The following is a 57671-nucleotide window of genomic DNA, read 5'->3' as shown; positions in this document are numbered from 1 at the left end:
GAATCAAGTGCTAAAATAGTGATTTTTTTAGGGTATTCGCTAGCTAGTTTTTCCAAGAGCGGTAAGTCTTTTAAACAAGATGCACAACCTTGCTCTACAAAGGTTAAAACAATGAGATTATCAAAATCAGCTAGTTTGATTTTCTCGCCTTCTAAATTTTTAGCTGCGATTTCTGGTGCTTTTAAGCCTACTTTGCCGCCATTTTTATTGTTGTTTTCAAAACATGCACTTAAAAAAACTAAACATAAACAAGCTAAAATTATACTTTTAATTTTCACTTTTCATCACTCCATGGCTTAAAATGATAGTTCTATCAGCAAAAGTAGCTAAGTCTGGATTGTGAGTGATTAAAACTATGGTTTTACCATCTTGTTTTAATTTACAAAAAAGCTCTAGAATATTTTTTTCATTTGCCTCATCTAAATTTCCAGTTGGCTCATCTGCTAATAAAATTTCAGGATCATTCACTAAAGCTCTTGCTATACATAGCCTTTGTTGCTCCCCGCCACTTAATTGGCTAGGTAAATGCGTAAGTCTGTGTGAAAGCCCTACTTTTTCTAGTGCCATTATAGCGTCTTTTTGTTCTATACTTGAGTGATAAAACTGAGCTAGCATGACATTTTCTAAAGCATTTAAATAAGGTATTAAATGAAATTGTTGAAAAATCAAACCTATTTTTTCTCTTCTAATTACGCTTTTTTCTTCTTCACTTAAATTTCCAACTTCTTTATCATCTAAAAAATACTCCCCACTACTTTGAGTATCCATTAAAGAAAGTATATTTAAAAGTGTTGATTTACCTGAACCTGATGGGCCCATAATGGCTAGCCATTCGCCTTGCTTTACTTCTAGGTTGATATTTTGCAAAGCTTTAACTTCATTAAAATTACGATTTAAATTTGAAATTTTTATAATATTTTTCATCACTCACCCTTTAAATTTTCACAAACATTGATTTTTAAAGCTTTTTTTAGCGGTAAGATACTTGCAAAAAATGCAAATACTAAAGAAACAAGCACCGCAAAAAACACTGAAAGCAATCTAAAATCTATACTTGCATTAAAAATCAAATATCCAAAAATATTTGCTAAAAAATATCCGCAAAAAGCGCCGAGCAAACTCGCACTCAAGCTTAAAATAAACACTTCAGCTCCAAAAAGTTTAATAACTTCTTTATGCTTAGCTCCTAGTGCAAGGTGCAAGGCTATTTCTTTTTTTCTTGAAAAAATCACTGCACTAAGAGTGGTATTTACGCTCAAAGAACTGATGAGCAAAATAGTTAAACTAATCAAAGCCATCAAAGCCTTGATCTTTTCTAAAATCACACCTTCACTAATGGATACTGAAGCTATGACTTTGGCTTCTACATTAGCCTTGCTAAGTTCTTTTGCTTTTTGATCTAAGCTTTCATAATCACCTAGTAAAATAGCTTGAGCATAATTTATCACTTCTTTAGCTGCTAACTCTTGAGCTTTTTTTAAAGAGATGATTAAAACCCCATCTTGCTCATCATTGCTTCTTAAAATAGCTTTGATTTTTACTTTGACTATTTTAGATATATTTGGGTTATAAATTTGCAATTCTTGTCCTATTTTAAGCTCTAATTGTTTAGCTAAATCAGCCCCCACAAAGGCACTATCTTCACTAAAATCACTCAAAGAAAAGCTTCCTTTTAAAACCTCCATAAAAGGCTTGGTAAGCTTTAAATTTGCAAAATCAACCCCAACAACTACCGCACTTGAACTTTCAAGATTATAAAAACCATATAAAAATGGGGTTAAAGCCTTTGCTTTCAAGTTTTCTTTGGCTTGATTAAATTCATCCATGCTTAAAAACTCATCATCTTTTGGCGTGATGATAAAATTAGCTCCATAAGCTTTTAATTCTTTGGACAATTTTGTGTCAATATCAAAATAAATATTAAAAAATGAGGCGCTGACCATAGCACCCATAAACACAGCTATAAAAATAATACAAACTCTTTTATAAGAAAAAATAAGAGATTTAAAAACCTCTTGCATAAAAAAATTATTTCCCATATAAAACCTCTGAAGTAGAAAGTTTAGAAATTCCTTTGATAGAAAACAAACATCCTAAAAATACTATAAGCACTGCAAAAAATAAACAAATTGGTAGGATAATCCAAGAAATTTCAATGGTATGTTCAAATATACTCAAGGCGATAATCTCTGACATACCTATACCAAAAGCAAAGCCCAAAACAGCCCCAACTAAAGCTACCACAACCCCTTCTAACGCAAAAATCATATAAATTTGCAAAGTGCTAGCACCTAAAGCTTTTAAAAGCCCTATTTCACTTTTTCTTCTAAAAATATCCGCACTCATTAAAGATGATATGGCTATGGAAGCTACGATTAAGCATATAATGCTAACTACTGCCATTAAAGATTGAATTTTAGATACTATCAAACTTTCTGCATCTGAAATCGCACTCACTACTTTTGTGCTTGCACCTTTAAAATCTTCTGCAATTTGATAGGCAATAGAACTTACATAAGCAGTGCAATACCACTGATCATACTCAAGCTGATCAAGACTATCTACATCGCGTCTTGCTTTTTGCGCTAAATCATTTTCAGGTATAGTCAAAGCTGAAACTTCTGCTTTTGAGAATAAACCTTCTTTTTTAGAAAGCTTTTGTGCTAAAAGCAAAGAAGTGATGATTTTATTTGAAAAAGCTTGAGTTAAATCCATAATACCAACAATTTTTACTTTAAAAATTTGATCATTTTGCACAAGGGTGATTTCATCATCTATTTTTAAATCGTACTTTTGTGCTAAATCTATTCCTAGCATTATTTCATCTAAACTATCATCTTTTGGGTAATTTCCTTTGATTTGACTATATTTGTATAATTCTTTAATACCTGCATAAAAATCATCATCATCTTGAATCTTTATAGCCTTATCAAAATAAGTTCCCACTAAAGAGATATTTTCATAATTTGCATTTGGAGTTTGAATTTTTACCTGAGTATCTAAAAATGGCGCAAAGGCATTGATATTATTTCTCCAAAAAATTTCTTTTATAGTATGGAGCTTGTTTTCTTCTAAAAAATTTTGATTTTTCAAAGGCTCATAAATTTTATTACCCACTTCTACACTCAAACTTGCACCTTTAGGTAAAACTAAAATGTTTGATCCATAACTTCTTAATTCTTTTGTAATTTCATTACCTATACCCAAAGTAAGATTTAACATAGTAGCCATAAGTAAAGTAGCTAAAAAAATCGTTAGTAAGGCTAGAGATTTTTGGATTTTATTTTGAAAAATAGAGTTTTTTACAATCTTAACTTGCATAGTCATTTCCTAATAAATTATGAATTCTATATTTTGAAGATTTATTCATATCAATGTATTTTAAAGGATCGTTTTTAAACTCTTCATAATTTTTTTCATTAGCAAAAAAATATGTTCTTCCTTTATAAACATAAGATCTTGGTGCTTTTAAGTTAATAAGCTCGGTATGATCAATAGGATCATAAACTTTCTTTTCTACTACTTGAGTGAAAAAATTTACCCCATCTAAAATTTCTGAAAAAGGTATGATAACTTTACCATTTTCAAATTTATATTTCATAGGGATAGGATTACACCCACCTGCCTTACCTACACTTGGTAAGAAAATTCTAACATTACATGAAATACAAATTAACTCTCCACCTTTTTTAACATACCCCATATCTCCACATATACTACAAGCATCAAAAACTGCTACTGGAGAGTCTTTATCTTCTCTTTTGTTAATCAAGAAAAATCTTACCACTTTACCCTCATCGCTAATATAAGCAAAGCGATGTAAGTTATTATCTCTTAATATTGCCACATCAAAAACAAATTCATTATTTTCATTTGGCTCTACATAGGTTGGCTCGTCTATGGTGATTGGTCTTGAAGCATGCAAGTCATAAAAGAGAAAAATACAAAGACTTAAAATCATAGCACTAAAAATACTTGCACTAAAATTAGTTATAGTTGAATTTTTTACTTGATTTTTTCTAAATTCTATATCAAAATCTTTTTTCTTGCTGTTTTCACTCACTCTTTGCTTTAAAGCTAAAACTATACAAATTCCTAGCAATAAAAACCATATATATGTATAGAATTTAGCATAATATACACTTTTTGCCACATAGCTTAAATATAAACTTTCTGTTTCTATCACACCTTCTCTCATAAGGTGCAATAAAATTTGTGCTAAAGCTTCATTTAGATAAAAAATCACGATAATGAGTAAAAATAAATTTAAAAATTTAAATTTAAATTCCCTTAGCCATCTTGTAAAAAGATAAACCCCAAAACACATCACAAAAGCAAGCAAAATAAGCCCAAAAGAACTAATCGCTAAAGAATCTAAAAAATTAGTGCTTAATATAGGAAAGTCGATAGAAATATGTAAGTATTTTATACCAAAAGCAAAAGATAATAAAAAAAGCAATATTGCTTGAATTTTTTCTTTTAAAAAATTATTTTTTATAAAAGAAAAAATGATAACACTTAAAAACAATAAAACAAATAAAACATCATTAGAAAAATACAACAAATCATAACTTAGTGTTTTAGCGCTAATAAAAAAAGCAAAATAAGAAAAAACAAAACCCACAAAAGCAAGTTTAAACACTAAAGAATTTTTTAGATTATAAAAAAATAAAGCACTTAAAAGTGCGTAAGAAAAAAATACTCCAAAAAAATGTACAAAATAAATCGACATGGGCTCTTCTTTGATAGAATTTATTTATAAAATCAATAATTTTATAAATAAACCCTAGCAAAAAGCTAGGGAAAAAATCACTTAGGTTTTCCTGTGTATTTAAAGTTGTATTTAACTGAAAATGGCTCAAACCATTTACCAACACCTGTTTCTTTATCAACATGGCGTCCAAAACCTTGTTTTTCTGGGCTTTCTATTAAAAATACTAACTCATAGTTTCCTATGCCTGTATCCATTTTTAAATTTGCACCATAGTGAGGGCCATCATCTGCTACCATAGGCATAAGAGTTCCTGTTTTTACTTTACCATTGTCAAGATTAGTTAGCTTATAAGCTATAGTTAAATAAGGAATCCAAAAACCTTCTGGAAAGCCGTTTTTATTACCCTTTAATGCATGAATATCTGCTTCAAGGTGAATATCTGCTAAACTTGCTGCAAGATCAATCCCTCTTGGCTCCATTTCGATTGGCTGTAAATAAACTGCTGCTATTTCCATACCATTTAATTCATAAGGATCGCCAATTGGCACCTCTGCTGCAAAAACTGAACTAGCTAAAATACTAGCTGCTGCACCTAAACTTAATAAAGTTTTTTTCATATTTTTTCCCTTTTATTTGAAATTTGCTTTGTTATAAAAATACCCATAATGAGTAAGATTAAAACCATAAACTGAGGTATGATGCTCTCATAGTAAGGATAAATTCCAAGCCATAAAATTCCTTCAAAATCAAAAGGAAGTAAGCTTGGTGTAATAACCTTGGCTTCTATGAGCTCACCAATGCCTTTGCCTGTAAAGACAAAGACCATATAAAAAATAATGTATGAAGTTATATAGAAAAATTGTTTTACTGGTATTTTTAAAGCACCAGCTTTTAATAAATAATAAAGTATTATAAGTATAATTAATCCACTAGCTAATCCTATAAATATAAAACTATAATCTGTGCTTGTTTTTGCATCAAATAATAAAGCTTGATAAAAAAGAATAGTTTCAGCACCTTCTCTGTATACAGCTAAAAACACACTAAACCATAAAGTTTTTGCTGAATTATTTGAGATAGCTTCAACTGCTTGAGTTTTTACATAATTTGCCCATTTTTTATTTTGCGCATTTGATAAAAGCCAAAAACCGACATAAAATAGTAATGCAACAGCCACAAGCATAGTAATGCCCTCTAAAAATTCTCTACTTTGCCCTGCTTGTTCTTTAAAAATCCATGAAATAAAAAATGCAGTTACAAAACTTAAAAATACTCCACTCCAAAGTGCTGAATATACTATACTTAAACGCTTTTTATTGCCACTTTGAACTAAATATGAAACTATGGCTACAACAATGATTAAAGCCTCTAAACCTTCTCTTAAGATAATACCCAAAGCCCATATAAATAAAGACATAGGTGAAGATTCTTGAATTTTATCCAAAGAATTTTCAATTAATGCACCAAGCTCATCAAAATTCTGTTTTAATTCTTCTTTAGAAGCACTTGCTTTAATAAGTGCAACACCTTTTGAAAAATAACTTTCTATTTTTAATTTTAAAGCACTATCAATAGCACCAATTTTACTTTCCATACCACTTGCTTCAAAAATATCCAAATAAACATTTTGTAAAGCATCTATGCTATTTAAATTAAAACCATCATAATTTTGTAAAATATTATTAAGTGCAATTTTTATATCATCATATACTTTAGTATAGTTTTTAGTACTCATAACACTTTCATCAAAGCCTTTAACCTGAAGTAAAGCTAATTCTTCTTTAGGTAAAGCTAGGAATGCTTCATATAATAAATCTGATATGTCTGAAATTTCATCTCTTATAGCTTTTTCATCCAAAGTGTTATTGTTGATTTTTCTTATTATAGTTCTAAGTTTTGTTTGAATTTTTTTATCCATACCCGCTTTTGTGTATCTTGCTACTAAAACTTCTACCTTTGAATTTCTATAATCTTCGAATAATGCTGATTGGATTAAATCTTTAGCTTTTTGGTAATCTTTATTTACAAAAGCCAATGCTGCTTGATCAAGTTTTGAAATCATTGAATCCATTAAAAATTGCAATCTTGCATCCATAGCTGAAGCTTCTTGTAAGGCTAATAATGTTTCATCTTTTTGGATATTTTGCTCTTGAGTAGTTGAATTTTGAGTCAAATTTGATGATGCTTGTCCTTTAATATCCTCTCCAAGTAAAGATGCAAACATAGCTTCAGCTTGCGCTTGACGCTCTTTTTCTGCTTTTAAAGATGAGCTTTCAGCTGCTTTTTTATCATAATTTATATCACTAGCTTCGGCTTTTAATTGAAATCCTTTTTCTAATATAGGAACGACCTCATCTAAATCAAAATACAAGCTACTAATTAAAGCTTCTATCTTAGAAATATCTTCTTTATCTTTATACATTTTTCTTAAATTAATAAATTTACGCTCCATCACAATGACTTTTCTACCGACATTGCGACCAATAGAGCCTTCCATGGTTTCAAAATGCTGAAAATATGCATCTTCAGCTTTTTTCTTAGCTTCTAAATTTTTATTATCTTTATATAACACCATGCTTTCATTCAAAATTTGCTTAATATTTTGACTTTCTTTTTGATAATCAATATCCCTAGCAAGTGTTAAAGAACAAAATAAAAAAATCATTAATAAACTTATTTTTTTAAACACTATTTTACTCCGAAATGATATTCATTTTTAAAATCATAGTCACAAGTATAGTACTAGCTTTCTTAAATTTAGATAAACATTATCATTATTTATTTCATAATAAATCATACAAAAATACTACAAAATGCTACTTTTATCTACAAAATAAGATAAAAAATTATTATTTTTAGCTTTTATATTTATTTTTTATTTATTTTAACAATAAAAATAAGTTTTTATTTGCTAATATGTATCGTTTTTTAAAATTACAAGGAGTTTTTTATGCTAGTTATTACTCATGAAAAACCAAGCAAACTCAAAAAAATGTTAAAAAATTTAGGTTTTTGGGTGATTATAGGAATTATAGCTGGCATTTGCCTTGGCTTATTAGATAAGGAATTTGCATTAGCTAGTAAAATCGGTGTAGATTATTTTATACAAGCTTTAAAAATTCTCATAGGTCCTATTATATTTTTAACTATTGTTTTAGGTGTTATTAGTCTTGAAAGCTTAAAACAAGTTGGAAGCATAGGAGCTAAAGCTTTGCTTTATTTTGAAATAGTAAGCACTTTTGCTTTAGCTATTGGCATTTTTATGGCAAACATTATGGGACCTGGTAAAGGAATGAACCTTGATCCAAGCACTCTAGATCAAGAAAGTGTGGCTCAATTTGTTAATAAAAATATAGAAATAAGTGTGCAAAATGAAATTTTGCATATTTTAAAAGACGCTATACCTACTGATATCATAGCTGCTTTTAGCGAGGGAAAAACTTTGCAAATCTTAGTTATAGCCCTAGCTTGTGCTTTTATTATTTCACTTATGAGAATTGATGAGAGAAAAGCTATACAAAAAACCTTAGAAATTATGCAAAGTTTTGTTTTTAAAATCTTAGAAATCATTATGTATTTTTCTCCCATCGCCGCTTTTTCTGCGATGGCTTTTTTAGTGGCAAAATATGGACTTGATTCTTTATTAAATTTGGGTTATTTGCTTATTGTTATGTTGCTTGCTTCTTTGCTTTTTATCTTTGGAGTTTTAGGGCTTATTTGTTTTATTGCTAAAGTCAATATTTTTAAATTTATGCATTTTATCTCAAGAGAAGTTTTAATAGTTTTTGCCACGAGTTCTAGCGAATCAGCATTAGCTCCGCTTATGAGAAAACTTGAAAAAGCAGGAATTTCAAAAGCCACTGTGGGCTTGGTATTACCAACTGGATATAGTTTTAATCTTGATTGTACTAATATTTATTTGGCTATGAGTTTAATTTTCCTTGCTCAAGCTTTTAATGTAGAACTTTCTTTAACTCATGAAATTAGCATTTTAATAGTGCTTATGATAGCCTCAAAAGGTGCTGTTGGTGTGACTGGATCAGGTTTTATTATACTAGGAAGTACACTTGCGGCTTTATCTAATATGCACATTGCAGAAGCTAACAATGGCTTAGGAGCAAGTTTGGGCGAGGTTTTACCTGTGGCTGCCATTTCTATACTTTTGGGCGTGGATAAATTTATGTCTGAAATTCGTGCTGTGGGAAATTTATGTGGTAATAGCGTAGCAGCTTTAATCGTAGCTATTTGGGATAAACAAATAGACTGGGAAAAATTCCGCTACGCTCTTGATAATCCTAAAGAATTTACAAACGCAGGTTTTGATTAAAAAACCTCTTTTTGAATTTTTTCTACATATTTTTCTCTTAGTTTTTGGGTATAAAAGCCCACCTTACCATCATTAATTACCTTACTATCTGCTTTTATAATACCTAAAATCAAAAAAGTAGCCGCAGAAATAAATACCTCATCAGCCTCATACACTTCTTTCATACTAAAAGCTCTTTGATCTACTTTAAGATCAAGTTCTTTTGCAAATTTTAAGATATTTTTACGGCGAATTCCTGGTAAGATTTCATTAGAAAATGGCTTAGTGATTAAAGTTTTATCTTTTATAATAAAAGCTGAACTACTAGAAGCTTCCGTTACTAAAGCATTTTCTACCATAAAAGCTTCAAAAACCTTAGCTTTAACAGCTTCTTCTTTTGCAAGACATTGAGCTAATAAAGAAATTGATTTTATATCCCTTCTTTTCCACCTTAAATCAGCTGTTGAAATAACACTCACCCCATTTTTAGCAAACTCATGCCCAATCACCTTGCATTCAAAAGCAAAGGCCATAATAGTAGGTTTTAACCCCTTTAAAAGAGCAAAATTTCTACTAGCAACCCCTCTAGTAATTTGCATATAAAGCCCGCCTTCTTTGAGAGAATTTTTAATGATTAATTGCTTTAAAATATTTTCAAATTCTTCTTTTGTATAAGGAATTTGTAGATCAATTTGGGCTAAACTACGCTCAAAACGCTCCCAAAATTCTTCCTTATCAGCTATTTTTGCATTTACCACAGAAACTACTTCATAAATTCCATCTCCAAAGATAAAACCTCTATCAAAAATACTCACTTTAGCTTCGCTAGCTTTTATAAATTCATCATTTAAAAATACTATTTCCATCTCTTGCATAAACTCTCCTTTTAATCAAATAAATTAATAATATCTTTTGGTAAATCAAGCTGATTAGAATAATAAAAATACTTAGCTAAAACTAAAATTCCTATATAAAATTCTATCTTTTCATCTAAAAATTGCTCTATATAAGCATGAGCATTTTGTATGATTTCTTTTGCTCTATGTGGATTAGCTAAATAATAATCAAGCAAAGCTTCTACATTTTCATAATCATCATCAATCAAAGCAAAATGCTCATTTGGAACTAACTTTCCTTCCATAAACCAAGTTTCATAACGCATTTTTGGGGCTAAAACTAAAGAATTTGTTTTCATCGCCCACTTCAAGTTGCTTGCTACATCATTACCTTCTAATGAAAGTAAAAATTTAAACTGGGTTTGATAGGCTCTGCTAATTTTAAAATTTAAATTTTTAATCCATTTTTCGGCTTGAATTTTTCTACCGCCAACATGAGCAATATCGCAACGAGGATTATCAAAATATTTTTCAAAAAATTTAATACGATGAGGTTGATAAATTGCACCTCTAAAAAAGAGTAAGTCTTTTTTATCTTCAAATTGGTTTTTATCTTGTATAAAATCAAAATGTCTATTTTTGTCTAATTTTAAAATGATATTATTAAAGCCATTTTCAACTGGTCTTGATTTAGCTATGCTTGGATATTTAAGATTATAACTAATATCTCCAAAACCTTTAATCCATAAAAAATCATCATTAAAATACTTACTAATCGCATAAGCATCATAAGCATAGGAAGTTTTTTTAAAGGGAAATTTTCCTATTTTTTCATAATTTTGAAAATTTTTTATATCAAAAAAATCATTTTGCAAATTGTAATAATTTAAGCGAGTAATAATATTATCTATATTTTTTGATTTTAAAAGCTCTTTGAAAATATTTTGTAATTGATTTTGATAAATTTTTCTAGGTATAAAACTTTTAGCTATGCCTTTTACATTCATCATAAATCTAGAATCTGCCATCTTTTTCTTTCTTTATATGCAAAAATAATGTAAATTTTAACACAAGATTTCATTTACAAGACTTAAAATTTATCTTATTTAAAAACAAAAATGCTAAAATCACAAAAATCACATACTTACTAGGTAAAACAATGAAAATACAAGAATTTATTTTAAACTTTATTTTTAAAGTTTCAAATCAACCTGTTAATTTAAAAGATTTATTAGAAGCAAATGCCTTATTAAATGAAGGTATGATGATAGATCCTGCGAAATTAAATTTTAAATTTAAGGTATTTAATTCTTATCTTATATATACCCTTTTTTGTATAGCCATTTTAGTTCCTATGCTTATCATCAGCCATTATTTTTTAACAATTATTGATTTTCATATTAGTATCTTAAGTGCTATTTTTGTTACCGCTTGTGTTTTTGTTGGCTATGATATTTTTAAAATTTATACTAGAAAAGTAATAAGCAAAAGATTATTGAAAAAAGCCTGGACTTTACATTTTCCATATTTTGCTTATGAAAAATATTCAAAAATAGCAGAAAATATTTATAACCAAGCCATTAAAGAAGAAATTCCAAAAAATCAACTTGAACAATATGTTTTGGAGAAAATCATTCAAACACAAGATTAATCTAAAAAGTCTAAAACTTGATTTTGAAAATACAATGCTTCAAGCTGTCTTTGAAGCTCTTTGTTTTCTTCATCTAAAACTAATTCTTGCGATCTTAAATCCGCTATTTCTCTACTTACATAATAAATTTGATTTCTAATATAAATTTGTGGGAAAAATATCAATAAAGCAAATGCTATCATCAAACCTGCATATAATAAATTTTTAGGGGTTAAATTTTTATTTTCCTCACTTACTATGCTATCTAAAAGTTCGTATTTATCTTCTTGATTATATTCTTGGTTTTCTTCAAGCCTTACCTTTTCTTCTAAAATTTTTTGCTCTTGCTTAGCTAATTTTTCTTTTTCTTTTAATTCTTCTTGAGCTTTTTTTATTTTTTCTTGTTCGATTTTTTTTTGCTCTTTTAATTCTTGTTTGAGTTTGACTTTTTCTTTTCTTTTTTCTTTTAAATCTTGAAATTTTGAAGCAACAAAGACATTACTTTGAGTAAGAATTTTAGATATTTGAATAGAATCTTTTTTTTCTTGTTGTATTTTTTCTACTTTTTTTACTTCCTGCAAAGTTTTAACATTTTTAGATGGCTTAAGATTTTTATCATTTTTTTTATCAAATTTTTCTTTTTGCTTTTTGAAAAAATTGAGTTGTAATTTAAAAGGCTTTTTTTCTTCTAATTTAACATTTATCAAATCTTCTTTTAAATAAATAGCGGATTGTTTTTTAGGTTTTTCTTTATATTCTTCATCAAAGTCTGTAAATTTAGGTCTTTTTTTACGCTGTATTCTATTTTTTAATATGCGATCGCTTTCATTGAAATTGTGCTCATACTCTTCATAAGGCCTACCTTCTTTAATAGCCCTAGAATACTTCAACATTTTTTCGCGTATATTTTGTTTTTCTTTTAAAAAATCATCTTCAATCATTATTTACCTAAAATAAAAAATTCTCATTTTTGCACAACTTGATCTACTATTATAGCTTATTTCTTCTTTGGAGGCACTTATAGCTTTTTTACTTAAAATTTTACCAAGACTATGTCCTTTACCGCATTCGCATTTTATAGCTCTTTCATCACAAATGCAGTCTTTTTCCCATCTTTTAAAAGTATTTTTTACTATTCTATCCTCTAAAGAATGAAAGCTAATAATAGCTAATTTACAATCTTTTAATTTTGCTTTTTCTATATTTTCAAGTAAGGATTTTAACTCACCAAGTTCATTATTTACTTCTATACGCAAAGCTTGAAATACGAGCAAGGCTAAAGATACATTGCGTCCTTTTAACTTAGCATTTCCTATAATTTGACTTAATTCTTTTGCACTTGTAATTTCTTTTTGACTTCTTGCATTGATAATTTTTTGAGCAAGCATTGAAGCAACTGGCGCCAGATCTCCATAGTCTTTAAAAATTCGTTCTAAAGCTTCCTTGTTGTAAGAATTTACCACTTCTTTAGCACTTAAAGGATTATTTTGATCCATTCTCATATCTAAAAAATCAGAATTTAGTGAAAAACCCCTATCATTTTTATCAAGCTGCAAAGAAGATACACCAATATCGGCTAAAATTCCTCTTATGTTTTGCGTTGAAATTTGAGTTAAAATATCTTTAAAACCTATATGATTAAAACTTATTCTATCTTGAAAATTTTTTAAAAACTCTTTGGAAAAACTTAAAGCCTCTAAATCTTTATCGCAAGCAATTAATCTTAATTTTTCATGAGCTTGCAATAATGCTTTAGAATGCCCTCCATAACCCAAAGTACAATCTAAAAAATCTCCGCTATCAAAATCATCAAAAGTATTTAAAACTTCTTGTAATAAAACAGGAATATGTGGACTTTGCAAAATATACCTTTTAATATTTTTTAGTATAATACCTTAGCTAAGTTTAAAACAAGGTTTTTAATGAATAAAGAAAATATTATTTCCCAAATTCAAATTCTATCCTCATCAATGTTTAAAAAAAATTTTTTTGGAATTTGCCATGGTTCTGTTTCAGCAAAACTCTCCCAAGGCTCATTTATTATCAATAAAAGCAATGCTTTTTTGAATCAATTAGATGAAAAAAATTTAAGTATCTTAAAATTTGCAAAAGATTATAGCTGGGATGAAGCAAGCAGCGATAGTGAAATACATAAAAGCATATATGAAAATATACCTGAAGCTAAATTCGTATGTTTTGCTTATCCAGCTTATACCTTATCCATGAGTTTAAATCATGATTTCATAACACCTCAAGATTATTTTGGAGAAATTTTTTTAGAAGAAATTCGAGTTTACAATCCTAAAAGTTATGAGGATTGGGATGATAGATCGCAAACTGAAATTTATCGTTATATGTTAGAACAAAAACAAAATTTTGTCGTTGTGAAAGGATATGGAATATTTGCTTATGGAAGAACAAGCTATGAACTTGGAAAAATAATAGATTTAATCGAGAATTCTTGTAAAATTATCCATTTAGCAGAGACAAATTTATCATAAAATCATAAAAATTAATTTTTTATTAATCACAAATTACCTATAATTTATGGTTTAATTTAATTAATTATGGATTGGGGTAAAAATGCTCACTTGGATGCAGCATCATAAAAAATATTTAGTTATTACTATTTGGATTAGTGTTATTGCTTTTGTTGGAGCAGGTTTTGTTGGCTGGGGAAGTTATGATTTTAACACCGATAGATCAAATTCTGTTGCAAAAGTAGGCGATGAAAAAATAAGCTATGATGAATTTAATCTAAAATATTCTCAATTATTTAACTACTACTCACAATTAAACAATGGCAATTATACACAAGAACAAGCACAAAAAGATGGCTTAGATACTCAAGCTATCAATGAACTCATACAAGAAAAACTTCTGCTTTCTTATGCTAAAACTTTAGGTTTAAATGTAAGCGAAGAAGAAATTGCTTATGATTTAGCGCATCAAAAAATCTTTCATAATGCTTCAGGTGTTTTTGATAAAGATTTATATTATAATTTACTTGCAAGAAACAACTATACACCAAAAGCTTATGAAAAAATTATCCATGATGAATTATTGCTTAAAAAAATCAATGCTATTTTAAATTTACAAATCAAACAAAATGAGCTTGATATGTTTAGTGCAAGTTTTTTAATGCAAGATAATTTAAAAATTCAAATAATAAAACTTGATAATAAAAATATTCCTATTGATGAAAAAGAACTAAAACAAACTTGGGAAAAAAACAAAAACCTATATAAAACACAAAAAAGCTATGAGCTTGCAACTTATTTTTTAGATCCTAATACAATCACAGTTGTTGATAAAGAAATTCAAGCTTACTATGAAGAAAATAAAAATGACTATAAAGATTTTGCAGGAAAAATTCTAAGCTTAGAACAAAGCAAAGATAAAGTTATAAAAGATTTAAAACTTTCCAAGCTTAAACTTAAAGCTAATGAAAGCTATGTTGCTTTGAGAAAAAACGAGCTTAGTTTTGACAAAAACATCACAATAAGCGATGCTGATATTTATTACCCTTTAGAAAACATACAAAAAGCTAAAGAAAATGATTTTATCAAACCTTTTAAATTTGAAAACGGCTATATGGTTGCAAAACTTATAAAAATAAATCCTATACAGACTATGACTTTTGAGCAAGCCAAAAATGAAGTGAGCAAACTTTACATCAGAGAAAAAACTAAAACTTTATTAGAAGAAAAAGCAAAGCTTGCACTAGATAATTTCCAAGGCATAGATATAGGAACTTATAGTCGCGACTCAAGTAAAGGAGCAAAAGTAGGTGAAATGATAAATGATGCTGAATTTAGTGAGTTTTTAATGCATGTATTTGACTCAAATAAAGCTAAATCTTATGTTTTATTTGATGATAAAGCAATAGTTTATGAAATTACAAAGCAAACTCTAGAAAACAAAGATAAAGAAGAAATTTATAAATTTATCATAGAACAAAGTGCCAAACAAACTAAACAAGCTTTACTTAAGGAAGAATTATTAAAAAAACTTATAGAATTATATCCAATCCAACGCTATTATAAAGGAAATACAAATTGAATATTTTAGGAATTGATTTAGGCTCAATACAAACTTGTGCTATTTTGGCACAAAAAAGTGAAGAAGGACTTAAAATCATTGGTTTTGGAAAATCAAAATCAAATGGTATAAAAAAAGGAGCAATTACCAATATAGAGCTTGCTTCAAAATCTATAGAAGAGGCAGTAGCCGATGCACAAATGATGTCAGGTGTGCATTATGATAAAGTAATTGTATCTATTTCAGGTGCTTATGCAAAAAGTGTAGACAGTATAGGTGTAGTTAATATACCAAATCATGAAATAGGTATTAAAGAAATTCACAGAGCAGTAAGCACAGCAAAACATACCGCAAATATACCTAGTGGATATGAAATCATTCATGTATTACCTTATAATTTTAAAGTAAATGATCTTGAGCATGTAGAAGATCCTTTGGGAATGAGTGGAAATCGTCTTGAAGTTTCTACGCATATTGTAATCTCGCAAGAAGTGCATATTAAAAATCTAAAAAAAGCAGTTGAGCTTGCTGATCTTAGAGTAGATAATATCGTTCTTTCAGGATATGCTTCTTCTATCGCATGCTTTGATGATAGTGAAAAAGAATTAGGTGCTATTTTAATCGATATGGGTGGAGCAGTTTGCGATATGGTCATTCATGCGGGTAATTCTATACGATATAATGAATGCTTACAAATTGGTTCAGTAAATATCACTAATGATTTATCCATAGCTTTGCATACCCCACCAAAAGAAGCAGAAAAACTAAAATTAAATTATGCATCTTTAGCACAAAATGAAAACTCAATTATACAAATTCCATATATGGGTGATGAAAAAAGAAAAAATGAAGTTTCAGTAGAAGTTATATCTAATGTTATTTATGCAAGAATTGAAGAAACTATTATTATTTTAGCTAAAATGCTAAGTGATAATGCTTGTGCAAATCAAGCAGGAGCAGGCATAGTATTAACAGGTGGAATGACAAAATTTGCAGGACTTGACAAACTTGCTTCAGCTTATTTTGATAATAAAGCTGTTAGAATAGCGACCGCAAAAAAAGATACTATGGATGGCTTTAAAGAAATTTTTGAAGATGCAGAAAATAGCTGCGCTATAGGTCTTTGTTTATATGGTGGTGGACATTTTACTCCTTATGAATTAGATTCTAATGAAAAACTAAGATACAAAGGAGAGCCTGAATTTATCAACAAACAGATAAAACAAAATCTCACCATAGAAGAACATGAAGAAGAAAATAAAAATTTTGAAGAAATTTTTCAAGAACAGAGAGATTTTGAAGATGAAAAAACAGAATTAACAAAAGTTGAAACCAAAAAAGATAAAAAATCAAGTTTTATGCATAATTTTTGGAATAAATTAATAAACCAGTTCTAATAGGAGATACAATGAGCGAATATCTAGTAGAAGAAATGCAACACGCAAAAGGTGCAAAAATAAAAGTCATAGGCTGCGGTGGTGGTGGCGGTAATATGATAGATCATATGGTAAATATGGGCTTACATGATCTTGATCTTATCTCAGCAAATACTGATGCACAAGCTATAGCAAAATCTTTAGCAAAAACTAGAATTCAACTAGGTGAGAAAAAAACTAAAGGTTTAGGTGCTGGTATGCAACCAGAAATTGGAGCAGAAAGTGCAAGAGAAAGCTTTGAAGAAGTAAAAGCAGCTTTAAGTCAAAGTGATATAGTATTCATTTCAGCAGGACTTGGTGGTGGAACTGGTACAGGTGCAGCTCCTGTTGTAGCACAAGCTGCTAAAGAAGTAGGCGCATTAACTGTTTCGGTTGTAACTATGCCTTTTGCTTTTGAAGGAAAACAAAGAAAAAAATTAGCTGAAGCTGGCTTGGCTGAATTAAAAAAAGAAAGTGATTCTATCATTGTAATCCAAAATGAAAAACTTCTTAGCATACTTCCAAAAAAAGCAGGTATAAAAGAAGCATTCAAACTAGTTGATGATATCTTAGCTAGAGCTGTTAGAGGTATGGTGTCTATTCTTTTAGAAGATGGCGATATCAATGTTGACTTTGCAGATGTTAGAACTGTTATGAGCCATAGAGGTTTAGCTTTAATGGGTGTGGGTCATGGAGAAGGTGAAAATGCTATCATGGACGCATTATCAAGCGCTATAGAATCTCCATTGTTAGATGGTATGACTATGAAAGGTGTTAAAGGCGTAATCATCCATTATAAAATTGGACCTGAATGCTCATTAATAGAAATTTCACAAGCTACTCAAAGCATTAGCGATATAGCAGACGAAAATGCAAAAGTAATCTTTGGTGCAACTACTGATGAAAGCATGGGCGATCGTGTTGAAGTAACTATTATTGCTACAGGTTTTGAAGATAAAGCTGAAATAGAAAGTGCTAAAGAACAAGAAGAAAGTAAAAAAAATAGCTATATGAATTTGCGCAAAGCTAGCGGTGGGTTTGATGAGGAAGTGATTTCTCAACTTGATGTTCCTGCTTTCTTGCGTCGTCAAATGGATTAATTTGTAAGTAAAAATCCTTATATGAATTCTTCATTATTATGTGATTTTTACGAACTAAGTATGGCTTATGCTTATTTTAAACAAAATATGCATAAGCAGATTGTTTATTTTGAAGTTTTTTTTAGAAAAGCTCCTGATAGTGCTTCTTATGCTATTTTTTGTGGATTAGAACAAATCATAAATCATATTAATCATTTTTCTTTCTCTAAAGATGACATAGATTTTTTGAAAAATACTAAAAAATTTGATGATGATTTTGTAAACTACCTTTCAACTTTAAAATTTAGTGGAGATATACTAAGTGTTAAAGAAGGTGAATGTATTTTTGCTAATACACCTTTAATGATTATCAAAGCACCTATAATAGAAGCTTTATTATTAGAAACTTTCATACTTTTAACTCTAAATCATCAATGTCTAATTGCCACTAAAGCTAGCAGAATTGCTCAAATTGCAAAAGAAAAATTACTCTTAGAATTTGGCTCTCGCAGAGCCCATGGAGAAAGCGCAGCTTTAAATGGTGCTAGAGCTGCTTTTATAGGTGGTTTTCATGCAAGTGCTTGTACTTTAGCTGGGAGAAAATTTAATATTCCTATTAGTGGAACCATGTCTCATGCTTGGGTACAAATGTTTGATGATGAGCTAAGTGCTTTTAGAGCATATTGTCAAATTTATAAAAATAATATAAGTCTTTTGATTGATACATATGATTATAAAAAAGGTATTGAAAATGCTATTTTAGTTTTTAATGAGTTAAATACGCAAGATTCTATGCAAAATTATTCCATCCGTATTGATTCAGGAGATTTGCTGAAAATCTCTAAATATATTAGAAAAAAACTAGATCTTGCTAACTTAACAAAATGCAAAATCATAGCTAGCAATGCCTTAGATGAGTTCATCATAGAAAAATTACTAAAAAACAAAGCTCCAATCGATGCTTTTGGTATTGGAGAAAAGCTTATTACTTCAGCAAGCTCGCCTATTTTTGGAGCTGTTTATAAGCTTGTTGCATTAGAAAAAAACAATCAAATCATCCCTAAAATAAAAATCAGCGCAAGCTCAAGCAAAACAACCTTGCCACATTTTAAAAAACTCATAAGGTATTATAAAAACAATAAAGCAAGTTTTGATATTTTATATACACATGATGAGAGTATCAAAAATTATCAAGGTTATACATATAAAAATTTACATGAGCTTGTTTTTAAAGATGGAAAATTAATCTATGGGCTTCCTAACTTGAAAAATATTCAAGAGTATCATAAAAAAAGTGTTGATAGTTTGGATTTTAAACTAAAAAAACTTCAAAATCCAAGTATTTATAAAGTAAAAATTTCTAAAAAATTACAAAATATGCAAAAAACTTACTTAGAAAAAAATTAATCTTTTTCTCTAAGTTTTACTTCATCTTCTACTTCAAGTAAAAATCTATCAACAAGCTCATCTTCTTTTAATTTTGCTACCACTTCACCATGTCTTATAACTAAACCTTGATTTTTTCCAAAAGCAATAGCCACATCAGCACCCTTAGCCTCACCCAAGGCATTTACAACACAACCCATAACACTTATATTTAATGGTTCTTTTATATGTTTAGTTTTTTCTTCTACTATCTTAATCGCTTTAATCAAATCGCTTTGAATTCTTCCACAAGTTGGGCATGAGATGATATTTACTCCACTCTTTTGCACTCCACTATCTTGCAAAATAGCCCTTGCTACCTTAATCTCTTCTTCAAGTTCCCCTGTCATAGAAACTCTCATTGTATCGCCTATACCTTTTAAAAGCAAATTTCCTAAAGCAATCGAACTTTTAACCGTACTATGAAATTTAGTTCCTGCTTCAGTAACCCCTAAATGAAACGGATAATCACAAAGTGGTCTTAGAGCTTCATAAGCTTTTATGGTATTTTGCACATCTGAAGTTTTCATAGAAATTTTAATGTCAAAAAAGTCTAAATCTTCTAGTAATTTTATATTATATAAAGCACTCTCAAGCATAGCCTCTATATTATAACCATATTTATCGCTAAATTGCTTTTCTATAGAGCCATGATTTACTCCTATTCTAATAGGAATTTTTCTTTGTTTGCAAGCTTGCACCACTTCTTTTATATTTTCTTTTGAGCCTATATTTCCCGGGTTAATTCTCACCCCATCGATAAATTCAGCACAAAAAACTGCTAGCTTATGATTAAAATGTATATCCACTATTAAAGGCAAGGGGCTTTTTACTTTGATTTCTTTTAAAGCTCTTGCATCTGCCATGTCCAAACAAGCTAAACGCACTATATTTGCACCGGCAAAATAAAGCCTATTAAGTTGCTCTAAACAACCTTCAATATCTCTTGTTTTAGTAAAAAGCATGGATTGCACAGAAATAGGTGCATCTCCGCCTATTAAAACATCACCTACTTTTATTTGTCTTGTTTTATATCTTGTCATTAAAATCACTCTAAAAATATTTTTAGAGTATTATAGCCCAAAAATGGGCTATATCATTAATCTTTTTTATTTTTATTAAGAGATTTATATTTTACATCTGTATCTCTTGTTAAAAGGGTAAAAATTTGATTTGTTAAATCTTGGGTAAGTTTTTTAGCTTCCTTTTGATTTTGTAATGAAAAATCAACTAAAATTTGCTTTGCTTTATTCTTATCTTTTTGATAAAGACTTAAATATTCTTTTTCCATAGCTTCTTGTTTTAAAGATGTGTCTTTTTCAAATTTAACATAAGCATTTTTTACAATAGGTGCATACTTATTATAATCACTCATTACAAGAGTTTGTAACTTGCGATAAATCCAATAAATTGATTCATCATCAGCTTCATTTGTTCCTTGTTGATAACCTGCAATAAATTCATCATTACCAAAATAATAAGGCAAATACACACTCAAATCGGCCATTCCTATTGCGACATAATTTAACCTGCCTATCTCTTTAGGAAGCCACGGTCTAACTTGCATGATATGAGATTCATAAGTTCTAAACACACTCACAACACGATAAATATTTTCATCTTCATTGAAATTTGAGTATGGATCATATTTTGTTCTATCATAGTGCGATCTTAAAGCTTTTTTTAAATCATCCACACTAAGTTTTTGTTCAGGTTCTAAAAACACATTAAAATTAGCACCATTTTTTACATCTTGATTTAAAGATGGATTAAACATTTTTTGTATCCACCAAACTCTAGGATAATTATAAGTTAAATCTCTATCATCATTTCTTGTATAAACTTTAAAAAAATCAAAATCCTTATCTACTTTAGGATTATACGCTTTATGAATGACGGCAAAATTTATTAAATTTTTAGAATGCAAGGTATTTTCATCGTTAAATTTTAATTGCTTCAACCTACCCTGGTTTGCGCTAACAAAATACGAATTATTAGGAATTTTTACAGCCATCCACTGATGTGCTGTAGCACTTTCTAAATACCAAATTTCTTTAGAATCTACAAAAGCCACTCCAAAACCCTCAGCAGCACCTTGTTTTTCTATAATATCGCCTAATAATAGAACACCTTCTTTTGCACTTTTAATTCTTGGAAGCAAAACATCTAAAATATCATCTTCACTAATACCATTTTTCTCATTATAAGGATCAAATTTTAAAAGCTCATCTTTTGCATAAATTGATTCAGTAGCACTTATCCCAACACCCTTTTCATTAAAACCAGTAGCACCATGTAATTTACTTTGCCAATTAGCTATAGTACTATATTGAAAAGATTTAGCAGGTAAAGGGTAAGTAAAATCATTCATTCCTTGATGTGTTTTAGTACTATAAATACCTTTTTGGTTTTCAACTCTTGGATGGATTAAAAAAATCTGTGCTTTATCTGCTTTACTATCAGCACTTCTTGCAACCAACATAGAGCCATCTTTGCTTGCTTCATTTGGCACTAAAATAGTAGTGCAAGCTAAAGTATTATTGAGCAAAGCACCAAAAAGTACACAGTTTGTAAGAAAACTAAACTTTTTCATTTTCTCTCCTTTGAATTTAAGAAATTAAAAAAGTATATTCTTATCAAAATAAATTTAAAATTAAAAATAAAATATTGTTTTTATTATAAAATAATAATTATTTATAAATAAATATATTTTTTAAGAAAAATCAACCGGATCTATATCGCAAGTAATATTTTTAAAATTTAAAGCAAAATGCTCAAACTTTACAAGCTCTTGGTGAGTATTAGCACGCAATAATACATAAAAACGCCATTTTTTATTTAGCATTTCAATACCACAAGCACCATGGCCTACTAATTGCACTTGTTTTAATTCTTGAACTTTATTAGCTATAAATTCACATAAATTTAAAGCTTTGTTTTTATCCTCATCTTCAATAATTAGCCTTAAAAGTCTTTTAAATGGAGGGTAAAGCTCACTTCTAGAATTTAATTCATCTTTTAAAAAGCTATCATAATCTTGTATATATTTTTCAAAAAAAGATCTATTCTTAGTTTGTAAAAGCACCCTACCCTCACCCTTACGACCTGCACGACCTGCTACTTGCATAGCAAGAGCCAAAGTCTCTTCTAAAGCTTTAAAATTAGGTCTAAATAAATACTCATCAAGCCCCAAAATCACACTCAAATCCACATTATGATAATCATGCCCTTTAGCAAGCATAGAAGTGCCTACTAAAATATCAATTTTTTCTTGATTAAAATCTTTTAAAATCATATCAAGCTTTTTTACACTGCTAATCTCATCACTATCAAATCTTTTTATGATAGGATTAAACTCAGCTAATTCTTTTTCTAAAAGCTCACAAAGCTCTGCTGTGCCCATTTTTTTAGCTTCAAGCATAACTCCATTGCAGGTTGGACAAGTTTGATCAATTTCTTTAGTAAAATTGCAATAATGACATTTTAATGTATTTTTATTTTTATGCAAACTCAAAGCAATAGAACAAAAAGGACATTTAATGGTATTAGCGCATTCTTTGCATAAAATTTGTCTAAAATTTGCCCTTGTAGGTAAAAATACCACGGCTTGCTTTTTATTTCTTAAGCTAATTTTTAATTCTAAAAGCAATTTTGATGAAACACTAAGCTCACTCTCATCATACAAAAACTGCTTGTTGCTTTCAAAGAAGGTTCCTTTAAGTCTAAAACAAGGATGTTTATAAAAACTTACAACACTTGGAGTAGCAGAACCTAAAAGAACTTTTATATGCATTTTTTTTGCTATAAATAAAGCCAAATCTCTTGCATTGATTTTTGGATTATTAGAAGCTTTATAAGAATTATCATGCTCCTCATCAATAATAATCAAACTTAAATTCTTAAAAGGTAAAAACAAAGCCGACCTAGCTCCCACCACCAAAAGAGCTTTTGAATTTGTTAAATCTTGCAAATATTCTTGCTTTTTTTTCTTAGTAATTTTAGAATGCCACAAGAAAAAATGCTCGCCAAAATACACTTTTAATCTTTTTTGCATTTGTGGAGTTAGAGCGATTTCTGGCATTAAAAGCAAAACTTGCTTTCCTTGCTCTAGATATTCTTTTATCAAGCTAATATAAATTTCAGTTTTACCACTTCCTGTATCGCCAAATAACAAACTAGTTTGTTTAGTTTTTATAAATTCCAAAGCCTCTTGCTGGTTTTTACTTAAACTAGGTGCTTTTTCTATATGAATTTTTTCATTTTTATACTCTTTAATGCTTTCAAACATACCCAAAACAAAAGCTATTTTACTAGCATAATAATAAGCAATAAATTGAGCAAGTTCGTATTGGTATTGCGTTAGTTTAAAACCTGTTTTTTCTTTTATAGCTTGGGTTTTAAAATCAGGCTTTGAACATTTTTGTAAAATTATAGCTTTGAGATTTTTTTTCCTTGCAAGATCAACTATCACTTCATCTAAAATTTCAATTTCTTCTTCACTTTCATAAATTAAGGTATCTAAATAATATCCTTTTATAGCAAGTTGATAAAAATTCAAAACCCATAATCCTTACAATTTAAACTCACACATTCTAAAAAAACTTTTTCACCATTATAAGAAAAATCTATGTAATTTTTAGCATTTATAAAAAATCTATATTGAGTATTTGCTATTTTCATCCATGATTTTTTACTTGAAACAATTGGCTTATCTAATACACTATATGAACAATGATTTGTTTTTTTGTAATTTTGCAAACTATCACAAAAAAATAATTTTTGATTTTCACTATTTATCAAAGCTTCATCTAAAATGGCTGGAAAATCCTTACTTTCTTTAAATAAAAACTGATTTTTGAGTAAGGCCAAAGAAGCATTGATGAGCTCTACCTCACTTTTTGCTTGGATAAGTTTAGCATCATTTTTTCCAAAAGAAAAATACGGATAAGCAATTGTGCTAAGAATAGCAATAATCATCATACAAAAAATAAGCTCTACTAAAGTAAAAGCTTTTTTTACTTGCATTTATTGTATTTCTTCATCGATAGTGTTTATAAGTTTGTTGAGTTCTTTTTTTAAGATATAGTTTTCGTAGCTAAGTTTTACAAAAGCATTAATGAAATTTGCAAGTTCTATCTTACCTGTGCCTCCAGAAATTAAAGCAATTTCATCTTCAAGATGATTTGCAAATTCATTACTGCATGTTACAACAAAGTCTTTCGCATAGACATTGATTGTAACTTTTCTTTGATTATTGTTTGCCAAGAACTGCCTCTATTTTTTTGATCACATCTTCACTTTCAATATTTTTATTTTTAAGCTCTTCTTCCAAACGCGCAATTTGATTGTTTTTAGCTTCATTTTGTGCTTTTACGCTCACTAATTCATTTCTTAAATTTTCATTTATTTCACATACTTCATTATATTTAGCCAAAAGCTCATTTACTTTATCTGTCATTGTGTTGATTATTCTTTCATCATACATAATTTTTTGCCTTTATTGATTTTATATTTTAGAGTATTTTAAACACATATTGTAACAAAAAAAAATTTAATTTTGCATAGCTTTTTGTTTTAAAATTTAAATTTTTAGAAAAAATTTTGTGTAAAATTAGTAAAAATACAAGTTAGGAAAAATTATGTTTGAACTTACTAGCGAATTTAAGCCAAGTCCTGATCAAAAGCAAGCTATTGATGGTATAGTAAAAAACATTAAAGCAGGCAATAAATACCAAACCTTGCTAGGTGTTACAGGTAGTGGAAAAACTTTCACTATGGCAAATATCATTAAAAACTTAAACATGCCTACTCTTATCATGAGCCACAATAAAAGCTTATGCGCGCAACTTTATAGTGAATTTAAAGGCTTTTTTGCAAATAATCATGTGGAATATTTTATAAGCTATTATGATTATTATCAACCAGAAGCTTATATACCAAGAACGGATGTCTTTATAGAAAAAGATAGTTCCACTAATGAAGATTTAGAAAGATTAAGACTAAGCGCAAGTGCTTCGCTTTTAAGTTATGATGATGTTATTTGCATAGCTAGTGTTTCAGCAAATTATGGTTTGGGAAATCCAAGTGAGTATGTGGGTATGGTTTTGATTTTAGAGCTTAATATGCAAATAAATCAAAAAGAACTTTTAAAAAAACTTGTAGATATGGGTTATAAACGCAATGATAATTTCTTTGACAGAGCTGATTTTAGAGTCAATGGAGATATAGTAGATATATATCCAGCTTATTATGAGGATGAAGCTATTAGACTTGAATTTTTTGGCGATGAACTTGAGGCGATGTATCATTATAATATCTTAGAAAATAAAAAAGGTAAAGACTTAAAAAAATTTATACTTTATCCAACTAGTCAATTTAGTGTAGGTGAAGCTAGACTTAAAGAGGCTATAAAAGGTATAAAAGCTGAATTAAATAAACGCCTTGCTTATTTTGAAAATGAAAATAAACTCGTAGAAGCACAAAGACTAAAACAAAGGGTAGAATTTGACCTTGAAATGCTTCAAAGTACTGGCATGTGCAAAGGAGTTGAAAATTATGCCTTGCATTTAACAGGGCTTAAGAGCGGCGATACACCTTATACGCTTTTTGATTATTTTGCCATTAAAAATCAAGATTTTTTAGTCATTGTAGATGAATCTCATGTATCTTTACCACAATTTCGCGGAATGTTTGCAGGGGATAGAAGCAGAAAGCAAACTTTGGTTGATTATGGTTTTCGCTTGCCAAGTGCCTTAGATAATAGACCTTTGATGTTTGATGAATTTATTAATAAAAATTGTAAATTTTTATTTGTTTCAGCCACACCTGCACCTTTAGAACTAGAATTAAGCAAAGAAAATATTTTTTATCAAATCATGCGTCCAACAGGGCTTTTAGATCCTAAAATAGAAATCAAAGATAGTGAAAATCAAGTAGAAATTTTATACGATGAAGCTAAAAAAGTTATAGAGCGTAATGAAAGAGTTTTAATAACCGTTTTAACTAAAAAAATGGCTGAAGAGCTTAGTAAATACTACTTGGAACTTGGCTTAAAAGTAAAATACATGCACTCAGAAATTGATGCAATTGAGCGCAATGAAATCATCCGTGGCTTAAGAAGTGGTGCTTTTGATATTTTAATCGGGATTAATCTTTTAAGAGAAGGACTTGATTTACCTGAAGTTTCCCTTATAGCGATTATGGATGCAGACAAGGAAGGCTTTTTAAGAAGCACCACTGCACTCATTCAAACGATAGGACGCGCGGCTAGAAATGTCAATGGAAAAGTATTACTTTTTGCTAAAAAAATCACAAAATCTATGCAAGAAGCTATCGATACTACCAATGAAAGAAGAACCCTACAAGAAGCTTATAATAAAAAGCACAACATCACACCAACCTCAGTAAAAAGAAACATAGAAGAAAGTTTAAAACATGAGCTTGAACAAGGAGAAATTTATCGCAAAGGCAAAGAACTTGAAAAAATGCCTGCGAAAGAACGCGCTAAAATAGTAAAAGAATTAAGAAAACAAATGCTAGAAGCAGCTAAAAATCTTGAGTTTGAGAAAGCGGCAATGCTTAGAGATGAAATTAATAAATTAAGAACTTTATAATCCCTTAAATAAGGGATTATTTATTTGCTCTTTCTATATACTCTCCACGCACAGTATCAACGCGGATTACTTCCCCTTCTAATACATGGAAAGGAATTTGCACTACTGCGCCTGTTTCTAAAGTAGCTGGTTTTTTGTTTGAGCCTTGAGTATCACCTTTAAAATTTGGTGCCGTTTCAATAATTTTAAGTTCCATTACTTGAGGCACTTCCACACCAATTGCTTTTCCATTGTGAAATAAAACATCTACCATGGTTCCATCAAGCATCCATTTTTTAGCTTCACCCACATCTTCATCGCTAATTGCAACTTGCTCATAAGTTTGAGTATCCATAAATTGACAATTTTCACCATCATCGTATAGATATTGCATTTGCTTTTCTTCTAAATTTGGAGATTCACATTTATCCCCTGCATGGAAAGTTTTTTCCAAAACCTTACCATCGATAAAAGATTTAATTTTAATACGAACAAAAGCAGGACCTTTTCCTGGTTTTACATGTTGATATTCTACGATTTTAAAAGGAATACCATCAATTTCTATTTTTAAACCTTTTTTTAAATCTCCCATTCCATAAGAAGCCATATATTTTCCTTAATTTTAAAATTAAAAAATAATTGTAACAATTAAGGCTTATAAAAAGCCTTAAATTTCTGCATATTCTGCAAAAATACAAGCATCAATAGCTCTTAATTCCTCAAGCAAAGCTTTTGAAATTTTCGTATCAAGCAAAATTACAGCCAAAGCTTTTCCAAAGCCATTTCTACCAAGTCTAAAATCAGCTATATTGACATTATTTTTGGCTAAAATTCCGCTAACATTAGCAATAACTCCTGGTATGTCATTATTGTTTAAAATTATCATTTTCCCTTTTGGTTTAAAATCTACATCAAAACCATTCAATTCTACTATTCTTTGTTCATTTTCACCAAAAATAGTTCCTGAGATAGAAAGGTTAGAATTATCTGTAATTACTTTTATAGTGATTTTATTACTATAACCACTACTTGGTAGAATACAAGAAGAAAGTTCTACGCCCTTATCTTTAGCTACAAAATGTGCGTTAATATAATTAATATTTTCACCTAAAATACCTCTTAAAACACTCACTGTTGCAAAAGTTAATAAAGACTCATTATACTCGCTAATTTGTCCTTCACTTTCAAGTTTAATAGCCTTAATAGGAGTTTTATCAAGCTGAGCAGCCAAAAAGCCCATTTTGGAAATAAGCTCAATATAAGGTGCTACAAAACTTGGTAAATCTTCAGTTTTAATCGGTAAATTTAAAGCATTAGGATAAGAAATTCCTCTTGCAGCATTTAAAGCTTGCTCGCATGCTTGGATAGCGATATTTTCTTGACTTTCTAAAGTGTTTGCACCAAGATGAGAAGTAACAGAAACATTTTCAAAGTCTAAAAATGGATGATTAGTTGCTGGTTCTTTATTAAACACATCGATACCAAGCCAAGCTATTTTACCACTTTTTAAACCTTCACACAATGCATCTTCATTATAAAGACCACCTCTGGCACAATTTATCAATCTTACCCCATCTTTCATTTTAGAAATTTCTTCAAAAGAAATCATATCTGTTGTTTCTTTTGTTTTTGGCGTATGTATGGTAATAAAATCACTTTGAGTTAAGATTACATCTAAAGAATTCACACACTCTATACCCAAATCAGTCATTTTAGAAGCTACCACATAAGGATCATAAGCTATAACCTTCATACCAAAAGCTTTTGCACGTACAGCCACTCTTGAACCTATATTACCAAAACCTATAACTCCTAAAGTTTTATTCATAAGTTCAACACCATACCACTTTTCTCTTTCCCATTTTCTTTGTATTTTTAAAAAATTATGAGCATTTACAAAAGATCTTGCAGAGCATAATAAATGATTCATAGTAAGCTCAACTGCTGCTATGGTATTAGCTGTTGGTACATTCATTACTATAATGCCTTTTTTAGAGCATTCATCTATATCAACATTATCAACCCCAACGCCTGCTCTAACTAAAGCTTTTAAATTAGAACATGCATTGATAAATTTCAAATCCACATCCGTTGAACTTCTAGTAATAGCAACATCTACATCATTTAATTTTGTTAAAAGTTCATCTTTAGGTAAATGTGCTGCTTCGATAAGCTCAACATCATCAGCTTTTCTTAAAAGTTCTACGCCTTTGTCTAATATCGCATCACATACAATAATTTTTTTCATAACCAAACCTCCTTTAATTTTGCATTTATGTTATAAATTTTTAATTTGTCGATCAGTGTATTTAATACTTTTTCATTATTTGTATCTAAATAAATTGCCACTTCATCTTTACTCTGTGTTAAAGTGTATTTGATAAAAAAAGAATGCAGAGTTTGCTTTAAACAAAACATAGAATAAACATCATTTTTATTTACATCGAGCATATAAAATTTTTGTTTTGGCTTTACTACAGAATCATCCATATTAAAACTCATATAAAATTCATTTGCTGCTGGAGAAAAATCATTGATTTTAATATTTGAAAGTTTATCTTGCCAAGTTTGTGGTAACTCTTTTTTTATTTCATCAAAAGAATATTTAACATTTTGTGAGATAGGTAAATTCCCAATATCTACATATCTCACCATAAAAATAAAAGCAATAAATAAAATTAGGCTTAAAAAACCTAAAATACCATAAAGGGTATATTTTTTCATTTTTTATTATAAAAGTTGATCTTTGATAATATCACCTAAAGTTACTTTGTCATTATCATTGATTTCATTTAATGCTTCTCTTTCTTTCATTCTTGCAAGGCTTTTTACGCTTAAACGAATTCTATTTTTCTTTTCATCAATGAAAACAATCAAAGCTTCTATTGTATCACCTACTTTTAAACTTGAAAAATCAATATTACCTAAATCCTCTTTATGAATAAGCGCATCAACGCCTTCTTCAAGCTCTACAAAAACTCCAAAATCTTTAATATCTCTAATTTTACCAGAAATAACATCATTTACTTGGTGTTTTTGAGCATAAACTTGAACAGGACTTTTTTGTAATTCTTTAGTACTTAAAGAAATTTTTTGATTTTCTTTATCTAGTTTAATGATTTTAACTTCTACAACATCACCAACTTTATACATATCTTTACATTTATCACTTCTATTCCAAGAAGCATCTTCATTATGCAACAAACCTTCTAAATTAGCAATTTTTATAAAGGCACCAAAATTAGTCACGGAAGTAACACTGCCTTTTAGCACATCACCTACTTTATATGATTTTAAAAACTCATCAAAAGGTTTTGCTAATAAATTTTTTAAAGAAACTCTAAGTCTTCTTTCTTTAGCATTAATTTCAATCACTTCCACATCAAGCTCTTGACCTTCGTTAATATAGTCTTTTGGATTTTTAGCATTTTTATCCCAAGAAATTTCACTTATATGTAAAAATCCTTCTATATCATTTCCTAAATCTACAAAAGCACCATATGGTTCTATATTTGAAACCGTAACTTTAATAGTATCGCCAACTTCTAAACCATCTTTAATTTCATCCCAAGGATCAGGCATGGCAAGTTTTATAGATAAAGAAAGATGTTTTTTATCTTTATCATATTTAATCACTTTTACAGGAACTTTATCACCTTCATTATACAATGAACTAGGATTTACTGGTCCTTTATAAGAAATTTCACTATAATGAACTAAACCATCAACACCGCCTACATCAACAAACATACCGTAAGTAGTGATTTTTTTAACAACACCTTCTATAATTTCTTCTTGATTTAATACATTTGAAATAATTTCTTTGCGTTTTTTTCTTTCCTCATCTACTATTTTTTTTCTAGAAACTACTATACTCTGAGCTTCTTTATCTATTTTTATAATTTTAACTTTAAAAGTTTTATTGATAATATTATTTGAATCTTTAAAACTGCTTTGTGATTTTGGTAGGAAAAACTCCACTCCATTTTCATCCACAGCTACAAAGCCACCTCTATTTTTACCAATGATTTTTACATCAAATATACTTTCATCATCTTTATAATTGTTAATAAATTCTTTAACTTTTTGTTTTCTTAAAGCTTTTTTATGAGAAAGTAAAGATCTGCCACCGCGAGAACCTACTATAGCAACTTCTAATGTATCACCTTCTTTGAAGATAAATTCGCCTTTTTCGTTTTGAATTTCTTCTGCTACTAAAATACCTTCTGATTTTTGTCCTACATTTACAAATACCTCATCGCCTTTAATCGCGACAATTATACCTTGTGTAGTTGCCTCCTCATCAGACTTAAAAGATTCTTCAAGCATTTGCTCAAAATCTTCTTCTATGATAATATCCTCTAGTCTGTTTTGAACTTTTTTGTTCACCTCGCTCATTGTGGTCCTTTGTTTTAAATTTTAATTGTTGATTATAGTATTGTTTTCTTTAAACTTAGTTAATTTTGGCGTATTCTTTGATTTTTTCCAAAACCAAATCAATCACCCAATCAGGTGTAGAAGCACCCGCACTAATGCCACATTTTTCTTTACCGCTAAACCATTCTTTCTGAATTTCTTTTTCATTTTCGATTAAATAACTATCTTCACAATAGTTTTTTGCTATCAAAAAAAGCTGTTTAGTATTGGCTGAGTTCTTCCCTCCAACTATTATCATTACATCACTTTTTTTTGCAAGCTCATTGATTGCTTCTTGGTTTTTAAAAGTCGCATCACATATTGTATTAAAAACACGCACTTCCTTAACTCTAAGCATTAAAAAATTCACAATTTCCATAAATTTTTCTATCTTTTTTGTAGTTTGTGATACTACTGCAATTTTAGAAGGCAATTTAATATCAAGCAATTCTTTTTCATCAAGCACTACATAAGCTTTAGTACTTACATAACTTCTAACCCCTTTTACTTCAGGATGATTTTCATCCCCAAAAATAACAACTTCATAACCTTCATTGCTCATTTGTTCACAAATTTTTTGAGGTTTAGTCACAAAAGGACATGTAGCATCAAAAATTTCTATATCCTTTTGCTTTAATTTTTCTAAATCTTGCTTTGTAATACCATGGGTTCTAATAATGGCTTTTTTTTCTGCGTTTAATTCATTAATATCATTTAATGTTTTAACATTATAATTTTTCCAAAGTCTTGTGATTTCTTCATTATTATGAATTAAAGGGCCTATGGTAGCTGCATCTTTAATCTGCTCAGCCTTTTTAATAGCTCTTTTTACCCCAAAACAAAATCCATAACTTTTTGCTAATTCAATCTCCAATTTTAGCTCCTATTTGCTTTAAAATCTCAATAAAATTTGGAAAAGAAGTTTTGATGCATTCGCTATCATCTACTTCCATTCCACATCTTAAACCTAAAATTAAAAAACTCATCGCAATTCTATGATCTCCAAAGCTTTCTATTTTAGCATTTTTAACTTCGCCACCTTCTACTTCAAAGCCATCTTCAAATTCTTTTACTTTTATGCCACATTTTTGCAAATTTAATACAATTGATTTGATTCTATCACTTTCTTTTACGCGCAATTCTTTAGCATTTTTTATAATGCTTTTTCCTTTTGCACAAGCAAAAGCTATAGCCAAAGCTGGAATTTCATCAATCAACCATGCGATATTTTCACTCACATTTACCGCTTTTAAAGGCGTACTTTCAACACAAATTTCTCCAATACTTTCAAAATCTTCATTAGTAATATTATAAGTGATCTTTGCACCCATTTTTTCTAAAATTTTAAAGGCTTCAATGCGTGTTTTATTTAACAAAACATTTTTTAAGACTACTTTTGAATGAGGTAAAATACAAGCAGCTAAGGCAAAGTAAAAGGCTGATGATGGATCATTTGGTACACATACTTCAAATGCTTTTAATTTTTCTTTTAAAGGATTGATTTTGATAAAAGTTTTATCCTCATTTAAATACTCAATGCAAGCTCCCATTTTATTAAGCATAATCTCACTATGATCTCTTGAAAGCTCAACTTCTTTAAAATAACTTTCTTTTTTGGCCAATAAAGCTGCTAAAATTAAAGCTGATTTTACTTGAGCTGAAGCAATATTACTACTAAAGTCAAAACCATCTAACTTAGCCCCTTGTATACAAATAGGCGCTAAATTTGCGTTAGCTCTTCCAAAAATTTTAGCTCCTAAACTCATCAAAGGCCCACTCACTCGCTTCATTGGCCTAGCATTTAAATAACAATCTCCACTAAGAACAAAAAATTCATCTTCAATAGCACTTAAAAAACCTATTAAAAGTCTCATAGCTGTACCTGAATTTCCACAATCTAAAATACAATTTGGAGATTTTATATATTTTGGAGCTTTAATATAAATTAATCCATCAATTTCTTCAACTTCAGCTCCTAAAGCTTGAATGATTGCTAAAGTATGTAAAGTGTCTTGTGCTTTTAGATAATTTTTAATCTTACAAGTTCCTTGAGTAAGCAAAGAAAAAATAGCAAAGCGATGAGATATAGACTTATCAGAAGCTATATCTTCAAGCTCTACTTTAAAAGAATCAATAGGGCTTATCTTCATCGAAGTTTTAAACCATGCTCATCATCTAAAGCTTTGATAATTTTATCAATATATTCAAGGATAATATTATCTTCTAAGGTTTTTTCAAAATCTCTAAATACCAAATTAATAGTCAAGCTATAAAAATCGCCTAAATTCTCATCTGTATATAAATCTACCACTCTAAAGCTTTCTAATCTTTCGATATTTAATTTAGCAATAGTGTGTTTGATTTTTTCATATTCAAAACCCTTAGGTATTACTATACTTAAATCCCTGCTCATAGATGGAAATTTAGAATATGCTTTAGCGGTTTTAAAGTCTTGTTTTAAGCCTTCCAAATCAAGCTCACAAATATAAGTTTTAACCAAATCCCTTTCATTTTCTATACTTAAATGCACTCTACCTACAAAACCTATACGCTTGCCGTTTTTATATACATTTGCTTGTTCATATGGACTTAAAAATGCATATTCTGATTTTTGTAAACTAAACTCACCTATAATGCTTTTTAATTCTGCTAAAAAGGTATAAAAATCCACTAAAACAGGCTTGGCCTTATTTGTGATTTTAGCTTCTTCTTTATAACCACTAAAGATCATTGCAAATTTAGCATGCTCATTTGAAAACTCATCAAAAACACTACCACACTCAAAAAGCTTGATTTTCTTTTTTGAATTTCTTAGATTAAAGCTTACTGCATTTAAAAGATGATTTATTAAAGTACTTCTTAAAGTATTAAGTTCGTTAGTAATAGGATTAATGAGTTTGTTTTTAATACATTTAAATCCTAGCTGACTTAATTCTTCTTCATTATCCAAAACATAATGCACACTTTCAAAATATCCATTGTTACTTGCTTTTAATCTTAAATTTTTAAGCTCTTGATAATCAAAATATACTTGATTTAAGCGATTTTTTTCTCTAAATTCTAAAGCTTTTGATGGGATATTATCAATACCGATAATTCTTACTATTTCTTCACTAATATCAGCTATATTTACTATATCACTACGGTGAAGTGGAATTTTAATATTAAATTGTTCATCATTTACCACACTTATTTCAAAGCCTAGTTTTCTAAGAATTTTGACTAAATTATTTTTATCTATAGGCATACCAATGATTTTATCAATCTCTGTACCAAAAATCCCAATAATATTTGCTTCATTTTCTTTAAAAACTTGTTGGCTTCCTGAAAAAACACCCATTGCACTAATTTTTAAGCACTCATTAAATAAATACTCCATTCCCAAAGAAAGCTTAGGCTCACTGCCTCTTAAAGAACGATATATAGTATCATTTTTCTTTTTATAAAAGGCTATTGCATTTGCTATAGTTTGAGGATGAGTATAGCTTGCTTCTATAATGATGATTTTACTCTCATCATTAATTTTAAATTTATCTTCTTGCTCTATACCTGCTAAAGCAATCAACTCATCTTTATAATAAACCCCATACTCTCCATGCTCTTGAGTTTTAATCTCTAAAACAATCTTTTCGTCAATTTGACAATCTTGACAAAGCTTATGAAAATCATAAGCACAAAAAATCACTCCACTTGCATGAGTTGCATAAGTTAAAAGATTTTCTATGTTGTTATTTTTATATGCTTCAATCAAAGCAAGACGAATTTGTATCGTGATATTTAACTTAAATTCTTCTTTAATCTCTAGTGCCTTATAAGCAAAAAATCCTTCAACATCACTTTGATTTTTAACACTTAGTATTCTTCCTATACCTACGCTATTTTCACTTTCTTTTAAAGGGTTTAATTCTTTTAAATTTAAATCAAGTGCTGCACTTAAATCTCTAGCAACACCATATAAACTCAAGCAATCCCCGCGATTTGGAGTAAGTTCTATTTCAATTAATTCATCATTAAACAAATCATATTCATTAAGAGCTTTTCCTAAAACTAACTCTCCCATACTTTTATCTAAAACCATAATGCCTTCATTACTTTTTCCAAAACCAAGCTCACTAGAAGAGCAAATCATACCCATAGATTCAACCCCTCTAAGTTTGGCAGGTTTTATCTCAAGTCCGCTAGGAAGCACTGCACCTACTAAAGATACGGCTACAAATTGATCTTTATCAACATTTTTTGCACCACAAACAATTTGTAAGATTTCATTCCCAACATCTACTTTACAAATATTCAATTTATCTGAATTTTCATGTTTAACTTTTTCTAAAACCTTACCTATTACAACTTTTTGGGGAGCTTTAACACTTTTGAAACTATCAACCTCTAATCCTATGGAATTTAAAGTATTTACTATAGTTTGTGTTGATATTTCACTTAAATCAATCCATTCATTTAACCAATTTCTACTAATAATCATCTAAATTGCTCCAATAATCTTAAATCACCTTCAAACATAGAACGCAAATCAGGAATTTTATGTAAAAGCATAGCAAAACGCTCCACACCCAAACCAAAAGCATAACCACTTACATTTTTATAACCAACAAATTTATAAACATTAGGGTCAACAACGCCACATCCTAAAACTTCAAGCCATCCTGTTTGCTTACAAACCCTACATCCATAACCTTTACAAAACACACAAGAAATATCTACTTCAGCAGATGGCTCTGTAAAAGGAAAAAAGCTTGGTCTAAAACGCACTTTTACATCGCCAAACATATGTTTTAAAAAATGCTCTAGCATATCTTTTAAATTTGCAAAATTTACCTTATCACCTTCTTCTACCACAAGTCCTTCTACTTGATGAAACATAGGGGTATGAGTAATATCAAAATCTCTTCTAAAAACTGCACCTGGTGCTATCATTCTAATAGGTGGTTTTTGAGATAGCATAGTTCTAATTTGAACTGGAGAAGTTTGAGATCTAAGCAAGGTTTTATCTTCAAAATAAAAAGTATCTTGCATATCTCTTGCAGGATGATTTTGTGGTAAATTCAATGCTTCAAAATTATGAAAATCATCCTCGATCAAAGGCCCTTTTTCTATACTGAAATTTAAAGCTGTAAAATATTCTATGATTTTATCCATAGTTTGCATGATTGGGTGCAAAGCGCCTGCATTTGAAGTTTCATCAAAAAAGCTAAAATCTTGCACATCTTGTTTCATTTTTTCATTTAAAGCTTTTTCTTCTAATTCTTTTAATTTTATTTGATAAGCCTCATTAAATTCATCTCTTGTTTTATTTAAACCATTGGCAAATTCTTTTTTTTCTTCACCTTGCAAATCTTTTAACTTTGCAAATTCTAAAGTCAAAATACCTTTTTTTCCTAAAACACTTACTTTTATATTTTCAAGCTCTGCTAAAGTATTTACAGAAGCAATTTTTTCTATCATATCTTGCAATTTTAGCTCCAACTAAATTTTTTTTAAACATTCTAATGTAAAATTATTTAAAATTAGCAAAAATAATAAAAAAAGGACTACTAAATGAGAGAAAAAACCGTATTTGAACTAATCGTAGAAGGAAAAATCCCTGCTAATAAAGTTTTAGAAAGTGAAAAATTTTTAGCTTTTCATGATATCAATCCTAAAGCACCTATTCATATTTTAATCATTCCAAAAGAGCATTTTGAAAACTTTCAAGAATTAAGACCTGAATTAATGAGTGAAATGACACAATTTATCCAAGAACTAGCTACTCTTTTAGGACTTGATAAAAGTGGGTATAGATTAATCACAAATTGTGGAAAAAATAGCGGACAAGAAGTTTTTCATTTACATTTTCATATGTTAGGTGGATTTGAGCTTCCAAAAAATAAAGAAACCCAAATCAATCCTCAATCTTTATTCTAAAAAGAGCTAACTCTTTTTAGATAGCAGGACCAGCTAGTTTAAATTCTGCTCCTTCTTTTACATCTTCATAGCGTTTGAAATTTTCTATAAACATTTTTGCAAGCTTTAATTTAGTTTCTTCATAAGCTTTTTTATCCTCCCAAGTATTAACAGGGTTTAATAACTTACTTTCTACACCCGCTAATTCTTTTGGAACTGCAAGATTAAATAAATCATAGTTTTCAAACTCACAATTTTGTATACTACCATCTAAAATCGCATTAATGCAAGCTCTAGTAGCTTTAATACTCATTCTTTTGCCTACACCATAAGCTCCACCGCTCCAACCGGTATTTACCAGATAAACATTTACATTATGCTTGCTGATTTTTTCGCCCAAAAGTTTTGCATAAACAGTTGGGTGTAATGGCAAAAACACTTCTCCAAAACAAGCTGAAAAAGTCGCAACAGGTTCGGTAATGCCTCTTTCAGTACCTGCTACTTTAGCAGTATAACCACTTAGAAAATAATACATTGCTTGTTCTTTACTGAGCTTACTAACCGGAGGTAAAACACCAAAAGCATCCGCTGAAAGGAAAATGATATTACTAGGATGACCTGCACTAAGGCTTGGCTCGTGATTTAAAATATGCTCTATCGGATAAGAAACTCTAGTATTTTCAGTTTTAGAACCATCATTGAAATCAACGCTTAAATCATCTTTTAAAACTACATTTTCTAAAAGTGCATTTTGCTTTATAGCTCCATAAATTTCTGGTTCACTTTGAGGATCAAGGTTAATACATTTTGCATAACAACCTCCTTCAAAATTAAACACACCCTCATCATCCCAACCATGCTCATCATCGCCTATTAATTTTCTTTTTGGATCAGTTGAAAGAGTAGTTTTACCTGTACCACTAAGCCCAAAGAAAAGCGCTACATCACCTTTTTCTCCAACATTAGCACTACAATGCATAGAAAGTTTATTTTCTAGTGGAAGCCAATAATTCATCATAGAAAAAATTCCTTTTTTCATCTCTCCACCATACCAAGTTCCACCAATTACTGCTATATTTTTTTCTATGTTAAAAATGACAAAAACCTCTGAATTTAAACCATCTTTTTTATAATCTTCATTAATACATTTGCAAGCATTATATACCACAAAATCAGGTTTAAACTCACTAAGTTCTTCTTCTTTTGGACGAATAAACATATTTTTTACAAAATGTGCTTGCCATGCAATTTGAGTTACAAAACGCACAGCTTTACGACTTTTTAACGAAGCTCCACAATATGCATCTTGGATATAAATATCACTATTACTAAGTTGTTTTTTAGCTTTTGCTAAAAGCTTTTCAAATAATTTCTCACTAATAGGTTGATTAATCTTACCCCAAGCAATGTATTTTTGCGAAGGATCTTGTTTTACAAAATATTTATCTTTAGGACTTCTTCCAGTAAAAATTCCTGTATCTACACTAAAGGTACCATTTTTAGTACATACACCTTCATTATTGTTTTTTTCGTGCTTTAAAAGCTCATCATAACTAAGATTGTGAAAAACTTGTCCGATATTTTCTAAGCCTAAATTTTCTAAACCTTTCATCTTTACCTCCTTATTTATAAGTCATTAAAGCTTGACCTTCACTTACGCTCTCACCAGCATTTACTAAAAGTTCTGCAATTTCTCCATCTTTACTTGCACTAATCTCAATTTCCATTTTCATAGCTTCAAGTACAGCTACAACTTGACCTGCCTTTACACTATCATTTTCTTTAACTAAAATTTTAAATACATTTGCATTCATACTTGCAACAATAGCATTATCACTTACTTGAGTTTTTGCAACTTTTGCATTATCTGCACTTACTTTTACAGCACTTTTAACATTAACATCTCTATCAAAACCTGCACTTACTTCTACATGGTATTTGTTACCATTAACTGAAACGGTAAATTGATTTTCATCGATAAGACTTGATTTTAATTTGCTATTTTTTCTAACATTAACCTTAGCTTCGCCTTTTAAGAAAGCTATGCCTTTTTCTTTACAAGCTGCAACGATAAAAATATTTTCTTCACTTGTTTCTAAATTTTCTTTTTCTAATAAGTTTTTAATATAAGCTATACTTTTGCTCTCATCAGCATCAGCAATATCTGTGGCTAATTTTGTAGTTGGTTCTAGTTTTAATTGCTCGCTTGCAAGCTTAATTACTTCAGGATCTGGAGCAACGGGAGTTTTTCCAAAATATCCTAAAACCATTTTTCCATATCCATCTGCAATTTTTTTCCAAGGACCAAACATTACATTATTAAAAGCTTGCTGGAAATAAAACTGCGATACAGGAGTAACAGAAGTACCATAACCACCTTTTTCTACTACTTCTTGCATAGCTTTTATAACTTGAGGAAATTTATCTAAAATATTATTATCTCTCATCATTTGTGTATTAGCAGTTAGTGCTCCACCCGGCATAGGTGAAAAAGGTATTAAAGGATTCACCGCTGTTGCTTCAGGTGGTAGAAAATAATCTTTTAAACAATCTTTTAACACTTCTTCGTATTTTAAAATTTTTTCTTCATCTAAACCAAGATCAAAATTGCTTCCTTTTAGAGCATGAAGCATTGTTAAAATATCAGGTTGAGAAGTACCGCCACTAACAGGAGCTGCAGCTAAATCTATACCATCAACACCTGCTTCTAAAGCCGCTAAATAGCATGCTATGCTTACCCCTGCGGTTTCATGCGTATGTAATCTTATATGCATATTTTCAGGCAAGTTTTTTCTAGCCATTTTAATAACTTCATAAATTTTATTTGGATTTGAAGTTCCACTTGCGTCTTTAAAACAAATACTATCAAAAGGAATTTGTGCTTGTAGGATTTCTTTTAAAATTCTTTCATAAAAAGGTACATCATGCGCACCTTTACATTTTGGAGGTAAATCCATTAAAGTAATGGTAATTTCATGTTTTAAGCCATGTTTAACTATACATTCTCCACTAAATTTTAAATTATTTACATCATTTAATGCATCAAAATTTCTTATTGTAGTTGTGCCGTGTTTTGCAAACATTTTTGCATGCAAGTCAATAATTTCTTTACTACCTGTATCAAGTGCTACGGTATTAACCCCTCTTGCAAGAGTTTGTAAATTTGCATCTTTTCCAACGATGGCTCTAAATTTGTCCATCATTTCAAAAGCATTTTCGTTCAAATAAAAAAATAAACTTTGGAATCTAGCTCCACCACCAAATTCAAAATGCTTAATATCTGCTTCTTTAGCTGCTTCTAGGGCAGGAAAAAAATCATTCATTAAAACTCTAGCACCATAAACAGATTGAAAACCATCCCTAAATGTGGTATCCAACACATCAATTAACTTTTTAGCCATAATTTTTCCTTATTTTTACATCTTTGCAATTATAACTCTACTTTCTTAAAAAATAAATTTATAAAATTTGATTTAACATAATGATAATAATCGCAATAGGTGCAACAAATCTAAGTAAAAAATACCATACTTCAAAAATACTTCTACTCATAAACTTAGAAAATAAATTGTAAATTTTTATTTTTTCCACAAAAAATCCTACGAAAATAGCACTTGCAATAGCTCCAAGTGGGAGCATAAAATTAGAAGTTAATTTATCTAAAATGTCAAAAAAACTTAAACCAAAAAAACTAAAGCTAGCCCCATAATTAGCACTAAAAGATAAAATACAACTCATTCCCAAAAGAAAGACTACAAAGCCTATAAAAACCAAAGCTTTTTTTCTTGAAATTTTATATTCATTTACAAGATAAAAAGTAAAAGGTTCTATCATAGAAACTGCTGAAGTAATCCCTGCAAAAAATAAAGCTAAGAAAAAATAAAAAGCTAAAAAATGTCCAAAGATAGCACCTAAGTTGGAAAATAAAGTCGTTAAAGATATAAATACAAGCCCAGCTCCTTCTGCAGGATTGGCATTAAATTTAAATATAAAAGTAAATACAATAAGTCCCATCATCAAACCTATACTGATATTTAAAAGCACAATTATGGCCGAACTTGTAATTAAATTTGTATCGTCTTTTAAAGAGGCTGCATAAGTGGTAATACAACCTATACCTAAACATAAAGTAAAAAAAGCAAGACCTAAAGCTGTTAAAACAGAGTTTAAACTAAGCTTGGTAAAATCAGGATAAAACAAATAAACAAAAGCTTCCTTAAAACCATCTTGAAAAAAACAATATACTAGCATTAAAACAAGCATAATAAACAAACTTGGCATAATCCAAACATTAAGTTTTTCTATACCGCTTTTAACCCCTCTTGAAACAACAAACAAGGTAAGAAAAAAAGCAATTAAAAAATACAAACTACTTTCTAAAATACTATTTTGTATTAAATTTCCAAATAAAGCTCCTGCTTCTTGAGTATTACTAGGTAGATAATAAATCGAAGTTATCATATATTTTAAAACCCAACCCATAATAACAAGATAAAAAGATAATACAAAAATTCCACCGAGCATAAAAAATCCAGCAAATTTCCATTTTTGAGCATATTTAGTTGCTAAGCTTTTATAAGCATTTACAGGATCACTCTGACTTAATCTTCCCATAGCAATTTCAGCCAAAAATACACAAAATCCTATACTAATAGTCAAAAGCAAATACAAAAGCACAAAAGCAAAACCACCATTTTGGCCTACTAAGGTTGGAAATTTCCAAGCATTTCCAAGCCCTATAGCTCCACCTGCTACTGCTAATACAAAACCTATTTTAGAAAATTTATCATTCATTTTAATACCTTAGAAAAAAAGCTGTCTAGCCATGATTAAAATAACCGCTAATGGAGAAATGTATCTTAAAAAGATATACCAAATTTCAAAATATATCCCACGCATAAATGGGTAAAATAAAGTTTGTAAAGCTTCTTTTTTAAGCACAAAACCCACAAAAAATGCTGTAATTAAAGCAGAAATTGGCATTAATAAATTTTGTATGAAAAAGTCTAAAATATCAAAAAAACTTTTCCCAAAGAAATTTAAACTTGATGCACTTACATGATAAAAAGAAAGTATAGATAAACTTCCAAGAAAATAAACAATCATACCCACAAAAACCAAAGCTTTTTTTCTTGAAATTTGATAACGATTTATAAGATAAAAAGTAAAAGGTTCTATCATAGAAATAGCCGAAGTAATCCCTGCAAAAAATAAAGCTATAAAAAAGGCTATGGCTAAAACATTTCCCAAAAATCCTAACTTTGCAAAAAGCGTTGTTAATGATATAAATATAAGTCCTGGACCTTGTTGAGTAGGATCGGCTCCGAATTCAAATATAAAAGTAAATACAATAAGTCCCATCATCAAACCAATGATAGTATTAATAATGATAATATTTAAAGCACTGCTTATAAAATTTGTTTTATCGGGCAAACTTGCTGCATAAGTTAAAATCACACATACACCCAAAGACATACTAAAAAATGCAAGCCCTAGTGCATCTAATATAGAATTAACACTTAATTTTGAAAAATCAGGTACAAATAAAAACTCACTTGCTTTAGAAAAACCATCCATACTAAAAGAATATCCAAGCATTAAAATAAGCAGTATAAATAAGCTTGGCATCATCCAAACATTGAGTTTTTCTATACCACTTTTAACACCTTTTGATACTACATAAAAAATTACTATAAACACAAAAGTAAAACATATAAATTGAGATAAAACATCATTAGAAAGTAAATTTCCAAAAATAGCGCCTGCTTCTTTTGTATCTTTAGGTAATTCAAAAAACCCAAAATAAGCATATTTTGCTATCCAACCTATAACAACACTATAAAAAGACACTAGAATAATAGCACCAAGCATAAAAAATCCCGCAAATGACCATGCCTTTTTATTTTTTGGCGCTAAAGTATAATAAGCATTTACAGGATCTTTTTCACTAAGTTTTCCTATGCTAAGTTCAGCCAAAAATATCACAAAAGCCACACCCAAGGTTAAAAGTAAATATACCACCACAAAAGCTGAACCACCATTGTTACCCACTAAAGTTGGAAATTTCCAAGCATTTCCAAGTCCAACAGCTGAACCTGCTACCGCTAATACAAAGCCTATTTTAGAAAATTTTTCATTCATCTTTTAACCTTAAAAAAATAATTGTTTTGCCATGATTAAAATCACAGCTAAAGGCGAGATATATCTTACAAAAAAATACCAACACTCAAAGTATTTACCCCTCATATAAGGATAAAATAAAGTTTGTAAAGCTTCTTTTTTAAGCACAAAACCTACAAAGATTGCACCAAATAATCCACCTAAAGGCATCATTAAATTTGAAGCAATAAAATCTAATATATCAAAAAAACTTTTTCCAAAAAATTCTAAAGAATCTTTACTCCACTCAATTCCTGATAAAATACACAAACTTCCCAAAAAATACACAATGAAAGCTATAAAAATCAAAGCTTTTTTTCTTGTAAAATTATAAGAATTGATTAAATAAAAGGTTAAAGGTTCTATCATGGAAACTGCTGAAGTAATCCCTGCAAAAAACAAAGCTATAAAAAAAGCCACAGCTAAAATATTTCCCAAAGGTAAAAAGCCAATTGGGTCAATATTTGAAAACAAACTCATCAAAGATACAAAAATCAAACCTGGACCTTGTTGAGCTGGATCTCCATTAAATTCAAATATGAAAGTAAATACAATAAGTCCCATCATAATACCAATAATAATATTAATAATGATAATGTTAATAGTGCTTGTAATAAAATTTGTTTTATCAGATAAACTTGCAGAATAAGTTATAATTGAACCCACTCCAATAGATAAAGAAAAACAAGCAAGTCCCAATGCACTTAAAAATGCTCCTACACTAAGCTTAGAAAAGTCCGGAGAAAATAAAAACTCACTTGCTTTAGAAAAACCATCCATACTAAAAGAATATCCAAGCATTAAAATAAGTAGTATAAATAAGCTTGGCATCATCCAAACATTGAGTTTTTCTATGCCACTTTTAACACCTTTTGATACTACATAAAAAATTACTATAAACACAAAAGTAAAACATATAAACTGAGATAAAACATCATTAGAAAGTAAATTTCCAAAAATAGCACCACTTTCTTCTATGCTTTTTGGTAAAGGAAAAAACCCAAAATAAGCATATTTAACAATCCATCCTATTATCACGCTATAAAAAGAAACAATCAAAATAGCACCTATTAAAGAAAAACCAACTATAGACCAAGCTCTTTTATGTTTTGGAGCTAAAGTATAGTAGGCATTTACAGGATCCTTTTCACTAAGTTTTCCTATGCTAAGTTCAGCCAAAAATATCACAAAACCTACCCCCAAAGTCAAAAGCAAATATAAAAGTACAAAAGCTGAACCTCCATTTTGTCCTACCAAAGTTGGAAATTTCCAAGCATTTCCAAGTCCAACAGCTGAACCTGCTACCGCTAATACAAAGCCTATTTTAGAAAATTTTTCATTCATAAAGATAACCTTAAATTTATAAAACTATAAAAATTTTTAATGTAGCTAAAAAAAACTTTAATTTATTTTAAAATATATAATATTAATTTAAATTTCAATAATTTTAAAGTTATATTTGTATATAATTTCGCTTTTATAAATCACGAGTAGGGATACGCAAGCCGAAAGGATTTAAATTTTTACAAGGAAAAACTATGAAAAAAATCGTATTTTTAATGCTAGCTTTAAGCGGTTTTGCATTTGCAGCTGAAGGTTCTATGAATCAATGGTTAGCTTCTTTTTCTATCTTAGCAGCAGGTTTAGGACTTGGTGTTGCAGCTTTAGGTGGAGCTATCGGTATGGGTAATACTGCAGCAGCAACTATAGCAGGTACTGCTAGAAACCCTGGTCTTGGTGGTAAATTAATGACTACTATGTTTATTGCTTTAGCGATGATTGAAGCTCAAGTTATTTATGCGCTTGTTATTGCTCTTATCGCTCTTTATGCTAATCCATTCCAAGCATTAGTAGCAGCTTAAAATTTCAAAGCCCTCTTGTGGGGCTTATGCGGTTATGGTGGAATTGGTAGACACGCCATCTTGAGGGGGTGGTGCGCTCAGCGTGTGCGAGTTCAAATCTCGCTAACCGCACCATTTTTATTTTTTAAGGATTATCAAAACAAAATGACTTTCTATATTTTAGTCAGTGCAATAGCTTTTTTAATTCTTTTTTTTGCCATAAAAAAATATACTCTAAAACTAGATGAACAAGCCTTACTTGAACCTATTAAAAATGATATTTATCCTGAATTTTGTGATCTGATTAATGAAGAGATAAGAAATATAAAAAATAATCTTTTACAAAATACCTTTACACTCCAAGATGAAAATTATAAAAATGAATTTTTAGAAAATTTAAGCAATATGAGTAGAAAACTTAATCATATCCAAACAATGAATTTAAGTAAAAGAAATAATGCTTTGTGGGAAGAAACACTTTTTGGATTTTTAAAAGAGCTTGAAGAACTTAACAAACAATATCTAAATGACAATGAGAAAATTAACGATGAAATAAGAAATTCTCTCCAAGAAAAATTTTATAATTTAACAAAAAGCTAATATAAACAAATTATTTATTTTAAAAAGCACTATATAATTCCGAATTATTTTATAAAGGGGTTTTATGTTTATCAACAAGAAAAAAATTAATGAACAAATTACTCAATTAGAGCAATCTAATCAAGCTTTTCAAGATATACTTAATGCTATTAGCAAAACTATGGCCATGATAGAATTTCAAACAGATGGAACTATTATTAATGCTAATGAAAATTTTCTAAAAACTATGAATTATTCTTTAAATGAAATCAAAGGTAAACATCATAGTATGTTTTGTTTACCAGAGGTTGTAAAGTCACAACGCTATGTTGATTTTTGGAGAGATTTGAAAAGTGGTATATCAAGAAATGGACTTTTTAGACGCATTGCAAAAGGCGGGAAAGATATTTATCTTGAAGCCAATTATCTTCCTATTTTAAACCAAAACAATGAAGTGTATAAGGTTATTAAATTTGCAAATGACATTACTCAAAGAAACTATGAAATGCTTGATCTAAAAAACACCATAGATGCCGCTAATCGTTCTATGGCTATTATTGAATTTAATCCTTATGGAGAGATTTTAAATGCTAATGAAAACTTCACTCAAACCATGGGTTATTCACTAAGTGAAATCAAAGGAAAACACCATAGTATGTTCTGCGAGGAAAAATTTAGAAATTCCAAAGAATATACAATTTTTTGGGAAGAGCTAAGAAGTGGTAAATTTCAATCAGGAAAATTCATACGCTTTGGTAAAAACAACAAACTAATCCATTTAGAAGCAAGTTATAATCCTATCAAAAATGATGATGGAGAAATTTACAAAGTTATTAAATTTGCAACAGATATTACCGAACAAGTTGTAAGAGATGAGGAAAAATTAAAGCTCATTAGTGAATTAGCTGAACAAAATGACAATCTCACTCAAGAGGGCGATAGTGTTATAGAAAATACGGTTCAAAATATTCAAGGCATTGCTGATATGATGAACAATAGTAGTAATCTCGTATCATCATTAAATGAGCAATCAGAAGAAATTAAAAATATTATTCAAACCATTAGCGATATAGCTGATCAAACCAATCTTTTAGCTCTAAATGCAGCTATTGAGGCAGCGCGTGCAGGTGAGCATGGTAGAGGTTTTGCTGTTGTTGCTGATGAAGTTAGAAATCTAGCTGAAAGAACTGGACATTCAGTAAATGAAATCACTACTACCATTAATTCTATCAGAAATGTAACAGCTGAAGTTGTACAAAGCATTAAAGATGGCTTAAGTGGCGTAAATCAAAGCGTGGATTTAGCCAAAGAAGCTAGAGAATGTATGGAAAAAATTAGAAATAGTTCAGCTCAAGTAGCTCAAGCTATGCAAGATAAATAAAAGTTTTTAGCTTAAAGGCTAAAAACTTTTCCTGCTATAAAACTTTTTTCTACCTTACCTTGCAAGATATCATTTGCATATAAACCTTCTCCATTAAAAGAAAGTTTTTCATCAAATACAACTAAATCAGCATCAAAACCAAGTTCTATTTTACCTTTATTTAATCCTAAAAATTGCGCTTGATTATAGCTTGTAAAATCACATAATTCTTTCCAAGTTAAGATACCTTCTTTTACTAAATATGTAAAACATAAACTCATATATATAGCTATGGCATTAACTCCAAAACCTGCTTCATCAAAAGCCAAATCTTTTTTAGTGTTAGGAGTATGCAAAGAACTTAAGAAAGTAATTTTCTTATCTTGAAGCAACTTTTTAAGATTTGTTACTTCATCTTTTGTTCTTAATGGAGGTAAAATTTTTGCTTGAGTGTTAAAATTTTCACAAGTACTTTCATCTTTGATTAAATGATGGATTGAAATTTCACTATATTGATCATGCAATAATTCAAATGATCTTGCAATTGCTAAAGAGCTAAAACAAGCTTTATTTTTATAAAATTCCACTAATTCTTTCATTTTTGCCACTTCACTAGTTTCAGCTATATTACTAATTCCTATAAGTCCTAATTCAAAACTTATTTGTCCATCGTTCATCACTCCATGATCATCAAAACTCTCATCAAAACACTTTAAAAATACAGGGGTTGATTTCATATTGGCATATTGCATACATTGTCTTAAATAATTTGCTCCTAAAGTACTTGAAAGCTCTAAGCCTTTTGCGCCCATATCAATTAAGGTAGCAATATTTTTTAATTTTTCTGTTTTATCTAATACATTAATAGTAGGTAAAACATTAATATCTAAAGATTTTAATTTATCAAAATAAAGCGCATAGCCTTGAGTATTAGCTTCTAAACTATCTTTTAAAACAATAGTCCCTACCCCACCTTTTAAGCATGCTTTTTCAAGATCATATAATTTATCTATACTAAATTCATTATCAAGCAAACTAACATTTAAATCAATAAACGAGGGAAGTAAAGTTTTGCCTTCTATATCAACAATATACTCATCATCATTTAAATCATTAGCAATTTGAGTAATTTTCCCATCTTCTATTTTAAGATCAAGCTTTTGCTCGCCATAAATTTTTGCATTTTTGATGATCATGATATTTCCTCCTTTGATGACATCAAATCTTTTAAAGATTCCCAAGCATTCTTACCCTCTAGCATTAAGACTACTTCGTTAACAATCGGGGTATAAATTTGAAATTGTTTCGATAAAGAATGTATAGCATAAGCAGTTTGCACTCCTTCAGCTACCTCGCCAAGTTCCATTAAAATATCTTTTATATTTTTGTCACTAGCCAAATTCAAACCTACTCTATAATTTCTTGATAAGTTACTTGAAGCTGTTAAAAATAAATCTCCAGCTCCACTAAGCCCTAAAAATGTTTCTTCTTTAGCATTAAAAAATTGTCCAAAGCGGTGCATTTCCACCAAGCCTCTTGAAACTAAAGAAGCTCTTGCATTATTGCCTAAATTTAAACCATCGCAAACTCCGCTTGCAATTGCTAAAACATTCTTATATGCACCACAAATTTCAGCGCCTTTAACATCAGAACTTGTATAGGTTTTAATATAATTTGGAAAAAAACTTGCAAATTGATTACAAAGCTCTTGATTTTTACCACTAACAACCAAAGCACAAGGTTTTTTTTCTAAAACTTCACTTGCAAAAGAAGGACCACTTAAAAAACAAAGTCTATCACTACTTATGAACTCACTAAAAACCTCATCCATAAATTTTAAACTTTTATAATCAATACCCTTAGAAGCTACAAGAATTTTTTGATTTAAATCTTTAAAATTATTTGCAAGCCATTCATGCATTCCTTGAGCATATAAAGCAAAAACTAAATATTCGTATTCTAAAGCTTCTTTGGTACTAACAAAATAAGAAAGATCTTTTTCGTGAAAAGAAGTTATTACGCATTCATTTTTAACGCTCAATGCATCATATAAAGCACTTCCCCATTTTCCTGCACCAACAACTGCTATTTTCATATTTAACCAAGTTTTGCTTTTAAAATTTCATTTACCTTAGCAGGATTAAATGCACCCTTACCTGCTTTCATTGCCTGACCGACAAAGAAACCAAAAAGTTTATCTTTACCACTTTTATATTCAACTACTTTATCTTCATTATTTGCTAAAATTTCATCAATAATCTTTTCAATAGCACCATCATCACTTACTTGTTTTAAACCAAGTTTTTCAATAGCATCATCAATTTCAACTTCTGTATTTTCAAATACATAAGCTAAAATATCCTTACCTGCTTTAGCGCTAATAACACCTTCTTCTATACGTTTGATCAAAACAGCTAATTTTTCTTGTTTTATAGGTGAGTTTTCTATAGTCAATTCGCCTTTTAGAAGCCCCATTAACTCTGTCGTAAGCCAAGTAAAACAAAGTTTTGGATTTAATTTTTGATTAATTAGATACTCAAAATATCTACAAAGCTCTAATGAAGAAACAATCACTTCACTATCACTTTCTTTAATGCCCAATTCACTCACAAATCTAGCTTTTTTCTCATCAGGAAGTTCAGGTATATCTTGATTTAGCATTTCATCATCTAAAATTACAGGTAAAAGATCAGGATCAGGGAAATATCTATATTCAGCAGAATCTTCCTTACCTCTCATACTTCTAGTAACTAAATTAACCGTATCAAATAATCTTGTTTCTTGCACAACTTCTTGATCGTATTTTCCATCTTCCCAAGCTTCACTTTGGCGTTTTACTTCATACTCAATCGCCTTTTGAATAAAACGGAATGAATTTAAATTTTTAATCTCCACTCTAGTATAAAGCTTATCATCACCTTTAGGACGAATACTAACATTAGCATCACATCTAAAACTACCTTCTTGCATATTTGCATCTGAAATATCTAAAAATCTTATAATAGAATGTAATTTTTTCAAATAAGCCACTGCTTCATCGGAACTTCTAAGTTCAGGTTCACTGACAATTTCAAGCAAAGGCGTGCCTGCTCTATTTAAATCTACTTTTGAAAAATTACTCTCATGTATATTTTTTCCTGCATCTTCTTCTAAATGAGCCCTAGTGATACCTATGCGTTTATTTTCTCCATTTACATTGATAAATAACTCACCATTTTCCACTATAGGAATATCAAATTGCGAAATTTGATAAGCTTTTGGTAAATCAGGATAAAAATAATTTTTTCTATTAAAAATACTTTTTTTATTTATAGTTGCATTAACTGCTTTTCCAAATGCTATAGCTTTTTTTACCGCTTCTTGATTTAATACAGGTAAAGCACCTGGTAAAGCTAAACATGTTGGGCATACATTAGTATTTGATTTTTCTCCAAAAGAAGTCGCACATGAGCAAAAGATTTTTGTTTTTGTATTTAATTGTGCATGAACTTCAAGTCCTATAACAACTTCAAACATTAAAATTTTCCTTAGAATTTTTTGTTTATTCTAGCGTTTTTTATTTCAAAAAGAGTTTAAAAAAGAATAAAAGAAGAAGATTAAAAAAGAAAAAAGCAAAAAATATTTTTTGCTTTTTAAAAATTAATGATGCTCATCAACTACAGTTGCACCTGCTAAATAAACATAAGTTAAAATCATAAAAATAAAAGATTGTAAAAATGCCATAAAAGTTAAAAGCATATAAGCAGGTAATGGCGCAACCCAAGGCACAAGAGCTAAAATAACTGCTAAGAATAAATCATCTCCCTTGATATTACCAAATAAACGGAAAGATAAAGAAATAACTCTTGAAAAATGAGAAACCACTTCTATAGGAAACATCAAAGGTGCTAGAATTTTCACAGGTCCCATGAAATGTGCAAAATACTTAAAAAATCCTTGAGTTCTAATACCTTCAAAATGATAATACACAAATACTATAATAGCCAAAGAAGCACTAAAATTTAAACTTGCTGTTGGAGCTTCAAAACCAGGGATGATTCCTATAATATTACTAAAAAATACCATAAAACCTATAGTTGCAACTAAAGGTAAATATTTTCTAGCAGCTTCATCACTACCCATAGTATCCCTACCCATGCTTAAAATGCCTTCCATATAAGCTTCAGCCAAATTCTGACTACCTCTTGGGACAATTTGCATAGATCTTGTAGCAAGTTTTGCTAAAATCAAAGAAATCACAACCACTATACCCAAATGAAAAAAGTATGCAAAAGTGTGGCTAGAATCTATAAAAGAACTAAATAAAAATAAATCTTTCATTAAAAATCCTTAGCAGAATAAATATTTCAAAGCTAATATTATAAAAAAAAATTGCTTATATTTTAATGAAAATTCATTTTATTAGCACAAAAATATCCACCCAAAATTACACCTGTAAAACCACCTCCAGGAAATATAAAAGCATTAGCAAAATATAAATTTTCTATACTTTTACTTTTATAATGCAATCTATATTTAACCCCTTCTTGATCTTGAGAAAATCCATAAATTGTACCCTCATAAGCTTTAGTATATCTTTGTATAGTTTTTGGCGTGGCTAATTCTTGATGGATTAAGTGTGAACTTAAATTTGGAAAAATCTCATCTAGTCTTTGCACTATGGCTTTTAATACTTCTTCTTTTTTAACTTTATAATCTTGCTTATTTAAATCCCACTCTTGATAATTTGAACTAAAAGCTACAACACCTATATATTTATCGCCAGCTAAGCCACTATCAACCTTAGAATAATTCACAAAAGCCATAGGTCTTTGTTTAATATCTAGTTTTAAAATATTAGTGTTTTCATATGAACTATTTAAAAAATCATCTTCAAATATAAAATTACAATAATCCATATTTTCATAAATTTTAGAAATATCTTTATCATAAATAAAATAAGCGCTCACTAAAGAACAAGCACGCTTTTTAGATTCTATTGCTTTGATTTCTTGGGTTAAATTTAACTCTTTAAGCAAGTCTTTATATACGATTAAAGGATCGCAATTTGCGATGATATTTTGCGCATGGATGGTATGTTTTTGATTATTTTGAATGTATTCTACTCCATAAGCTTTTTGTTCTTTTGTGAGTATTTTAACAACTTCAGCCTTAGCTAAAACCTGCCCTTGATTTTCTTTGATAACCTCAGCCAAAGCATCACTTAAAGCTTGCGAGCCACCTTTAATATACACCCCACCATCATAATAATGCTTTTGAGCAATGCCATGAAAACTGAAAATAAATTCTTTACTATCATGATGATAATAACTCATATTTGCATTTAAAATCTTTTTTAGCTTATCATTTTTAATATAAGCATTTAAAACATCATAAACTTTTTTATTAAACAATCTATTTTTAATAAATATCCAAGCAGTGTCAAAAGGAAACAACAATAACTCACTTAATTTTAAATCCCAAGGAAATCTTCGAATAGCATAAGCTTGCGTTTTTATAGCTTTAAAATATTTATCTATACCTTTGCACTCTTGCGGAAATTCTTTTTTCAAAACTTCTTTTACTTTTTCTATACCATGAGGTAAAGTTAGATTATAATTTTTACTTTTAATACTCCATGCACTTGGTAAAGGTAAAATTTGAATTTTATTCTTTATACCAAGCTTATCAAAAACCAAATGCTTCATATCAGTTTTTGCTTCACCTAGGTCCATCTCATGAAGTCCCGCATCAATCAAAGCGCCTTTTCTTTTAAAACAAGTAGCACAACCACCAATTAAAGAATGCTGTTCTAAAACTAAAACCCTTTTTCCATTTTTAGCTAAAAAAGCGCCTGCACTTAAGCCTCCAAGACCTGAACCTATAATGATTACATCAAATTTTACATCCATTCTAAAACCTCACGCAATTCTTTAGCTACAAAACATTTTAAGCCAAGTTCCTCCATAGGTTTTACAGGTACTATGGCATTTTTAAATTTTTGCATTTTAGCTTCTTTTAAACGCACATCAAGTGAAAATACTTCTTTGATTTCACCATTTAAACTAAGCTCACCCACAAAAACACTATCTTTACTCAAAGGGCGGTTTTTAAAACTTGAAATAATTGCTGCAACCACCGCTAAATCTGCTGCAGTTTCACTAATTTTTACCCCACCACTTACATTAATAAAAACATCATAATGCCCCAAGGGAATTTCAAGCTTTCTCTCTAGTAAAGCTATAAGCATATCTAAACGATTTTTTTCATAGCCTGTTGCACTACGCTTTGGATAAGCACTCTCACAAACTAAGGCTTGAATTTCTAGCACTAAAGCTCTGCTTCCTTCCATCACTACACTCAAAGCGCTACCACTTACTGCCTTACCACGCGTAAAAAATCTATTAGCTATATCTTTAGCACTAATCAAGCCTTTGGAAGTCATTTCAAAAATACCAACTTCGGAAATATTTCCAAAACGATTTTTAAAGCCTCTTAAAATTCTTATTTCTTTATTGGCATCGCCTTCAAAATAAAGCACTACATCTACCATATGCTCTAAAATTCTAGGTCCAGCTATAGCTCCATCTTTAGTAATATGACCTATAATAAAAGTGCTAATATTATTGGCCTTAGAATAGCGCATTAATTCAAAAGTAATTTCTCTAACTTGAGTGATACTACCTGCTGCTGAAGTAATTTTATTAGAATATAAAGTTTGAATAGAATCAATAATTAAAATTTCATAATCTTTTTTAGAAAGCTCACTTAAAATATCTTCTAAGCAAAGTTCAGTAAGTAAAAATAAATTCTCACAATTTGCATTTAAACGATCCGCACGCAGTTTGATTTGAGATTTACTCTCCTCGCCACTTACATAAAGCACTTTTTTACCACTTTTAGCCAAATTCGAAGCAATTTTTAATAAAAGTGTGGATTTTCCAACCCCAGGTGAACCCCCAATTAACACTAAAGAGCCTACAACAAGCCCACCACCTAAAACTAAATCAAGCTCATTATCATCAGTGCTAATGCGTGTGAAATTTTCTGCTATAACATCATTTATACATACTGCAGAACTTGGAGTATTTGAGAGTGAATTTAACTCTTTTAAAACCTTAATTTGTTCTTGCTTTAGCTCAACAAAACTATCCCAAGAACCACATTCAGGACATTTGCCTAGCCATTTACTTTGTTGATTTCCACAAGCTTGACATTCAAATAAAATGTGTTTTTTAGCCATAAATATTACCTAGATTTTTAAAAAGATTATATATTTTATTTTTAAATATTATCTAGTTGTCTTTTTCGAATCTCATCTTTTAACGGATCTAAATGTTTATTTATCTCATCTTTTGCCATTTTTATATTTGCTATTAAAATTTCAAATAAAAATATATGATCTTTCACCCAAGCTATATTCTTATCAAACCATTCTTCATTAGTCCTTGGATTAATCACATAAATTCTTGCTAAATTAAATTCAAATTGCTGCAAAAAAGGTCTAATAAATTCATATAAAAAAGTTTTACAATACTCATCAAGCTTAGTTTTATAAAAATCTAAATTTTTTATACTTTGGATAATCAAACTCTTCTTATCTTCAAATACCTCCAAAGATTGAATTTTATTTTCTATTTGAATCAAATTTTCAAAATAAAGTTCAAATTCTTTAACAAATCTATCGCAAAACTCTAAATTATCATTAATTACTTTATAACTTTGCAATAACAAATCATCTTGAGCATTCTTATCTATTGGCGATGGTTTTTCAAAAGGCTTTGTTAAATTTTCATCTAAAAATTCTTCACAACACTCTTTAAATGGTTTTTCTATAGTGCCTTCTATCCTAGCTCCACCTTCTGTGGCATTATAAAATTTAAAACCTTTTTTATTAGCTATATAATTTTGTATAGTAAATCTGAATGTATTCCACATAATTCTAGTTTTAATTTGTTTTTTTCCACCATAAGATACAACACAAAGCTCAGTATTTTCTTTAACAAATTTTTCACCATAAAAATAATCTTTAGCATGCGAACTACCATCTTCACCATATGCCAAATCTTGACCTATAAAAATAATATTTTCATGATTAAAATCACACGCTAATTGTAAGGCATTATAAGCAACAGTTCCTCCTGATGGAGATTTTCCAAAATCAAATAAATCAATTTTATCAAAAAATATAGTAGGATATGGGATTAACAAAAATTTTCTATCAGTGTTTTCTAAATATTTAATTGCCAAAGGATGGACTAAAGTCAATAAAATAAATACTATATTATCATCTATATTTTTATAGTTTTGTTGTATTAGATTTGAAGCTAACTTGGTTCTTTCACTTGCTAATACAAAATCAGGTTTAATATCGTTTTTTGCTAAAATAGAATAAGCGCTATCAACGCAAAATATGCTAAATTTATCTTGATATTGTTTTAGTAAAGGAAGTTGCTTGCTTAAAGATGGACCTGCGGCAACAACGATAGCTGATTTAACTTTTTTATTTCGCATAAGCCATAAATTTTTCAAGGGAGGATTTTTTATCATATTTGGTAAATTATAAATATATTGCACCAAACCTTGCAAAGAATCTTTAATATCATTACCTTGATGCAAAATAATAATTTTTAAAATTTCTGAAATTTTTTTATTTAATTCGAGAATGTTATTTTCAAATTTTTCATAGTACTCATTATGTATGTGCATATCATATATTCTTAAAAAATTGTAAAAAGGTTTCGTATAAAGTAAATACTCTAAATCTTGATTTGAAATTTCACTATTTAAAATGATTATTTTTCGCTCTTTTAATTCGTTCGAAAAATCTAAAACACTAAACACACTATATAACAATTCTAAATCATCTTCAAAAACAACTATATGTTTTAAATTTGGATTATTCAGTAGGCATTTATACAAAACACCACTACCAAAACCATAAAAATATAAAACAGGATATAGTAGATATTTATTTTGATATAAAGCAATGGTTTCTTCTAAATATTTTTTTGGGTTTTTATATAAATATTCTCCATTTTGATTTATCCAATTTAGCTGATCTACCCCGCCCCTATTATCCATCGCCCAAGTGCTACTGTGTTTTTGCTTTAATTTTTCCATCAAGTAAGGATTATTTAGTGCGGATAAATTTTTTAACAAAAAGCTCATTTATACATCGGTTCCAATATAGCTTCTAAATAGTCTTTAATACTAAATTCACATAAATCTTGCATTTTTTCCCCTACTCCTACATATAAAATAGGAAGTTCAAGCTCTCTTGCTATGCTAAATAAAGCTCCACCTTTGGCAGTTCCATCAAGTTTTGTAATAATCACTCCATCAAGTTTTACTAAATCATTAAAAGCTTTTGCTTGCAAAATTCCTGCTACACCTTGAGTGCCATCAAGTACAAGGATTTTTCTATGAGGAGCTCCTTGCATAGCTTTATCACTTATGCGGACAATTTTTTCAAGCTCATTTGCAAGATTTTTTTGATTTTGCAAGCGTCCTGCTGTATCTAAAATAACCCTATCATAGTTTTTTGCCAAAGCTTTAGAAATAGCATCATAAGCAACTGCCGAAGGATCATGTCCTTGTGAAGTAGCTATGATATCTATATTTAATTTTTGTGCCCATAATTTTAACTGCTCTATAGCTCCTGCTCTAAAAGTATCACAAGCTCCAAGTATAACTTTTTCACCATTTTCTTTATGCAAATGTGCCATTTTAGCAATGCTTGTAGTCTTACCTACCCCATTTACACCTAAAATCAAATCCACAAAAGGCTTAGCATTAGCAAGTTCAGGCTTATCATAAATAAAATAAGTCCCCATAACACGCTCTAAATCAGCCTTTTTAACCTCATCACTTGGAGGAAGATAGTAAATAATCTCTTCAACTATCTCATATGCCACATCAGCTTCTAAAAGCATCTCTTCAAGCAAATCTTTTGTAATGATTTTATTTGAAGCTTTAACTAAATGGATGCTTTCTAAAGTCTTTTTTAAACCATTTTTTAAAAATCCAAACATTACATTATCGCTTTTTGTATATCTATATCTAACATTTCTTCAGGAATTAAACCTAAATACTCTTTAACTTTTTCGCCCTTTGCATTAAATAAAACCATTGTTGGAATAGAGCTGATATTTAAAACTTTAGAAAAAATAAAACTATTCTCTCCTAAAACCGAAGAAAAATTCATCTTTTCTTTTTGTATAAACTCCAATAATTCTTGTTTTTTATCTTCTTCTAAAAAAAGCGCTATGACTTCAAATCTATCTTGATATTTTTTATTTAAATTATTTAAATGTGGAATTTCAGCTTTGCATGGCTCACACCAACTTGTAAAAAATACAAACAACTTAGCTTTTGCTGTATCATCAAAATTAAATTCTTGTT

Annotated in this window: 51 protein-coding genes and 1 tRNA gene (2 of these 52 cut by a window edge); 13 read left to right on the top strand and 39 right to left on the bottom strand. The window is 29.4% G+C overall.

Features of this window, described 5'->3' with window-relative positions; all coding sequences use genetic code 11:
- The 7 genes from L8U04_RS02025 to L8U04_RS01995 all read right to left on the bottom strand — a co-directional run.
- Positions 1-278: the 5' portion of a TlpA family protein disulfide reductase gene (locus L8U04_RS02025; protein WP_263669958.1), read on the bottom strand. 214 nt of this gene lie to the left of the window's left edge; only the first 278 of its 492 coding nucleotides appear in the window; the start codon lies at positions 276-278; its stop codon lies off the left edge, out of view.
- Positions 268-924, bottom strand: a complete 657-nt coding sequence (locus L8U04_RS02020; protein WP_012661870.1) for an ABC transporter ATP-binding protein — start codon at positions 922-924, stop codon at positions 268-270. The genes L8U04_RS02025 and L8U04_RS02020 overlap by 11 nt, the downstream gene beginning before the upstream one ends.
- Positions 924-2039 (bottom strand): ABC transporter permease, encoded by a 1116-nt coding sequence (locus L8U04_RS02015; protein ID WP_263709289.1) that lies wholly within the window; start codon positions 2037-2039, stop codon positions 924-926. The genes L8U04_RS02020 and L8U04_RS02015 overlap by 1 nt, the downstream gene beginning before the upstream one ends.
- Complete coding sequence (locus tag L8U04_RS02010) at positions 2029-3321, bottom strand: ABC transporter permease (RefSeq protein WP_133319910.1); 1293 nt, start codon at positions 3319-3321, stop codon at positions 2029-2031. The genes L8U04_RS02015 and L8U04_RS02010 overlap by 11 nt, the downstream gene beginning before the upstream one ends.
- Positions 3311-4732: a Fe-S-containing protein gene (locus tag L8U04_RS02005; RefSeq protein ID WP_263709288.1), complete on the bottom strand. Its 1422-nt coding sequence runs from the start codon at positions 4730-4732 to the stop codon at positions 3311-3313. The genes L8U04_RS02010 and L8U04_RS02005 overlap by 11 nt, the downstream gene beginning before the upstream one ends.
- A gap of 77 nt (positions 4733-4809) precedes the next feature.
- Complete coding sequence (locus L8U04_RS02000; RefSeq protein ID WP_012661874.1) at positions 4810-5331, bottom strand: ferrirhodotorulic acid transporter, periplasmic binding protein; 522 nt, start codon at positions 5329-5331, stop codon at positions 4810-4812.
- The gene (locus tag L8U04_RS01995; RefSeq protein ID WP_263672900.1) at positions 5328-7379 is read right to left on the bottom strand and encodes an FTR1 family iron permease; all 2052 of its coding nucleotides are present in this window, start codon (positions 7377-7379) and stop codon (positions 5328-5330) included. The genes L8U04_RS02000 and L8U04_RS01995 overlap by 4 nt, the downstream gene beginning before the upstream one ends.
- A gap of 285 nt (positions 7380-7664) precedes the next feature.
- On the opposite strand from L8U04_RS01995, the gene L8U04_RS01990 reads away from it, so the two are divergent.
- Positions 7665-9041, top strand: a complete 1377-nt coding sequence (locus L8U04_RS01990; RefSeq protein ID WP_263709287.1) for a cation:dicarboxylate symporter family transporter — start codon at positions 7665-7667, stop codon at positions 9039-9041.
- Here the strand turns inward: L8U04_RS01990 and L8U04_RS01985 are convergent.
- Together L8U04_RS01985 and L8U04_RS01980 are read right to left on the bottom strand one after the other, a co-directional pair.
- Positions 9038-9895, bottom strand: a complete 858-nt coding sequence (locus tag L8U04_RS01985; protein WP_263709286.1) for a D-amino acid aminotransferase — start codon at positions 9893-9895, stop codon at positions 9038-9040. The genes L8U04_RS01990 and L8U04_RS01985 overlap by 4 nt on opposite strands.
- 11 nt (positions 9896-9906) lie before the next feature.
- Entirely contained in the window at positions 9907-10884 is a 978-nt protein-coding gene (locus L8U04_RS01980) for a glycosyl transferase family 90 (RefSeq protein WP_263662653.1), read from the bottom strand.
- A gap of 131 nt (positions 10885-11015) precedes the next feature.
- Here L8U04_RS01980 and L8U04_RS01975 point away from each other — a divergent pair, with 131 nt between their 5' ends.
- The gene (locus tag L8U04_RS01975; RefSeq protein ID WP_133319905.1) at positions 11016-11507 is read left to right on the top strand and encodes a hypothetical protein; all 492 of its coding nucleotides are present in this window, start codon (positions 11016-11018) and stop codon (positions 11505-11507) included.
- On the opposite strand, the gene L8U04_RS01970 is transcribed toward L8U04_RS01975, so the two are convergent.
- Positions 11504-12427, bottom strand: a complete 924-nt coding sequence (locus tag L8U04_RS01970) for a hypothetical protein (RefSeq protein WP_220566699.1) — start codon at positions 12425-12427, stop codon at positions 11504-11506. The two genes, L8U04_RS01975 and L8U04_RS01970, sit on opposite strands and share 4 nt — an antisense overlap.
- Positions 12428-12430: 3 nt before the next feature.
- Positions 12431-13348, bottom strand: a complete 918-nt coding sequence (gene rsmH, locus L8U04_RS01965) for a 16S rRNA (cytosine(1402)-N(4))-methyltransferase RsmH (protein WP_133319904.1) — start codon at positions 13346-13348, stop codon at positions 12431-12433.
- 60 nt (positions 13349-13408) lie between these two features.
- On the opposite strand from rsmH, the gene L8U04_RS01960 reads away from it, so the two are divergent.
- The 5 genes from L8U04_RS01960 to L8U04_RS01940 all read left to right on the top strand — a co-directional run bounded on the left by L8U04_RS01960 (position 13409) and on the right by L8U04_RS01940 (position 19428).
- Positions 13409-13987, top strand: coding sequence for a class II aldolase and adducin N-terminal domain-containing protein (locus L8U04_RS01960; protein WP_263659740.1), 579 nt, complete (start codon positions 13409-13411; stop codon positions 13985-13987).
- 82 nt (positions 13988-14069) lie between these two features.
- Positions 14070-15548 carry a peptidylprolyl isomerase gene (locus L8U04_RS01955; protein ID WP_263709285.1) on the top strand — a complete coding sequence of 493 codons (1479 nt, stop codon included), beginning with the start codon at positions 14070-14072 and terminating at the stop codon, positions 15546-15548.
- Entirely contained in the window at positions 15545-16924 is a 1380-nt protein-coding gene (gene ftsA, locus L8U04_RS01950; RefSeq protein WP_220566695.1) for a cell division protein FtsA, read from the top strand. The genes L8U04_RS01955 and ftsA overlap by 4 nt, the downstream gene beginning before the upstream one ends.
- An 11-nt stretch (positions 16925-16935) precedes the next feature.
- On the top strand, positions 16936-18042 hold the full coding sequence (gene ftsZ, locus L8U04_RS01945) for a cell division protein FtsZ (protein ID WP_039626779.1): 1107 nt from the start codon (positions 16936-16938) through the stop codon (positions 18040-18042).
- Between the two features lie 21 nt (positions 18043-18063).
- Positions 18064-19428 carry a nicotinate phosphoribosyltransferase gene (locus tag L8U04_RS01940; protein WP_263709284.1) on the top strand — a complete coding sequence of 455 codons (1365 nt, stop codon included), beginning with the start codon at positions 18064-18066 and terminating at the stop codon, positions 19426-19428.
- On the opposite strand, the gene ispG is transcribed toward L8U04_RS01940, so the two are convergent.
- The 6 genes from ispG to L8U04_RS01910 all read right to left on the bottom strand — a co-directional run bounded on the left by ispG (position 19425) and on the right by L8U04_RS01910 (position 24931).
- Positions 19425-20489 (bottom strand): flavodoxin-dependent (E)-4-hydroxy-3-methylbut-2-enyl-diphosphate synthase, encoded by a 1065-nt coding sequence (gene ispG, locus L8U04_RS01935; RefSeq protein WP_412175287.1) that lies wholly within the window; start codon positions 20487-20489, stop codon positions 19425-19427. The two genes, L8U04_RS01940 and ispG, sit on opposite strands and share 4 nt — an antisense overlap.
- Before the next feature lie 56 nt (positions 20490-20545).
- Complete coding sequence (locus tag L8U04_RS01930; RefSeq protein WP_263709283.1) at positions 20546-22039, bottom strand: C69 family dipeptidase; 1494 nt, start codon at positions 22037-22039, stop codon at positions 20546-20548.
- A gap of 120 nt (positions 22040-22159) precedes the next feature.
- A complete protein-coding gene (locus tag L8U04_RS01925; protein WP_263709282.1) occupies positions 22160-24004 on the bottom strand; it encodes a primosomal protein N' in 1845 nt (614 codons plus the stop codon).
- Positions 24001-24471, bottom strand: a complete 471-nt coding sequence (locus L8U04_RS01920) for a type II secretion system protein (protein ID WP_263709281.1) — start codon at positions 24469-24471, stop codon at positions 24001-24003. The genes L8U04_RS01925 and L8U04_RS01920 overlap by 4 nt, the downstream gene beginning before the upstream one ends.
- Complete coding sequence (locus tag L8U04_RS01915; protein ID WP_133319896.1) at positions 24472-24711, bottom strand: hypothetical protein; 240 nt, start codon at positions 24709-24711, stop codon at positions 24472-24474.
- Positions 24698-24931 carry a hypothetical protein gene (locus L8U04_RS01910; protein WP_012661890.1) on the bottom strand — a complete coding sequence of 78 codons (234 nt, stop codon included), beginning with the start codon at positions 24929-24931 and terminating at the stop codon, positions 24698-24700. The genes L8U04_RS01915 and L8U04_RS01910 overlap by 14 nt, the downstream gene beginning before the upstream one ends.
- A gap of 154 nt (positions 24932-25085) precedes the next feature.
- Here L8U04_RS01910 and uvrB point away from each other — a divergent pair, with 154 nt between their 5' ends.
- On the top strand, positions 25086-27059 hold the full coding sequence (uvrB, locus tag L8U04_RS01905) for an excinuclease ABC subunit UvrB (RefSeq protein WP_263709280.1): 1974 nt from the start codon (positions 25086-25088) through the stop codon (positions 27057-27059).
- A gap of 16 nt (positions 27060-27075) precedes the next feature.
- On the opposite strand, the gene efp is transcribed toward uvrB, so the two are convergent.
- The 8 genes from efp to pheS are packed head-to-tail and all read right to left on the bottom strand — an operon-like array spanning position 27076 to position 36920.
- Entirely contained in the window at positions 27076-27645 is a 570-nt protein-coding gene (gene efp / locus L8U04_RS01900) for an elongation factor P (protein ID WP_039618934.1), read from the bottom strand.
- Between the two features lie 60 nt (positions 27646-27705).
- Positions 27706-29286, bottom strand: coding sequence for a phosphoglycerate dehydrogenase (gene serA / locus L8U04_RS01895; RefSeq protein ID WP_263659747.1), 1581 nt, complete (start codon positions 29284-29286; stop codon positions 27706-27708).
- Positions 29283-29762, bottom strand: a complete 480-nt coding sequence (locus L8U04_RS01890; RefSeq protein ID WP_133319893.1) for a hypothetical protein — start codon at positions 29760-29762, stop codon at positions 29283-29285. Before L8U04_RS01890 ends, serA begins: the two co-directional genes overlap by 4 nt.
- Positions 29763-29768: 6 nt before the next feature.
- Positions 29769-31436: a 30S ribosomal protein S1 gene (locus L8U04_RS01885; protein WP_220566688.1), complete on the bottom strand. Its 1668-nt coding sequence runs from the start codon at positions 31434-31436 to the stop codon at positions 29769-29771.
- Between the two features lie 55 nt (positions 31437-31491).
- Positions 31492-32328, bottom strand: a complete 837-nt coding sequence (locus tag L8U04_RS01880) for a 4-hydroxy-3-methylbut-2-enyl diphosphate reductase (protein WP_133319891.1) — start codon at positions 32326-32328, stop codon at positions 31492-31494.
- Positions 32318-33604, bottom strand: coding sequence for a 3-phosphoshikimate 1-carboxyvinyltransferase (gene aroA / locus L8U04_RS01875; protein ID WP_263709279.1), 1287 nt, complete (start codon positions 33602-33604; stop codon positions 32318-32320). The genes L8U04_RS01880 and aroA overlap by 11 nt, the downstream gene beginning before the upstream one ends.
- Complete coding sequence (gene pheT, locus L8U04_RS01870; RefSeq protein ID WP_263709278.1) at positions 33601-35931, bottom strand: phenylalanine--tRNA ligase subunit beta; 2331 nt, start codon at positions 35929-35931, stop codon at positions 33601-33603. Before pheT ends, aroA begins: the two co-directional genes overlap by 4 nt.
- Positions 35928-36920 (bottom strand): phenylalanine--tRNA ligase subunit alpha, encoded by a 993-nt coding sequence (gene pheS, locus L8U04_RS01865; protein WP_263709294.1) that lies wholly within the window; start codon positions 36918-36920, stop codon positions 35928-35930. The genes pheT and pheS overlap by 4 nt, the downstream gene beginning before the upstream one ends.
- A gap of 84 nt (positions 36921-37004) precedes the next feature.
- Between pheS and L8U04_RS01860 the strand changes: the two genes are divergently transcribed.
- Positions 37005-37370, top strand: a complete 366-nt coding sequence (locus L8U04_RS01860) for a histidine triad nucleotide-binding protein (RefSeq protein WP_220566684.1) — start codon at positions 37005-37007, stop codon at positions 37368-37370.
- Between the two features lie 16 nt (positions 37371-37386).
- Here L8U04_RS01860 and pckA read toward each other — a convergent pair whose 3' ends face one another.
- Genes pckA through L8U04_RS01835 form a run of 5 tightly spaced genes read right to left on the bottom strand, consistent with a single transcriptional unit; the run spans position 37387 to position 44852 of the window.
- Positions 37387-38961, bottom strand: a complete 1575-nt coding sequence (pckA, locus tag L8U04_RS01855; protein ID WP_133319887.1) for a phosphoenolpyruvate carboxykinase (ATP) — start codon at positions 38959-38961, stop codon at positions 37387-37389.
- A 10-nt stretch (positions 38962-38971) separates the two neighbouring features.
- Positions 38972-40750, bottom strand: a complete 1779-nt coding sequence (locus tag L8U04_RS01850; protein ID WP_263709277.1) for a biotin/lipoyl-containing protein — start codon at positions 40748-40750, stop codon at positions 38972-38974.
- A 58-nt stretch (positions 40751-40808) separates the two neighbouring features.
- Positions 40809-42143, bottom strand: coding sequence for a sodium-dependent transporter (locus L8U04_RS01845; protein WP_133319885.1), 1335 nt, complete (start codon positions 42141-42143; stop codon positions 40809-40811).
- A 9-nt stretch (positions 42144-42152) separates the two neighbouring features.
- Positions 42153-43490 carry a sodium-dependent transporter gene (locus tag L8U04_RS01840; RefSeq protein ID WP_263662640.1) on the bottom strand — a complete coding sequence of 446 codons (1338 nt, stop codon included), beginning with the start codon at positions 43488-43490 and terminating at the stop codon, positions 42153-42155.
- Positions 43491-43499: 9 nt separating this feature from the next.
- A complete protein-coding gene (locus tag L8U04_RS01835) occupies positions 43500-44852 on the bottom strand; it encodes a sodium-dependent transporter (protein WP_258108779.1) in 1353 nt (450 codons plus the stop codon).
- Positions 44853-45046: 194 nt separating this feature from the next.
- Between L8U04_RS01835 and L8U04_RS01830 the strand changes: the two genes are divergently transcribed.
- From L8U04_RS01830 to L8U04_RS01815, 4 genes are all read left to right on the top strand, one after another.
- A complete protein-coding gene (locus L8U04_RS01830) occupies positions 45047-45370 on the top strand; it encodes a F0F1 ATP synthase subunit C (protein ID WP_012661906.1) in 324 nt (107 codons plus the stop codon).
- 28 nt (positions 45371-45398) lie between these two features.
- Positions 45399-45484, top strand: a tRNA-Leu gene (locus tag L8U04_RS01825).
- Between the two features lie 30 nt (positions 45485-45514).
- Positions 45515-45949, top strand: a complete 435-nt coding sequence (locus L8U04_RS01820; RefSeq protein WP_263666414.1) for a hypothetical protein — start codon at positions 45515-45517, stop codon at positions 45947-45949.
- A 64-nt stretch (positions 45950-46013) separates the two neighbouring features.
- Positions 46014-47309: a methyl-accepting chemotaxis protein gene (locus tag L8U04_RS01815; protein ID WP_220566680.1), complete on the top strand. Its 1296-nt coding sequence runs from the start codon at positions 46014-46016 to the stop codon at positions 47307-47309.
- Positions 47310-47320: 11 nt separating this feature from the next.
- On the opposite strand, the gene L8U04_RS01810 is transcribed toward L8U04_RS01815, so the two are convergent.
- From L8U04_RS01810 to L8U04_RS01770, 9 genes are all read right to left on the bottom strand, one after another.
- A complete protein-coding gene (locus L8U04_RS01810; protein ID WP_263666413.1) occupies positions 47321-48484 on the bottom strand; it encodes a metal-dependent hydrolase in 1164 nt (387 codons plus the stop codon).
- Positions 48481-49383, bottom strand: coding sequence for an NAD(P)H-dependent glycerol-3-phosphate dehydrogenase (locus L8U04_RS01805; protein ID WP_263666412.1), 903 nt, complete (start codon positions 49381-49383; stop codon positions 48481-48483). The genes L8U04_RS01810 and L8U04_RS01805 overlap by 4 nt, the downstream gene beginning before the upstream one ends.
- A gap of 2 nt (positions 49384-49385) precedes the next feature.
- Complete coding sequence (gene gatB / locus L8U04_RS01800) at positions 49386-50804, bottom strand: Asp-tRNA(Asn)/Glu-tRNA(Gln) amidotransferase subunit GatB (protein WP_263666411.1); 1419 nt, start codon at positions 50802-50804, stop codon at positions 49386-49388.
- A gap of 123 nt (positions 50805-50927) precedes the next feature.
- Entirely contained in the window at positions 50928-51608 is a 681-nt protein-coding gene (locus tag L8U04_RS01795) for a F0F1 ATP synthase subunit A (protein WP_133319696.1), read from the bottom strand.
- A 62-nt stretch (positions 51609-51670) separates the two neighbouring features.
- A complete protein-coding gene (locus tag L8U04_RS01790; protein WP_263666410.1) occupies positions 51671-53179 on the bottom strand; it encodes a phytoene desaturase family protein in 1509 nt (502 codons plus the stop codon).
- On the bottom strand, positions 53170-54510 hold the full coding sequence (radA, locus tag L8U04_RS01785) for a DNA repair protein RadA (protein ID WP_258108000.1): 1341 nt from the start codon (positions 54508-54510) through the stop codon (positions 53170-53172). Before radA ends, L8U04_RS01790 begins: the two co-directional genes overlap by 10 nt.
- Before the next feature lie 41 nt (positions 54511-54551).
- Positions 54552-56390, bottom strand: coding sequence for a motility associated factor glycosyltransferase family protein (locus L8U04_RS01780; protein WP_263709276.1), 1839 nt, complete (start codon positions 56388-56390; stop codon positions 54552-54554).
- Between the two features lie 44 nt (positions 56391-56434).
- On the bottom strand, positions 56435-57301 hold the full coding sequence (gene ftsY, locus L8U04_RS01775) for a signal recognition particle-docking protein FtsY (RefSeq protein ID WP_263659762.1): 867 nt from the start codon (positions 57299-57301) through the stop codon (positions 56435-56437).
- A protein-coding gene (locus L8U04_RS01770; RefSeq protein ID WP_133319700.1) for a TlpA family protein disulfide reductase crosses the window boundary here: on the bottom strand, positions 57301-57671 show its 3' portion. Its footprint extends 175 nt past the window's final position; only the last 371 of its 546 coding nucleotides appear in the window; its start codon lies beyond the right edge, outside the window; its stop codon occupies positions 57301-57303. The genes ftsY and L8U04_RS01770 overlap by 1 nt, the downstream gene beginning before the upstream one ends.

It is taken from the genome of Campylobacter sp. IFREMER_LSEM_CL908, from assembly GCF_025771545.1.
Taxonomy (GTDB): domain Bacteria; phylum Campylobacterota; class Campylobacteria; order Campylobacterales; family Campylobacteraceae; genus Campylobacter_D; species Campylobacter_D lari_D.
This window is presented reverse-complemented; position numbering and strand designations above follow the sequence as displayed.

Coding starts and splice junctions, on each gene's coding strand:
- L8U04_RS01835 (WP_258108779.1), bottom strand. CDS start 44,852: ATGAATGAAAAATTTTCTAAAATAGGCTTTGTATTAGCGGTAGCAGGT.
- ispG (WP_412175287.1), bottom strand. CDS start 20,489: ATGACAAGATATAAAACAAGACAAATAAAAGTAGGTGATGTTTTAATA.
- L8U04_RS01810 (WP_263666413.1), bottom strand. CDS start 48,484: ATGATCATCAAAAATGCAAAAATTTATGGCGAGCAAAAGCTTGATCTT.
- L8U04_RS01955 (WP_263709285.1), top strand. CDS start 14,070: ATGCTCACTTGGATGCAGCATCATAAAAAATATTTAGTTATTACTATT.
- L8U04_RS01790 (WP_263666410.1), bottom strand. CDS start 53,179: ATGGATGTAAAATTTGATGTAATCATTATAGGTTCAGGTCTTGGAGGC.
- L8U04_RS01960 (WP_263659740.1), top strand. CDS start 13,409: ATGAATAAAGAAAATATTATTTCCCAAATTCAAATTCTATCCTCATCA.
- L8U04_RS01845 (WP_133319885.1), bottom strand. CDS start 42,143: ATGAATGATAAATTTTCTAAAATAGGTTTTGTATTAGCAGTAGCAGGT.
- L8U04_RS02005 (WP_263709288.1), bottom strand. CDS start 4,732: ATGTCGATTTATTTTGTACATTTTTTTGGAGTATTTTTTTCTTACGCA.
- pheT (WP_263709278.1), bottom strand. CDS start 35,931: ATGATTATTAGTAGAAATTGGTTAAATGAATGGATTGATTTAAGTGAA.
- L8U04_RS01940 (WP_263709284.1), top strand. CDS start 18,064: ATGAATTCTTCATTATTATGTGATTTTTACGAACTAAGTATGGCTTAT.
- L8U04_RS01970 (WP_220566699.1), bottom strand. CDS start 12,427: ATGATTGAAGATGATTTTTTAAAAGAAAAACAAAATATACGCGAAAAA.
- L8U04_RS01910 (WP_012661890.1), bottom strand. CDS start 24,931: ATGTATGATGAAAGAATAATCAACACAATGACAGATAAAGTAAATGAG.
- L8U04_RS01920 (WP_263709281.1), bottom strand. CDS start 24,471: ATGCAAGTAAAAAAAGCTTTTACTTTAGTAGAGCTTATTTTTTGTATG.
- ftsY (WP_263659762.1), bottom strand. CDS start 57,301: ATGTTTGGATTTTTAAAAAATGGTTTAAAAAAGACTTTAGAAAGCATC.
- L8U04_RS01860 (WP_220566684.1), top strand. CDS start 37,005: ATGAGAGAAAAAACCGTATTTGAACTAATCGTAGAAGGAAAAATCCCT.
- radA (WP_258108000.1), bottom strand. CDS start 54,510: ATGGCTAAAAAACACATTTTATTTGAATGTCAAGCTTGTGGAAATCAA.
- L8U04_RS02020 (WP_012661870.1), bottom strand. CDS start 924: ATGAAAAATATTATAAAAATTTCAAATTTAAATCGTAATTTTAATGAA.
- L8U04_RS01780 (WP_263709276.1), bottom strand. CDS start 56,390: ATGGAAAAATTAAAGCAAAAACACAGTAGCACTTGGGCGATGGATAAT.
- L8U04_RS01820 (WP_263666414.1), top strand. CDS start 45,515: ATGACTTTCTATATTTTAGTCAGTGCAATAGCTTTTTTAATTCTTTTT.
- pckA (WP_133319887.1), bottom strand. CDS start 38,961: ATGAAAGGTTTAGAAAATTTAGGCTTAGAAAATATCGGACAAGTTTTT.
- L8U04_RS01930 (WP_263709283.1), bottom strand. CDS start 22,039: ATGAAAAAGTTTAGTTTTCTTACAAACTGTGTACTTTTTGGTGCTTTG.
- L8U04_RS02000 (WP_012661874.1), bottom strand. CDS start 5,331: ATGAAAAAAACTTTATTAAGTTTAGGTGCAGCAGCTAGTATTTTAGCT.
- L8U04_RS01830 (WP_012661906.1), top strand. CDS start 45,047: ATGAAAAAAATCGTATTTTTAATGCTAGCTTTAAGCGGTTTTGCATTT.
- L8U04_RS02010 (WP_133319910.1), bottom strand. CDS start 3,321: ATGCAAGTTAAGATTGTAAAAAACTCTATTTTTCAAAATAAAATCCAA.
- L8U04_RS02015 (WP_263709289.1), bottom strand. CDS start 2,039: ATGGGAAATAATTTTTTTATGCAAGAGGTTTTTAAATCTCTTATTTTT.
- L8U04_RS01995 (WP_263672900.1), bottom strand. CDS start 7,379: ATGATTTTTTTATTTTGTTCTTTAACACTTGCTAGGGATATTGATTAT.
- L8U04_RS01805 (WP_263666412.1), bottom strand. CDS start 49,383: ATGAAAATAGCAGTTGTTGGTGCAGGAAAATGGGGAAGTGCTTTATAT.
- L8U04_RS01885 (WP_220566688.1), bottom strand. CDS start 31,436: ATGAGCGAGGTGAACAAAAAAGTTCAAAACAGACTAGAGGATATTATC.
- L8U04_RS01795 (WP_133319696.1), bottom strand. CDS start 51,608: ATGAAAGATTTATTTTTATTTAGTTCTTTTATAGATTCTAGCCACACT.
- aroA (WP_263709279.1), bottom strand. CDS start 33,604: ATGAAGATAAGCCCTATTGATTCTTTTAAAGTAGAGCTTGAAGATATA.
- efp (WP_039618934.1), bottom strand. CDS start 27,645: ATGGCTTCTTATGGAATGGGAGATTTAAAAAAAGGTTTAAAAATAGAA.
- L8U04_RS01990 (WP_263709287.1), top strand. CDS start 7,665: ATGCTAGTTATTACTCATGAAAAACCAAGCAAACTCAAAAAAATGTTA.
- L8U04_RS01975 (WP_133319905.1), top strand. CDS start 11,016: ATGAAAATACAAGAATTTATTTTAAACTTTATTTTTAAAGTTTCAAAT.
- L8U04_RS01850 (WP_263709277.1), bottom strand. CDS start 40,750: ATGGCTAAAAAGTTAATTGATGTGTTGGATACCACATTTAGGGATGGT.
- uvrB (WP_263709280.1), top strand. CDS start 25,086: ATGTTTGAACTTACTAGCGAATTTAAGCCAAGTCCTGATCAAAAGCAA.
- gatB (WP_263666411.1), bottom strand. CDS start 50,804: ATGTTTGAAGTTGTTATAGGACTTGAAGTTCATGCACAATTAAATACA.
- L8U04_RS01815 (WP_220566680.1), top strand. CDS start 46,014: ATGTTTATCAACAAGAAAAAAATTAATGAACAAATTACTCAATTAGAG.
- ftsZ (WP_039626779.1), top strand. CDS start 16,936: ATGAGCGAATATCTAGTAGAAGAAATGCAACACGCAAAAGGTGCAAAA.
- L8U04_RS01985 (WP_263709286.1), bottom strand. CDS start 9,895: ATGCAAGAGATGGAAATAGTATTTTTAAATGATGAATTTATAAAAGCT.
- L8U04_RS01980 (WP_263662653.1), bottom strand. CDS start 10,884: ATGGCAGATTCTAGATTTATGATGAATGTAAAAGGCATAGCTAAAAGT.
- L8U04_RS01890 (WP_133319893.1), bottom strand. CDS start 29,762: ATGAAAAAATATACCCTTTATGGTATTTTAGGTTTTTTAAGCCTAATT.
- L8U04_RS01840 (WP_263662640.1), bottom strand. CDS start 43,490: ATGAATGAAAAATTTTCTAAAATAGGCTTTGTATTAGCGGTAGCAGGT.
- serA (WP_263659747.1), bottom strand. CDS start 29,286: ATGAAAAAAATTATTGTATGTGATGCGATATTAGACAAAGGCGTAGAA.